Source organism: Kribbella sp. NPDC050459, from assembly GCF_040655315.1.
Lineage (GTDB): Bacteria > Actinomycetota > Actinomycetes > Propionibacteriales > Kribbellaceae > Kribbella.
Genome location: NZ_JBFAJQ010000019.1, coordinates 113737 through 154675 on the forward strand (window position 1 = coordinate 113737; position 40939 = coordinate 154675).

At 65.8% G+C, this 40939-nt stretch carries 27 protein-coding genes and 1 pseudogene (1 of these 28 cut by a window edge); 10 read left to right on the forward strand and 18 right to left on the reverse strand.

Annotated features, from left to right (window positions below; genetic code table 11):
- The 6 genes from eccB to AB0I12_RS39570 form a co-directional block, all read left to right on the forward strand.
- Nucleotides 1–291 carry the final stretch of a type VII secretion protein EccB gene (gene eccB, locus AB0I12_RS39545; RefSeq protein WP_359940602.1) on the forward strand. Its footprint begins 1125 nt before the window's first position, so the window shows 291 of its 1416 coding nt (coding positions 1126–1416); the start codon falls outside the window, past its left edge; its stop codon occupies nucleotides 289–291.
- A gap of 75 nt (nucleotides 292–366) precedes the next feature.
- Nucleotides 367–690 carry a hypothetical protein gene (locus tag AB0I12_RS39550; protein ID WP_359940605.1) on the forward strand — a complete coding sequence of 108 codons (324 nt, stop codon included), beginning with the start codon at nucleotides 367–369 and terminating at the stop codon, nucleotides 688–690.
- A gap of 12 nt (nucleotides 691–702) precedes the next feature.
- Entirely contained in the window at nucleotides 703–1908 is a 1206-nt protein-coding gene (locus tag AB0I12_RS39555) for a hypothetical protein (RefSeq protein WP_359940608.1), read from the forward strand.
- A 353-nt stretch (nucleotides 1909–2261) separates the two neighbouring features.
- Nucleotides 2262–3038: a type VII secretion protein EccE gene (locus tag AB0I12_RS39560; protein WP_359940611.1), complete on the forward strand. Its 777-nt coding sequence runs from the start codon at nucleotides 2262–2264 to the stop codon at nucleotides 3036–3038.
- A gap of 211 nt (nucleotides 3039–3249) precedes the next feature.
- The gene (locus AB0I12_RS39565) at nucleotides 3250–4284 is read left to right on the forward strand and encodes a helix-turn-helix transcriptional regulator (RefSeq protein WP_359940614.1); all 1035 of its coding nucleotides are present in this window, start codon (nucleotides 3250–3252) and stop codon (nucleotides 4282–4284) included.
- Nucleotides 4281–5930 carry an AAA family ATPase gene (locus AB0I12_RS39570; RefSeq protein ID WP_359940617.1) on the forward strand — a complete coding sequence of 550 codons (1650 nt, stop codon included), beginning with the start codon at nucleotides 4281–4283 and terminating at the stop codon, nucleotides 5928–5930. Before AB0I12_RS39565 ends, AB0I12_RS39570 begins: the two co-directional genes overlap by 4 nt.
- On the opposite strand, the gene AB0I12_RS39575 is transcribed toward AB0I12_RS39570, so the two are convergent.
- The gene (locus AB0I12_RS39575) at nucleotides 5925–6491 is read right to left on the reverse strand and encodes a hypothetical protein (RefSeq protein WP_359940620.1); all 567 of its coding nucleotides are present in this window, start codon (nucleotides 6489–6491) and stop codon (nucleotides 5925–5927) included. The genes AB0I12_RS39570 and AB0I12_RS39575 overlap by 6 nt on opposite strands.
- Nucleotides 6488–7054 (reverse strand): hypothetical protein, encoded by a 567-nt coding sequence (locus AB0I12_RS39580; RefSeq protein WP_359940623.1) that lies wholly within the window; start codon nucleotides 7052–7054, stop codon nucleotides 6488–6490. The genes AB0I12_RS39575 and AB0I12_RS39580 overlap by 4 nt, the downstream gene beginning before the upstream one ends.
- Before the next feature lie 127 nt (nucleotides 7055–7181).
- On the opposite strand from AB0I12_RS39580, the gene AB0I12_RS39585 reads away from it, so the two are divergent.
- Nucleotides 7182–8699, forward strand: a complete 1518-nt coding sequence (locus tag AB0I12_RS39585) for a protein kinase (protein WP_359940626.1) — start codon at nucleotides 7182–7184, stop codon at nucleotides 8697–8699.
- Here AB0I12_RS39585 and AB0I12_RS39590 read toward each other — a convergent pair whose 3' ends face one another.
- The 5 genes from AB0I12_RS39590 to AB0I12_RS39610 all read right to left on the reverse strand — a co-directional run bounded on the left by AB0I12_RS39590 (nucleotide 8700) and on the right by AB0I12_RS39610 (nucleotide 16619).
- The gene (locus AB0I12_RS39590; RefSeq protein WP_359940628.1) at nucleotides 8700–10736 is read right to left on the reverse strand and encodes a transglutaminaseTgpA domain-containing protein; all 2037 of its coding nucleotides are present in this window, start codon (nucleotides 10734–10736) and stop codon (nucleotides 8700–8702) included.
- Nucleotides 10733–11860 carry a DUF58 domain-containing protein gene (locus tag AB0I12_RS39595; RefSeq protein ID WP_359940631.1) on the reverse strand — a complete coding sequence of 376 codons (1128 nt, stop codon included), beginning with the start codon at nucleotides 11858–11860 and terminating at the stop codon, nucleotides 10733–10735. The genes AB0I12_RS39590 and AB0I12_RS39595 overlap by 4 nt, the downstream gene beginning before the upstream one ends.
- A complete protein-coding gene (locus tag AB0I12_RS39600; protein WP_359940634.1) occupies nucleotides 11857–12855 on the reverse strand; it encodes a MoxR family ATPase in 999 nt (332 codons plus the stop codon). Before AB0I12_RS39600 ends, AB0I12_RS39595 begins: the two co-directional genes overlap by 4 nt.
- A complete protein-coding gene (locus AB0I12_RS39605; protein ID WP_359940637.1) occupies nucleotides 12855–15197 on the reverse strand; it encodes a fibronectin type III domain-containing protein in 2343 nt (780 codons plus the stop codon). Before AB0I12_RS39605 ends, AB0I12_RS39600 begins: the two co-directional genes overlap by 1 nt.
- Nucleotides 15198–15275: 78 nt before the next feature.
- A complete protein-coding gene (locus tag AB0I12_RS39610; RefSeq protein ID WP_359940640.1) occupies nucleotides 15276–16619 on the reverse strand; it encodes a BTAD domain-containing putative transcriptional regulator in 1344 nt (447 codons plus the stop codon).
- Between the two features lie 297 nt (nucleotides 16620–16916).
- Between AB0I12_RS39610 and AB0I12_RS39615 the strand changes: the two genes are divergently transcribed.
- Nucleotides 16917–17255 carry a hypothetical protein gene (locus AB0I12_RS39615; protein WP_359940643.1) on the forward strand — a complete coding sequence of 113 codons (339 nt, stop codon included), beginning with the start codon at nucleotides 16917–16919 and terminating at the stop codon, nucleotides 17253–17255.
- 593 nt (nucleotides 17256–17848) lie between these two features.
- Here the strand turns inward: AB0I12_RS39615 and brxL are convergent.
- The 7 genes and pseudogenes from brxL to AB0I12_RS39650 all read right to left on the reverse strand — a co-directional run bounded on the left by brxL (nucleotide 17849) and on the right by AB0I12_RS39650 (nucleotide 31010).
- Nucleotides 17849–20014 (reverse strand): BREX system Lon protease-like protein BrxL, encoded by a 2166-nt coding sequence (gene brxL / locus AB0I12_RS39620; RefSeq protein ID WP_359940646.1) that lies wholly within the window; start codon nucleotides 20012–20014, stop codon nucleotides 17849–17851.
- A gap of 12 nt (nucleotides 20015–20026) precedes the next feature.
- Complete coding sequence (gene pglZ, locus AB0I12_RS39625; RefSeq protein ID WP_359940649.1) at nucleotides 20027–22519, reverse strand: BREX-1 system phosphatase PglZ type A; 2493 nt, start codon at nucleotides 22517–22519, stop codon at nucleotides 20027–20029.
- Complete coding sequence (gene pglX, locus AB0I12_RS39630; RefSeq protein WP_359940652.1) at nucleotides 22512–26024, reverse strand: BREX-1 system adenine-specific DNA-methyltransferase PglX; 3513 nt, start codon at nucleotides 26022–26024, stop codon at nucleotides 22512–22514. Before pglX ends, pglZ begins: the two co-directional genes overlap by 8 nt.
- Entirely contained in the window at nucleotides 26024–29506 is a 3483-nt protein-coding gene (gene brxC / locus AB0I12_RS39635) for a BREX system P-loop protein BrxC (protein ID WP_359940655.1), read from the reverse strand. The genes pglX and brxC overlap by 1 nt, the downstream gene beginning before the upstream one ends.
- Nucleotides 29507–29510: 4 nt before the next feature.
- Nucleotides 29511–30125: a DUF1788 domain-containing protein gene (locus tag AB0I12_RS39640; protein ID WP_359940658.1), complete on the reverse strand. Its 615-nt coding sequence runs from the start codon at nucleotides 30123–30125 to the stop codon at nucleotides 29511–29513.
- Nucleotides 30122–30727 (reverse strand): DUF1819 family protein, encoded by a 606-nt coding sequence (locus tag AB0I12_RS39645; protein WP_359940687.1) that lies wholly within the window; start codon nucleotides 30725–30727, stop codon nucleotides 30122–30124. The genes AB0I12_RS39640 and AB0I12_RS39645 overlap by 4 nt, the downstream gene beginning before the upstream one ends.
- Before the next feature lie 81 nt (nucleotides 30728–30808).
- Nucleotides 30809–31010 (reverse strand): annotated as a pseudogene (locus tag AB0I12_RS39650) (excisionase family DNA-binding protein).
- Nucleotides 31011–31613: 603 nt separating this feature from the next.
- On the opposite strand from AB0I12_RS39650, the gene AB0I12_RS39655 reads away from it, so the two are divergent.
- Both AB0I12_RS39655 and AB0I12_RS39660 read left to right on the forward strand, forming a co-directional pair.
- Nucleotides 31614–33503: a hypothetical protein gene (locus AB0I12_RS39655; protein WP_359940661.1), complete on the forward strand. Its 1890-nt coding sequence runs from the start codon at nucleotides 31614–31616 to the stop codon at nucleotides 33501–33503.
- Between the two features lie 69 nt (nucleotides 33504–33572).
- Nucleotides 33573–35903, forward strand: coding sequence for a UvrD-helicase domain-containing protein (locus tag AB0I12_RS39660; protein ID WP_359940664.1), 2331 nt, complete (start codon nucleotides 33573–33575; stop codon nucleotides 35901–35903).
- A gap of 1248 nt (nucleotides 35904–37151) precedes the next feature.
- Here the strand turns inward: AB0I12_RS39660 and AB0I12_RS39665 are convergent.
- From AB0I12_RS39665 to AB0I12_RS39680, 4 genes are all read right to left on the reverse strand, one after another.
- A complete protein-coding gene (locus AB0I12_RS39665) occupies nucleotides 37152–37433 on the reverse strand; it encodes a hypothetical protein (protein ID WP_359940667.1) in 282 nt (93 codons plus the stop codon).
- Between the two features lie 136 nt (nucleotides 37434–37569).
- The gene (locus tag AB0I12_RS39670; RefSeq protein ID WP_359940670.1) at nucleotides 37570–38157 is read right to left on the reverse strand and encodes a hypothetical protein; all 588 of its coding nucleotides are present in this window, start codon (nucleotides 38155–38157) and stop codon (nucleotides 37570–37572) included.
- Nucleotides 38154–39395, reverse strand: coding sequence for a hypothetical protein (locus AB0I12_RS39675; protein ID WP_359940673.1), 1242 nt, complete (start codon nucleotides 39393–39395; stop codon nucleotides 38154–38156). Before AB0I12_RS39675 ends, AB0I12_RS39670 begins: the two co-directional genes overlap by 4 nt.
- Nucleotides 39396–40275: 880 nt before the next feature.
- Nucleotides 40276–40818 carry a GNAT family N-acetyltransferase gene (locus AB0I12_RS39680; protein ID WP_359940675.1) on the reverse strand — a complete coding sequence of 181 codons (543 nt, stop codon included), beginning with the start codon at nucleotides 40816–40818 and terminating at the stop codon, nucleotides 40276–40278.
- Nucleotides 40819–40939: the final 121 nt, after the last annotated feature.

The following is a 40939-nucleotide window of genomic DNA, read 5'->3' on the forward strand; positions in this document are numbered from 1 at the left end:
ACCACGGGGCGCGGGCCCGGTGGTCTGCCGTTGGCCGACGTGGTCGTCGTACCACCCGGGCAGGGCGCCGTCGTGGAGTCCATGGCGTCGTCCGGGCAACCGGCCGGATCCGGAGCGCTGTCGTTCGTCACCGATCTCGGACGGCGCTACCAGCTCGCGAGTCGCGACGTACTGGGCGTTCTCGGCTACGACCGGCCGCCAGTGGTACGGCTGCCCGCGGAGCTGGTCAGCCGGCTGCCTGCCGGTCACGCGCTGGATCCGGAGGCGGCGACCTCCCCGATCGGCCCCTAGCTGACGTCCGGTGACCTGATCCGGTCGGGCCGCCGGACCTTGATGTGGTGCACACGACGAACCTGAGGAGGAAATGTGGACATCGGCACACTGACCGTGGTGCCTGACGAGCTGCGTCAGTTCGCGGCGCTCGCGCCCCTGTCGACCGTCACTCCGGTCTCCGGAACGGTCCAGGCGACACCGCCGCTCGCCGGCCCGATGCCGGAGAGCGCGACGGTCGAGGCGCACGTGCGTTTCTGCGTCGAGAACACCGGCCAGGTCACGCTGCAGGCGACGAGCGGGATCGCGTCGCTGATCGACAGCGCGCTGTCGATCGCAGGGCTGTTCGAGTCGACCGACCTCGCGAGCGCGGCCGCGCACGGAGCGCTCGCCGACGAGTTGCCGACGGCAACGGACTGACGGGAGCCGACGATGGGCGCGTACTTCGGGATGGAACTGAACGCGATGGCGACGATGCTCTACGGGCAGCGCGCCGAGCCGTGGCACGCGGGCGCCGACATGTGGGGCTCGGCCTGCGGGCAGCTGCTCGCGACACACGGCGACCTCGGCGCCGCCAACAGCGTCATCGGCACCTGGCCGCAGAGCATCGGCTCGCTGTCGCAGGTGGCGTTCGACGGGCAGGTCGTGGGCAGTCTCGCGTCGCTCGGCGAGTGGGCCGCGTACACCGGCGCGATGTCCGCCGCACTGCGGCTCGGCGGGACGGCGCTGAACGCCGCGCAGGCGGTGATGCCGGCGCTGCAGAGCGGGTACGACACCGCCGTCGCGCTGAGCGGCGTACCGATCATCGGGCCGTTCGCAGCGCAGGTCGCGGTCGGTCTGCAGCAGGTCGGCGCCGGGATGATGGAAGCGGTCGGTGTCGTCATGCAGGCGCCCACCGCCGTACCGCAGCCGACCCAGGGCTGGCAGGGACCGGGTGGCGGCGCACCGATGCCGTCGTCGCCGGTGACCGCTGCGTCCGTGACGGACGTGCTGGATGCGACGGACAAGTTGTTCGACGTGATGACGAAGGGCGCCAGTCTGGTCCAGACGATCTCGGGTCTCGCGCAGTCGGGGAGTCTCGGGAGCGGACAGGATGCGCTGGACAAGCTGCCTGGGTACGAGAACCTGCCCGGCACGCTGATCCACCCGGACCTGCCGACGCTGGCCGGCGGGACTGCGACGGTGCCGACGCCGGTTCCCGATCCGTCGATCGGTGTCCCGCTGACACCGGGCGGGTCGCCCGGCGGGTTCCCGGGCGCCGTCCTCGCAGGAGCACTCGGTGCGGGCTCTCTACGGACCACACCGGCCGCCGGCTCCGCGGTGGCGGGTGCGCGGATCGCGGCCGGGAGCGAGCCCGCGTTGGCCGGCAGCACCGCCCGTGCTGCGGCAGCGGCCGCCAAGTCGACGCCGGCAATCGCTCCGCCGATGGCCGGAGCCTCGGGCGGCGGCTCGAACGAGATCCGCAACGGTGCACGCAAACGCTCCCGGCAGGACGACTCCCTAGGTCGCACCGGAGTCCAGCCCGACCTCCAAGGCCGCGCCGCCCAGGACTCCCCCGCACAGTTCACCCTCCCCACCCCCCGCCGCCGCCCAACAGGCCCACACCTCGACAACGAACTCTTCACCCCACTCCCATGACCCCAACACCCACCCCCACCCCCGGCCTCCCACCCGCACCACAGACCGCCAGGCCCCCCGTTACCGCCACAGTCACCCCACCACGCAAACCCACCTCCCCCAGCACCTCCGCCGCACCCGGCACCTCCCCCCTCCCCGGCACCCCCACCACCACGCCCGGCACCTCCGCCATGCCTCGCGCGGCTGTCTCGCCTGGTGCGGTCGGCCAGCCGCAGCGGCCCGCCTCGGTGCGCCCGGCTGCTGCCGGATCGGCCGGTGCGCCGGTGTCGGGCGCTACAGCCCAACCGGGTCCTGTGTCGGCGAGTGCGCCACAGCCGGCGCCGCCTGCTCCAAGTGCGCGTCTGCGGGTCGGGGTGGCGCAGCTGGTCTGCTGGGAGGTCGCGCTCGGGGCGGCGGCAGGCTTGGCGGGGCGAGGGCCGGCGACGGATGTGGTCGCGGGGCTGGTCGTGCTCGGGGTCTTCGGTGTGACGGCTACCGGGTGGCGTGGGTTGTGGTGCTTCCAGTGGATCCGGCTGGCTCTCGGCTACCTGCTGCGGGGACCGCGCTTCGTGGCGGTCGAGGCGTACCGCGGGCGGCTCGAACTCGGCGACGTCGACACCGGCACGATCATCCGGCCCGACGGCGTCACGGTGCTGCTGGAGACCGACGTACCGCCGGACGCAGCGCCGGGCGACCTGGTGGAGGACCGCACCGACCTGCGCATCAAGCTGATCCGCCGCCCCGGCCGAGCCTGGATCGCGATCACCGCAGTCCGCTCCGTCGACCGCCGCGAAAACACCGAACTGGACCTCCTCCTGTCCAACACAGTCCGACGGCTGACCAAGCGCCTCCACCGCCAGGGCCTCCGCGCCGAGCCGCTAGGCCCGAGCGACCTCGCCAACCTGCTCACCTCGCTGACCCCGAAGCAAGTCTCCGAAGAGTGGGACGCACTCGACCTCGGCACCGGCCGCTACCGGATGTACGCCGTACCTCCGCACCTCGCTCTCCAGCAGGCAGGCGCGGTCACCGTCACCACGTCGAGCGACCTCGACCACGCCCTGGTCGTGGCCCACGCCGACGCCCCGCAAGGCCCGGACGCGGTCCACCAGACCGGTCGGCAACGGGCCGCGTTCCTGGCTGCGCTCCCTTGATCGAGCGTGGCTGGAGCCCCGCTGGACAGCCGCTGTATCGGCTGTACCAGGCGTGGACATCCGCAAGATCCCCGCTGGACGGGGCCCCGCGATGGTTCTGGTGTTCCGACCGAGTCCTGGCGACTCACCGAATCGAGCGAGGTGTCCCGTGTACCAGTCAGAGCCCTCCGAAGGCGCTTCGTACCCCCGTGCGGCTCGTTACCCGCGAGCCGTGAAATCCGCACCGCACGTCCGCACCACCGGACTGCGACTGGCCCACCTGGGCGTCGACGCGACCGCCGAGCGCACCTACTTGGTGGTCCTCGAGCGGCCCTCGTGGACCCCGGCCGAGCTCGGCGAGCGGCTCGGGCTGGACGAGGCCGCGACGCGCGAAGTGATCCAGCACCTGAGCGGCCTCGGCCTGCTCGCCCGGGACAGCGCGGGCGACGTCGTACGGCCGCTCAACCCCCGGCTCAGCCTCACCGCCCTGCTCGCCGAACGCGAGGCCGACCTGGCGCGCGTCACCCGTGACCTGGAACGCAGCCGGGTCGCCGCGGCCGAGATCGCCGGCGAGTTCGCCCGCCGCCACCCGGCGCCGCTCGGAGACGGCAACAGTGCACTGGACTGGGCCGGCAGCCCGGCCGCCGCACAGCGCACGCTCGAGGGCCTGCTCAAGTCGGCCGCCGGCGAGGTCCTGGTCAGTACACCGGCCACGGCCGCGCTGTCCGACCCGATCGCCGGTCTCCGCGAGCTGGGTACCGCTGTGCTGGCGCCCCACGTCCGTTACCGCATTCTTGTTCCGGACGCCGCCCGCACGGACCCCATGCTGTCGAGACGGCTGCAGCAGCTGAGCCGCAACGGAGCCCAGGTCCGTACGGCGCCCACAGTCCCCCTCTGCGCCATGATCGTCGACGCGGCGACCGTAGCCCTACCGGCCGACCGGACCGGTCGCGGATCGGTCAGCATCCTCCGGCTGGCCGCGGCTGTCGGGGCCATGACCGAACTGTTCGAGCGTGTCTGGCACACAGCCACCCCGTTGCGTCAGCCGACCGGTTTGGGCGACGCGTCCGGCCTGACGGTCCGCGAACGCGAAGTGCTCTCACTGCTCGGTGACGGCGGCACCGACGCGTCAGCGGCCGCGCAGTTGGGTGTGTCGGTTCGCACCGTCCGCCGGATGGTCTCCGAGATGATGGCGCGTCTCGGCGCCCAGAGCAGGTTCCAGGCCGGAGTTAAGGCGGCCGACCGCGGCTGGGTGGGTACGCGATGAGCCGCACGCTCCTGGTGGCACCGGACCGCCCGGGCGCCTACCCGAGTATCGGTGCCGCTGTACTCGACGCTCCCGACGGCGCCGTCGTCTCGATCGCTCCCGGCGTCTACCGGGAGACCATCGATCTCGCCGACCGTTCGGTGACCCTGACCGCCGACGCGGGTGAGGTGGTCATCGACGCCAGCTCCGCACAGAGCCCCGTACTGCGCTCCTCGGGCGGACGGCTCGTACTGCGTGAGCTGACCATCCGCGGTGGCGATGCGCCTGCCGTAGACCTGAACGGTGGGACCCTGCGCGCCGAACGGTGCACGCTGACAACCACCTTCGGCGCTGTCGCTCTCGTGGCCGGTCCGGCCGAGGTGTCGCTGTCGCACTGCCAGATCGACGGCGGCGAGCACGGCCTGGTCCTTGAGGACTGCACAGCGCAGATCGAGCACACCAAGGTGTCCGGTGCCTCCGCCGACGGCGTCATCGTCCGTCTCGGCGCAGCTGTCGTACTGCGCGACTGCCAGGTCACCGACTGCGGGCGGCGCGGCGTTTACGCGTACCAGCACGGCCGACCCACCATCGAGAGCTGCGAGGTCACCGGCACCGCAGAAGCCGGCGTACTGATCGCCTACGAGTCCACAGCGGTACTGCGGCACACGCTGGTCCGCGACACCGCCGGACCGGCTGTGGTGTTCGGACGCCGCTGCCGGGGCGAGGTGCTGTCCTGTCGTTGGGAGAACACCGCCCAGCCGGCTCTCGACGTCGCTGAGCCTGAGCTGGTCTCCGTGACAGCCGCCGTCCAGACAGAGGCAAGGGCGACCACCGAAGAGCCTGCCGCGGCCGATGTGGAGTCGCTGCTCGCGGAGCTGGACGCCATGGTCGGTCTGGCCGGTGTGAAGGACGAAGTGCGGAGCCTGATCGACGAGATCCAGGTCAACGAGTGGCGACGGAAGGCCGGGCTGCCGGTCGGGAGCTTGAGTCATCACCTGGTGTTCGCGGGCGCACCTGGCACCGGCAAGACCACAGTGGCTCGCATCTACGGCAAGCTGCTGGCCGCACTCGGCGTACTGCCGAAGGGGCAGTTCAGCGAGGTCGCACGGCGCGATCTGGTCGGGCAGTACCTTGGGCACACCGCGGAGAAGACCACGGTGGTGTTCCAGGAAGCGAACGGCGGCGTGCTGTTCATCGACGAGGCGTACGCGCTCTCCCGCGCCGGCGCCGAGAACGACAGCTTCGGCCAGGAGGCGATCGACACCCTGGTCAAGCTGATGGAGGACCATCGTGACGAGGCCGCGGTCATCGTCGCCGGGTACAGCGCCGAGATGCTCCGCTTCCTGGATGCCAACCCCGGGCTCGCCTCCAGGTTCTCGAAGACGATCGACTTCGAGAACTACTCCGCCGACGACCTGACCCTCATCGTGCAGCGGATGGTCGCCGCGCACGAGTACGACCTGGACGACGGCACCACGCCGATCCTGCAGCGGCATTTCGCCGTCGCCTCCCAGGCCGCGAACTTCGGAAACGCCCGGGACGCCCGTCGGCTGTTCGACCGGGTCCGGAAGGCGCAGTCGCAGCGTCTGCGCCGGCTGGGCGGCATGCCGAGCATCAGCGACCTACGCACGTTGCAGGTCGAGGACGTGACCGCAGCCGTGTCATGAGACCGTGTCGAGTACGACGACGGACCGCGAGAGCAGTGCGAACACCCCGTCGAGGACCGTGCCGAGCTGGGCTGCCGGTGCACCCGGCTCTTCCCCGACCTGCTCGCCGATGGTCGCCAGCACTTCGCAGTGCGCCCACAGCGACGGTGCGACCCAGCCCCACTGCCACAGCTCGTAGGTCATTGGTCCCACCGTCGCCAGCGGCTCCAGCCCCGGTACGCCGATCGCGAAGTGGCCCGGGTCGTCGGGACGGTTGCCCAGGCCCACAAACAAGGGCCGCAACCGGTAGCGATGCGCGAACGCGACCGCATCGTCGACCGGAGCCAGCACGCCGCGGCGCAGCAGGGAGTCCACGTGCTGCTCCGCGTCGTCGACACTGGCGGCTTCGCACTCGGCCAACAGGTTGGTCACTTCGGCCGACCGGTGCGCGAGTTCCCAGACACGGAACTCGGGTTCACTCAGGAGCTCCGCCGTGCGGCCGATGCGAACGACGTGCCGCAGCGGGTCCCCGGCGAAGTACGGCCCGGCGCCGTGGCCGATCGGAAATACCGGCGCGCTCACGACCCGCCCTCCGGTACGGCGAGGTCGAGACACGCGGCACTGGACGCGAGCAGCGGGTGCAGCGCAGTCAGTACGGCGCCCACGTCGGCGTGGCGTTCTTGGCACGCGATCAGGAGACTGGGAGACAGATGGCACCACAACCACAGGTCGTAGAGAGTCTGGGTCATCCCGACGAGCGGTTGGGCGGTCGTCCCCGTCGTGAACATCGTGGTGACCTCAGGGGCTGCACCGTGGCCGATGTGCAGCGGGAGCAACCTGTGACGCGCCGCGAAGTCCGCCGGCGCGTCCAGGTCGACCTCAGCGAGCAGGGTCCTGCTCAGCAAGCTCTCGATCAGCAGTGCGGGGTCCTGGATCTTCCTGCCCGCCAGGAGCGCAGTCATGCGCGCCCGGTCCCAAGGGTCGGGGTTCTCGGCCAAACCGTGCGCGAGTGCCCAGACCGCGAATTCCTCGTCGCCCAGCTCCACGATCTCCCATCCGAGGCGTACCTGCTGGACATGAACGTCCTCGGCGTCGGCGTAGTACGTCCCGAGGCACTGGCCGATCGGGAACATCAGCGTGCTCATACTGCTCACGCTCGCAGCCGCACCGGGGCCCGCCGGACCGCTTGCAGCATGTGGCCAGTGTGTGGCCGCAGGCGCCGCAGAGGCGTGGACGACCTGTTCGCACGGGAAGATGGGACACGTGACAGACATGGCAGGACCTGACTCCGTCCCGGCGCTCCCGGGGTGCACGGACGTGGTCCTGGTCCGCGCCGGGATCCCGAGCGTGTACCGATGCCTTCGGCAAGGAACAGCGGTCAGTGCGCTGGTCTACCCGGTCCGCGTCGATGGGAGTACCGCGGCGACGTTCAGCAAGCAGGCCAAGGCGTTGCAGGGCGTGAATCATCCGCACGTGGCGCCGGTTCTCGAGTCCGGAGTCGTCGACGGCTTCCCGTACCTGATCAGCATCGCCGACACCGGGACGCTCGCGGAGCAGGTGCGTAGCCAGCTACGCTCGCCCGCTGAGCTCGCTGTCCTCGGCCGGCAGCTCGCTGAGGGCCTGGCCACGCTGCATGGCGCCGGGCTGATCCACGGGGGTCTAACGCCCGGCGCGGTGGTTCTGCAGCCGGATGGGCGTCCGCTGCTGTCCGCACTCACACTTGGACTCGGCCAGCACACCGGTCACGCCGCCCTGAACTCACCGAGCCAGTTGTACGTCGCCCCGGAGACGTTGCGGGACGGGACGCTCACTGCGTCGTCCGACCTGTACGCGTTGGGTGCCGTGCTGCACGCAGCGATCAACGGGAAGCCGCCGCTGGCCGCGCGGATGGGTGAAACGGCCGGGGAGCACATCTTGCGCGTTCTGAACGAGCCGCCGGAGCGTCTCGACGTACTGCCGGACGCGTTCGCGGAGGTGATCGCACGCCTGCTGGAGAAGGACCCGGCAAAGCGCCTGGTGTCCGCAGAGGTCGTCGCCGCGGCCCTGGCGGCGTTGGCGACGCCGACGACCCCGCCGATGCCTCCAGTACGACCGGTCACCGCCACACCGGCTCCCCCGGCGCCAAAGGCACCCGCTCCGCGCCCGGCAACACCGTTGCCCCGCCCTGCTGTCATGTCCCGAGCTCTCCTCCGCTCCTCGCCGCCCGCGCCGCCTCCCGCGGCAGCAACTCCCCCCGCACCGCCTCCTGCTGCGCCAACTCAGGCGGTCGCCCCACCTCCTGCTGCGCCAACTCAGGCGGTCGCCCCACCTCCGCAAGCGCCGAGCACAACACCACAGCCGGTCGCCCCGACCCCACAACCGGCCGCAGCACCGGCGGCGGTCGGCAGCAAGCGACGTAACTGGTTGCTGGTGGCGGCAAGTGTTGTCGTCGCAGCCGCCGTCATCACAACCCTCGCCGTGGTCAACCGCAAAGGCCAGACCGACACCCCTCCGCTCAGCGCCCCGACACCGACAGCCTCCGCACCGGCGCTCGTCGTCAAGCTCAACCCGCCGGCCGACCACAGCACGTACGTCGAGCTCAGCTGGAGCGGACCGCCCGACGTCAACTACGTGGTCGTCGTAGCTCAGGCCGGCAAGCGCGCCGACACCAAGCTCGTCTACAAGCACACCGAGTACCGCGTGGCGGTCGTGCCCGGCATCCAGTACTGCTTCGCGGTGCAGGCCACCGACGGCATCAACCAGATCGAGACCGACCCGCGCCCGATCCGCGACGCCCAGTGCGAGCGCTGATCAGCCGATCAGGCTGCGCACGCTGAACGTCGTACGGACCCGCTCCGACAACCGTCCCGCGGCCAGTCCGCGCTGGGCCTTCCGTACGGCGGACCAGGCGAACTCCCGGTCCGGGTCGGAGTCCTGCCCCGACCACAACGCCCGGTCCAGGCACCCCGCCAGCAACGTCATCGCCTGCGACACCGGACCGTCCGAGTCGCGCGCCAGATCGCGTGCCGTGGCTGCCGGTGTCACGCGCATGCCGTGGTCCCGCAGCAGATCACGGGCCTCCGCCCATGCTCCGAGCGTCCCGTGCCGCCGGCGCCGCTTCCGACGTACCGCCTTCGCCGCGGGAACACCGACGATCCACAACACCAGCAGCGCTCCGGCCGCGGCAGCAACCACGATCAGCACACCCCAGCCCGGCCAGTGGTACGTCGTCTTCGCCTCCGGCACCGGCAGCGTCGGCTCGGACTGGTGTTCGCGTTCGATCTCCTTCGTCGACGGCAACTGCTTCCGCACCGTCTCCGCGGCGCCGGCCAGTCCACCGCCCGCCTTGGACACTGCCGTCCCGGTGGGGTCGAGCGCGACCCAGCCGACACCGGCCACCGCGACCTCGGGCCAGGCCAGGACGTCACGGTTCCGGATCACGTACGTCCCGTCCGGACTCGGTGTGTCCGGCTGCTTGAAGCCCACCACCAGCCTTGCGGGTAGACCGAGCAGCCGGGCCATCACGACGTACGCCGCGGCGAACTGCTCCGACGTACCGCGCTTGCTCCGCAGCAGGAAGTGGTTGAGCTGCGGATACCCGTGACCGGTGGGAAGGTTCTCGCCGGTGGCCAGCTTGTAATTCGTCCGCAGGTACTTCTCGAGCACGAGCGCCAGTTGGAACGACGGGCGTACGTCGCCGGCGATGCTGCGTGCCAGCTCGTCGATACCGGCCGGCACCTCACCGAGATCGGCGCTGCTGCCCGCGTCCGCGTCGATGCCCGACGACGCGAGCTGCTCCGCGTCGACCGTCAGCTCGGCCCAGTTGACTCGGTACTGCGACGGCCGCTTCTCTTCGGCCAGCAGCGCACCGGACGCCGGATCGACCAGCAGCGGCTGGTCATCCACGACGGACAGCGTGCGCGCCTGGCTCGGCAGCCACGGCAGCGACCAGTCCGCGAGCGCGACGTCCGCGGACTGGCGCCGTACCGGCACTTTTACCCGCGAGTCGAGCGGCAGCTCGCGGCCCAGACGCTGGAACTTCGGCGCGGCCGTCCAGGTGACACCGTCGAAGTTGTCCAGGGCAATGACCGGCCATCGGTCCACCGGGCCGTCAGCGCGCGCCGTGAACACCACAGCGTCCGGCTCGCGCAGCCGCGCGGCGACCTCGGTCAGTGGGTTGCTGAGGATAGTCGGCGAGTCGGGCGGGCTCGGCTTCGCCAGGTGGATCGAAGTCGACGCTGGCAACGCAAGTCCGAGTGTGGTGGCACCGACCGCCATAGCAGCGAGCGCAGCGACCAGCCGGGCCCAAGCAGCACGCTCACTCGGCCACTGCAGCAGTACCAACGCGAAACAACCAGCAAGCGCCAGTCCAACCAGCACTGCGTCCAGTCCGGTCACTGTCACATACGCCTGCGACAGACCAGCCACCACAACCGCGGGTAGCACCGCCAACAGCCGAGAGCGTTGCAGAACACGCGCACCGACAAGGCACGCCAGCAAAACAAGTACTGGGACAAACGCGACCAAGTCCGGCGACGGGCTGGCCGGCCACGTCGACTCGAGCGTACGACGCCAGCCGGACGTCACGGCCTCCCAAAGCGACACCGGCCGGCCGGCGGCACCAGGTATGACCACCAGCAGCGCCACGACACCACCGACCAGGGTCAGCGGGACTCGCGCGCGGGCAAGTTGCGGACGACGCAGAATCGCTTCCTCAACCAGAAAGGCAACAACAGCGACCGCCAACATCGGCCACAGCACAGCCGACGTACCGAACAGCGGCGCGAACAGCAGCCCCGCCACCACACCGGCAGCAAGCACTCCGAGGACTGGTAGACGTCGACTCATGCTGGGACTGCGTTCCAGGAGTCGACGGCGGTCTGTGCTGCACTGGCGTGGATGACGTGGACACCTGCGCCGGTGTGCAACGACGGCTCGTCGTGCGTCAGGTCGATGCACACGACAGGGCGGTAGCTCGAGCTCAGGCTCGGCACCTCGGCCAGCCCGGCAGTGTCGCCGGTCAGCACGACCAGCGCGCCACCGTCATGGGCAACAGGCAGGGACTCGAGCAGGTTGGTCGTGGACGCCGACTGCTCCACTCTGGCGAGTTCGTCGAGCAGGTCGCTCACGGACTGTACGTCGTGGTCCGTACCGCACGGCGTGGTGAGTCGAAGGCGCTGACCTGACTGTGCGGCGACCACCAAGATCGACGCCGCAACCGAAACAGCAGTGTCGAACTGGTCCGCGGTCAGCGCGGCCGTCCTCGTGTCCAGGAGAAGCTGCAGCCGCGGCTGATCCGGGTCGACGTACTCACGCACCATCAACCGGCCTGCGCGCGCGGACGCCTTCCAGTGCACGTGGCGGACCTCGTCACCGGGGACGTACTCACGCAAGCGGCGCAGGTCGATCGAGCCACGCAGCGGTCCGGCCGACACAGGCCCTTCGAAGTGATGCCGTTGCCGGATACCGGCCGCCGTCCGAGCGGCGTACCGCTTCGGGTGTACGAGGAGCGTTGCCACGCTGCCGATCGACACCTGGCAGGAGACGAGCCCGAACGGGTCGGACCGGCGCAGCAGCAACGGCCCGACAGGCAACGGTCCTCGACGGGCGGTCGGCAGCTCGTAGTGGTACGTCGCGACGCCGTTCGGCGCCAGGGCTGCGACCGTTACCTCGGGCTGGTGCGCGCCGGCGTTGTCCGCGGCGACGAAGGCCGGCTGCCGGCGTGTGGACTCGTTACGCACCACCAGCCGCGCCAGCGCCGGCTGACCGCACTCGACGCGGTCCGGGTACAGCACACGCTCCACAGCGACCTTCGGCCGACGCACGACGGTCAGCACGCTGACGAGTACCGCGGCCAGACCAGCACCGGCCAGCACTCGCAGCATCGGGTAGCCGAGCAGCTGACCCACCACCAGTAAGGCAACGGAGCCGGCCAGCACTCCCCAGGCTCGTAGCGTGAGCCTGGTTCTCATGGCACGACGCCAAGAGCCCGCTTGAGGTCACGCCGTACCGGGTTGCCAGGCGCCGGGGTGTCTTCGAGTACGTCGTCCACGACGCTCTCCGCCGTACGACGAGCCAGCGCGGCCTCCGCGGTCAGGACCAGGCGATGCGCGAGCACCGGATGCGCGATGCCCTTCACGTCGTCCGGTGTCACGAACGACCGCCCCTCCGTCGCCGCGATCGCCCGGGCCGCGCGGATCAGGGCGATGCTGCCACGCGGGCTTGCGCCGTACCGGACCGCACTGTGCAGCCGGGTCGCAGCGGCGAGACGTACGGCGTAGGCCATCACCGCCTCGTCGACGTACACCGACCGGACCGAGGCGATGACAGCGCTCAGCGTCTCCGGGTCGATCACCGGCTCGAGGTCGTCCGGTGTCGGTCCGGCCCCGTCCAGCGCCACGATCTCCACCTCGGCGTCCAGGTCCGGGTAGCCCATCTCGATCCGGAGCAGGAAACGGTCCAGCTGCGCCTCCGGCAACCGGTACGTGCCCTCCATCTCGATCGGGTTCTGCGTGGCCAGCACCATGAACGGGTCCGGTACGCGGTGCGTGTCCGCGTCGACGGTGACCTGCCGCTCGGCCATCACCTCGAGCAGCGCGGACTGCGTCTTCGGCGTACCGCGGTTGACCTCGTCGGCGAGGACGACGTTCGCGAACACACCACCGGGGTGGAACACGAACCGGCCCTGCCCCTGGTCGTACACGACCACACCGGTGATGTCGCCGGGCAGCAGGTCAGGTGTGAACTGGATCCGGCTCCAGCGGCCGCCGATGCTGCGCGCCAGACTGCGGGCCAAGCTGGTCTTGCCCAGCCCCGGCAGGTCCTCGATCAGCAGATGCCCGCCGGCGAACAGCGTCGCGACCGCCAGCCGGACGACCTGCGGCTTACCGCGGATCACCCGCTGGACGTTCGTGGCGATCAGCTCGTACGCCTGCTGCGGCTCCATGCCACGCTCCGAGTCCCGCATCACCACTGCGCATCCTTCCGTGCAACCTTCCGTGCATGCTTCCGTCGACGTGACGTACGTCGTACCCGTGCTGCCGGCGTACTCGCCGGAGGCAACGCCGGGGCTCCGGCGGTCGGAGCCGCCGTCGTGGAACCGGCTGCACCCGTAGCGGTCGCACTGCTGCTGTTGTTGCGCTCTCGCGTGATCGCCTTGACCGTGAACGTCAACTGCAGAGCAGTGAGCCCGGTGTAGCGGGTGCTGGTCGTTGTCACGGTCCTGTCCGCTTGGCCGGTGGCCGAGACGACGTAGTGCACCAACTGACCGCCGTTGAGGTTCGGTGCGGTCCAAGTGAGCGACACCGAGCCCCTGCCCGGAGTGGCGGTGACCTTGGGGGCTGCAGCTGGAGCGTACGGGTAGACCGTGCGTGTGGCCGCGGAGCGCGGTGAGGTGCCCGCACTGTTCTTGGCCGTCACTCGGTAGCTCACGCCCTTGCCCAGCGCCGGCTTCAGCGTCGTCGATGTCATGTACGCCGGCACTTGTGTCGTCGACCCGTCCGAGCCGAGCACTGTGTACCCGGACAGCGTGTAGTCCGAGGTGCTCGGCGAGGTCCAGGAGACAGTGACGGAGCCATCGGCCTTGGTTGCCGCGCTGACCTCCGTCGGAGCGTCCGGCGGCGCGGCGGTCCCGCCGATCGACGTCACCTTGGTGTCAACAGCCGGGCCGGTCCCGACGCGGTTGGTCGCGGCCACAGTGAAGATGTAGCCGCCGCCGTTCAGCAACTGGCTGAAGCTGTGGCTGCGAGTGCTGCCGCCAACAGTGACCGAGCCTGACGCCGGCAGGCCGACCACGAACGTGCCGGGCGCGACCCGGAAGCTCACCTTGTAGCCGGTGATCGCAGCGCCGTTCGCACGAGCAGCCGTCCAGCTGACCGTCGCTTTCCCCTGGCCTGACTTGGCGGAGACCGATCCCGGCGCTCCCGGCGCGGCCGGCGGCGGCACGGTCGGCTTCGTCGGCTTGGCGGTCGGCTTCGCCGTCGGCTTGACCGTCGGCGGTGTAGTCGGCTCGGTGGTCTCGGTCGGCGTCGGCTTGCGCTCCGTCGTCCTGGGCTCGACCGTCTCGGTCCGGCGGGGCTTGTCCGGTCCGACGGTGACGTGGATCGGCGGCAGGATCGGTCGCCGGGTCGACGGCGGCGTGGACGGCGGCGTCGAGGTCGGCGTACTGCTGGGCGTCGGGGTGCTCGGGCTCGGCGTCGGCTTCTCGGTCGCGGACGGCGACACCGGTTTGTTGCCGCCGTCGACGTCGACCTCCTTCACGGTCCCGTCGCCGTCGACGACGGTCACGACCTCACCAGTCTCGTCGTCGATGTAGATACGGCCGTCCTGCCCGGGAGTCACCCGCGGCCCGTGCTTGTGATCGCCCTTCTTCTTGGCGAGCTCATGCGTGTGCAGCGGCTTGCCGTCAGGCCCGAACGTCCGGACGACGCGCTTCTCGGCGTCGAGAACCGCCACAGCGGCACCGGTCGCGGCGACAGCGTCGTACCGGCCTGGCGGCAGACTGATGCTCTCAGCAGCCTTGGTGCCGGCAGCGTCGACGAGCAGCAACCGCTGCCCGGCCAGGATCGGGATGCGGCCCTTGACGTCGGACTGGGCTACTACGGCGTTGGCCGGAAGTGAGCCGCTGACGTCCATCGGCACGGCGCGCCCTGCCGTGTCACCGGTCAGCGGCGTCAGCGTCCGCTTCGACAGGTTGGCGAACGCAGGCTTACCGGCCACGCTCAGCAGCGCACCGGCATCGCCGGTCTGCGCCGGCAGCTCACAGGCCAGCGTGGTGGACGTCGGCGCCAGCCGGCAGAAGTGGTCGGCGTTCCGCAGCCAGAGCGCGCCGTCGGCGGTGGCGATCGCGCTGGACACCACACTGCCCACGGTGACCGTCTGCTGCTGGTCGCCGAGCCGGACGATCTGCCCATGCTGCCGGTACACCAGGTACGGCCCGCTCTGCGCCTCGATACCGATCGGTTCCTCCGGGATCCCGATCCGGACCGTGCTCTTCACGGTCAGGTCGGACTTGCCGAACACGATCACCCCGTCCGCGCGGACGACGTACCCGTTGGTGGCACCCTGGACGACCTGGCTGCCCGCCTCGGCCTGCACGCCACGGACCTCGGCGTCGACGCTCTTGCCGCCGCCGTCGACCCGGAAGACCGCGCCGACGGTCGCGTTGTAGACCCAGTGACCGGCCTGCTGGAAGGCGACCGCCGGGGCGCCGCGGCCGAGCGCGGACAGACCGACGAACGTCCCGAGGATCAGCGCCGCGACCGTCCACCAGGCGACCGGCCGACGGATGGCACGGGCAATACGAGTCATGCGGCTACGGTGCCTTTCATCGGTCCAGTTGCGGTACAGCGGCGATACATCCGGCCATCAGTCGTCCGGAAGCGGTCGTCACGAGGCCACCGGGGACCGCGCCGGGTTCTCGGGCTCGCCCAGTTCGGCGAGGGCGGCGCGAGCCTCGACGGCGGTCGGCGACTCCGGCAGCAGTCGCAGCGCGCGACGCAGGTACTCCGCGGCCTGTTGCCGCGCGCCGGTGCTCGCCTCGGCCAGAGCCAGGTTGACCAGCACAGTGCCTTCGGCGTCCCGGTCGTCGTGCACAGAGGCGACGCCGAGAGCCGCAGTGAACTCAGCGCGTGCGTCGTGGACCCGACCGGCACGTGTCAGCGCGATGCCGAGGATGTTGCGGGTGATGAGCTCGCCGTACCAGTCCTTGCCTGACCGGGTCGCGGCTGCAACCTGTGCGACGAGCGGAGCCCACCCCGGCACGTTTCCACCGGTCTCGATGAACTGGTGCACCGCACTGGTCAGCAGCCACGCGTTCGACACGTCGTCGGCCGCCAGCAGTTGGCTGATCGCAGTGGTGAACTCGGCGTGCCGGGCAGTGAACCAGTGGCGTGCCGCGGCCGCGTGCTGTCCATTCAGTGCACCTGCGGCCTCGAGCACGGTCCGCACGTACGCATCAGGTCCGGGCGGCTCCGGCTTGGGCTCTTCCGGTACGTCGGTCAGCAGTTGCTGCTGCAGCGCGCGCAGCTCCGGCCCCGGCTCGGTGCCCAACTCGTCCACCAGCGCAGTCCGCGCTTTCTGGTACGTCGCGAGCGCGTCAGCCCGCCGTCCCGCGTCCCGGTAGGCAACGAGCAGCCGCACCCAGTTCGTCTCCCGCAACGGGTCCTCGGTCGTCAGGCCTCTGCACAGTGCGACCGCGTCCGCGAACCGCGACGTACCGATCAACGCGTCGGCGAGCCGCTCCCGGACAGACCAGTGCAACTCGGTCAACCGCGCTACTTCAGGCTGATGTCCATCGGTGACCAGCCCTTCGTACGGCGTACCTCGCCAGAGCGACTGTGCTGACTCCAGGTGCTTCACGGCCGCTGCCGCATTGCCGGCGTCCAAGGCCTCGTCCCCCGCGGCCAGCAACGCCTGCAACCGATCGGAGTCCAGCTCACCGGCCTCCACGCGAATCCGGTACGCCTTGGACCTGCTCTCGATCCGCTGACCATCCACACCGACCGGTGGGAGCGCTCTCCGCAGCTGCCAGATGTACGTCCCGATGTTGCGCTCGGCCGACACCGGCGGCGTCTTGCCGGCCCAGACGGTGTCGATGATCTCGCCCACAGCCACCCAGGTGTTGGCCTTCACCAACAACAGCGCCAGCAGCGCTCGCGGCTTGTCGGCACGGATATAGCTGACCGCATCGGTGCCATCGATCTCCACCGGCCCCAGCACCCGGAACAACACCGCCGCACCACCTCCACCTGCGCTGGACCCACACCGAACCCCTCCGACGCAACAACCCACAACCCGGTTCCACACCCACCGCCCACATCCCGCTACAGAAGGTAACTACCCACCCCCACCCCACGCCACCCCCATAAAACCGGAACCGAAGGGTCAGCCCTCCGTGATGGCCAGGTCACGGCGACTTCCGTCACGCGCCAGACCGTGAGCCCGCCCCAAGACACCATGCAGGCCGTCGGCTTCGACTACCCACCAAGTCCGGGAACCGCCAACGCGGCAGTGTGGCAACCTGCAGAAATGCCAGAGTTCCGCGCTCACAACGACTGCCACTACGCCATCCAGTTCCACTACGCCTTACCGGATGACGCATGGTGCGTGGAACTGAGCGAAGCCACCCCGGCACCCGATACCTGGGCCGACAATCCCGATGCACCGACCCACATCCCCGGACCGGCGTTCCTGGTCGCCGTGGTAGCAGACGAGGACCCTGACCAGGAACCCACCGTCCACATCCACAGCCACCACGAACACATCATCCCGTACGAGATCATGCGCTGGTTCATGCAAAAGGCAGCCGACGAGGTCGAACGCCGCCGACTCACACTCAAGCAACAACCCCCTGAGCCAGACCACTGAATCCACGCTCCCAGAGGACGGTCGCCCCTGAGCCCTCCACCGCCGGCAGCCGACGTGAACTAAACGCCCGGCCGAGCCGAAGTCCAGGGGCAACTAGAGCGAGGCGAACTGATGAGATAGGTCGCCTATCGGCGAGCAGTAGGAAGGCCGGAAACTGTCGGCACACGGCCAACCAGCGCTTGTGCGCTCAGTCGCTCCCGCACAGCCTCAGCCAATTCGCGGAGCAAAAGCTGACCTCGGGACCCAGGCACAGGACGCCAATAGGCGTCTGACCTCGGGCTTTGCAGGTCGCCGTGGGACTCGAACCCACAACCCGCGGAAACTGGCAAGAATGCACTCATCGTTTGTCATCAATTGCCAAACCTACCCGTGACCTGCGGATTCACAGCGCGACCCTTCTCATCAGTGACCGTGCCTATCCAGCGCCTTCTGCTCATTCTGCTGAGCGAAGGAAGACTCCTAACCACTTACCGGTAGCTCGCTGACCAGAGTGGCAACGCTGCGAATGAATCACTGCCAACAGCCTCGCCTGGTTCCCACCGCGTCACCTCCGGACCAAAACGCTCAGCGCCGATCTACGCCCACTTCAAGGCCTAGGCATCACTGCTGAGCTCGCCCCCACGGATGTAGGTCACGCTGAAGGACCTCACCTGGCGGTACTGCTGGAGCCTGACGGCGAGATCGAAGGCGTCGTTGGGGACGAACTGAAAGATGTCGAGCCCCCGGCCGAGGTTGATACGCCAGCCGGAGTTGGCGACGATGGAGCGGTCGTGGATTGTGGCATCGAACTTCACGTCCAGAGTGATGCCAGCGACCGCAGCTGCTTGCTTGACCCGAAGGAGAAGCTCGATCTGCTTCTGGAGCTTCTCCGGCCCGCCAGTGCTCTCGCTCGTCACAAGGAAGAGCTTCACCTCATCGGCAGGGTCCTTTGAAAGGGCAAGCGTCGCGATTAACTCCATGAGGTTGCGGGCCTGGTGGAACTGACGGATATATGGGTCGACAATGGTGATCTCGGTCGCATCCTGCAAGTACGGCAGCAGGAGCTTCTCGTATGAGACGCCGCGCTGGTTCTCCTGAAACTCGCGGTAGCCCTCGAAGAGCGGCACCGCCTGGGACGCTTCCTCGACGGTGGTGGCTGTTGTGGGCCCCTCACCGGAGGTAGCTGCGCTGTCGGCTTGCTTCTCGCCGGCGTCCACATGGCCACCCCGCTGGTAGTAGGCCGGATACTCGTCTTCCTCCAGCGTCGTGACCGCGTGCCAGTCGCCGGCGCCGTCGGAGTAGCCGAACTTCACCTCAGCCATCGTCGAGTCGATCCGTATGATCTGGTCCTTCACGCGCTTACGGCCTTCTATAGCGAAGCGGAGGATTTCCTCGATCTCCTGCTTCGTCGCCTCGCCGTGCGGGTAGACGATCTTCATCAGGCCGGAGAACGTCTTGTGGATGCCGTCGCGGTCGCGGGTGGAGATGTCCGAGCCGAGGGTGAAGTGCTTCTGATAGCGGTCGGAGTAGTCGGCGTTCCGCATCGACTTAAGCACCTCGGCGATGTAGTCGACGACGAAGCCATAGCCGTCGGAGAACATCTCGCTGCGGATCGTGTCGACCTCCCATCCTGGAATGTAGAAATGCAGGCGGTCGAGGTAGGCCGAGTCGTGGTAGCTCTCGGGCAACTCGTCGAACAGATCGGAGTGCTTGAGCATGTACGGCACGTTATGGGAGGTGTTGCCGACGAAGACCATCGACGCCTCCGCTCCCAGTGTCTCGATGCCACGGCTGAACGACCTATTCGCCATGTAGTTTTTCATAATATCGACGAGCGCCTTGTCCGTGCGCTTCTTCTTGCCCGCAAACTCGTCAAACGCGACGACGTCCCAGTAGCCAACCAATCCGAGTCGGCCGTTGGAGTTGTTGACGAAGAGCTTGGGGACGGTGACCTCGCCGCCGGAGATCAGCATGCCGTGGGGCGAGAACTCCGAGAAGATGTGGGACTTGCCGGTGCCCTTCGGCCCGAGCTCGACTAGGTTGTAGTTGCGCTCGACGAACGGGATGAGCCGCACGAGTTGGATGAGCTTGGCGCGGCGCCCGAATAACGCCGGGTTGAAGCCGACGGACTGGATCAGCAGGTCGATCCACTCATCCGTGGTGAACTCGCGGCGTGAGGTGACGTATCCGTCGAAGTCGAAGTTGGACAGCTGGATCGGTTTGATGGAGCCGAGAATCCACGGGACGACGCGGGCGTTGTCACTGTGCTGGTACTCGATGTCGCAGATACACCACACGCCGCCAACAAGCAGCTTCGGGTGAGCCCTGATGGTCGCTGGCGAGACGAGCACCTGCTTGATGCCGAGGTTGGCGAACTCCGCCTCGTACGCGTCGTCCGTCTCGTTGAGCTGGACCTGCACCTTGTCGATGACCCGGTAGCGGCCCTTCTCACGGATGTTCGACTTGATGAGCTCGGCCTCGTTCCGGTGGACGTAGTGGTCCGCGAGGATCTTGCGGACACTCTCGATGCCGGACTGGATGGTCGCTTCGTCGTCGGAGGCAGCGAACTGGCCGAGCAGGTACTCCAGGACGAACGAGGGCACGATGGCGTTGCCCTTGACCGCCTTGACGAGGTCCTTGCGCACGACCGCACCGCCGAAGATGTCGTTGATCTTCTGGTCGAGGGCAGATTTCTCCGGCGGGCCGACGGGGACGGCCGCATCGTCGACGCCGGCGGGAAGGTCGTCGTCGACCACGGCAAGGTCGGTCTGTTCGGCCATCGCAGGAGCCTCCTAAAAGTCGAAGTCCGTCGTGAACGAACGCTTGATGGTGTAGTTGCCCTTCGAGAACGACTTCCACTGCGTCGTGTTCGGGATGGGCTCTTCGAGCCGCAGCTCGACGGGGCGGTTGTTGAACTCGTCGGCATCCTGGGTTAGGTAGAGGGTCGCCGACTGATAGCGCTCGCGCTGGTCGTCCGATGCGCTGTCGAAGGTGAGGATGGGCTGGTCCGAGATCAGCGTGTCGCCGACGTACAGACCGAGTCGGACCTGGCGTGGCTGAACCTTGTCCGTCACGGCCTCGCGCTGGAGCAGCTTGACCGCGAGCTGGCCTGTGGTGATCTTGTCCGTCTCGGGCATGAGGTCGACGTTGACCGAACGGACGTCGCTCTTACGCTTCTTGTTGACCGTGATCACCGGGACAACGATCTCTTGCAGAGACGCGCCACCGTGGACATAACGCGTGCCGGCGCCGGGCAGGGAGATGCGGTGGATCGACTTCGGGATCTGGATGTCGATGTCGCCAGCGAGGCCGACCTGCGCTGATGTAAACGTCATGAACGACTGGGACGGCTTCAGCGCCCGACCGAGCACATAGCGTCGGTTGATGTTCGTGACCGCGCCGCCATGGGGAGTCTCGGAGATGTAGTACGACTGCTCCAGCGGTATGTCCTGGTACAGGAATCCGTGGTCGGCGGTGAGCAGGATGTTCGTGGCGTTGGCGTTCGTCCACTTTTTCACGAGGAGCACCAGCTCACGGAGAGATTGTTCTGCTGCCTCGAAGACGGTCCGCTCCGTCGGGGCCTTGTCTCCGGCCGCATCGATTCGGTCGTGATAGACGTAGAAGACCTGGTGCTGCTTGTAAAGGTCGCGCAGCTCATCTCCAGGCATCGCCAGTACGTCTGCTGCGGCGATCGCGTGTCCCTTGACCGCATGCAGGATCTTGTCGCGGTTCGCCGTGCCGTTCGTGGGATTCCCGTCGGCGAGCACCGGCAGAGCGTCCGGGTCGAGTTCCAGGCTCGAATGAGGAAGCAGCGAGGCCATCCCGAGCTGCGTGTAGCTAGGAAGTGATCCGAGCATGGCCGAGAGCGATGCATCGAAGCGGTCCTCGCTACGGATCATGGACGTAAGTTCCTCGGCGATCTCGTAACGCATGCCGTCCGAGATGATGACTACCACCTTGGTACGTCCGTCCTTGACGACGGGGGCGACGTAACGGTCGAAGAACTTCGTCTGCGGCGCCAGTGCGGCAGACTTCCAATCCCCAGTGGGTTCGAGCGCCTGCTGCCAGAGTCCGCCGAAGTCGTAGAGGTACTTGTTGGCGTACTGCTTGTCGACCTCGGACTTCAGTGCTTCGAGGGGCTTCTGGAAGTCCGCGGTCTGGTAGGCGTAGGTGAACCAGCGGTACTGCTGGTCGATGCGGAACCAGTCGGACTGGTACTTCTCAAGTCCAAGATCCGCCGACGCGATCGCATGTGGCAGGCCGGCGATGGCCGCGAGCAGCTCGGAGGCGCTCTGGATGGCCTTGTAGAGCTTGACGTACTTGGCCTTCCACAGGCTTTCTTGACGCTGACGTACGACGTCGGCGACCTCGCGTGGCGTCACCGATTGTGCAGCGACGGCGGCGGCGAGGTCGACGATCACCTTGCGGTCGATCTCCTCGAAGATCGTGACCTTGGCCAGCTCGCGATAGTCGCGGTGGTCGATCTTCGACTGAACGTCGAGTGCCTCAGCCGCGCGGGTGGCCAACGTCGTCATCATCTCCTGGCTGCGGACGTCGTAGCGCAGGCTGTTGAAGTCGCTTCGGATGTTGCGGAACTCGTCGGGGGTGGCCGACGCGAAGTCTTCGATGGCACGGTTGAACATCCACAGGATGAAGTCGTCCATCGTCGGCGTGTTGCTCGGGTACTTGTAGATCGTGGCGAGCCCGTCCCAGAAGAACTGGTCGAGGCCGAAGGTGACAAGGTCGTCGAACTTTGCCGACCTCCCGGCGGCGTTCTCGCCGAGGAGCTCCCGCGTGATGTCGGTAAGTTTGTTGCCGGATGCCTTGACCAACACCTGGCACATCTTGGCGCGAAGGCGCGTGACGTCGTCGCCGTCGGTCAGGAGCTTCTCCAACGCCCGTCTCCGGCTGTTGGCGGCGAAGAACTTGTGATGCTGCTCGATCACCGGCGCGAACGCCGGATCGTCGAGACCGAGCTCCTGCTGGAGCATCGAAATCTTGTCGGCGGTGAAGACGCCGTAGGCGATCTCCAGGTCGAGCAGCCAGTTCGCGGTGCCGCGTGGTAGCTCGCCGGAGCGATAGACGAGGTGCTTGGTAACGTGGTCGGCGAGCAAGGTGCTCTTGACGCCGAACTCATTGTCCTGGACGCGGATGACGTTAACTGCCCCGAGGTCGAGCGCGTCGAGCTCGGAGGCATACTCACCGGCCGGATCGTGCCAGAACACGACCCTCTCGGAGGCGAGTCGGCTCTGGAGGGCGTCCTTGACGGAGGTCAGGTCAGTCACCGGACGCCTCCAAGCCCGTGATCTTCTTCAGCGCAGCGCCGAACTTCGGATAGTTAGTCTTGACCCCGTCGTCGAGGTCGATGACGACATTCTCGGACGCCTTCGGGTAGAGCGTGTCGTGCTCGTACTCGTTCAGCTCAACGAGGATCTTGCGCAGCCGGTCAGCTTCCTTCGCGTTCCCAGCTCGCTCCGCGTGCTGGAGGGCCGACTCCAACTTGGTCACGTACTCCCGCAGATAGGTCAGCACCGTCGAGACTGTCGATGGCGTGTAGCGGTGCATGTAGATCAGAGCGTTGAACGATCCCTTGGGACTGGAGAAGAGCCAGTAGATCGGCCGCTTCTTGTAGCGCTGCACGTGGTCGTCGTAGAACTTGGACTTCCCGGCTCGGGTTATGAAGTAGTCCCGGAGGTTCTTCACGCCAAGCGACTCGGTGACGAACTTGAGATTCTCCTCGAAGTGCTGATCACCGAAAGCGGTCCGGAGGAACCGGCGGAAGAGCCCAACGGCGTCATCCTCGAACCAGTCACCATCCACGATCGGGATGACGTTGTCCGCGTCCGGCGTGAACGTCGGGGTCGGTACCTTCGCGAGATAGTCTTGCAAGGTCGCGCCTTGGCCGGCCAGGATCAAGCCTTGCTCATCAAGACTGTAACGCCCCAGCATGCAGCCAACTGCGTAGGAAACAAGGTCCCTAGCGAGATCTGCCCTAGCGAGCGCGTCGTATTCACTACTCCCCCGCCCCTCGCCGTACCGGAAGACGTCGTTCGATGCCAGTGAAACACGGTGCGCAGGGACGTCGACCTGAACCTCGTCCACAAGTCCATAGATCGCAGCTACGCGCCGGTTGACTTCGGTCTCAGCGCGCCTGAGGGACTCCGAGGATCGTGAGCCATCCTCGCGAACGCTCCGAACTAGCGACGCGAGATCGGAGGCTTTGGCCGCCTTGGCAACAAGTTCGTTCTGCGCAAAGTCAAGCGCGGTCTCCGACCGCAACCAGTCGGACCTCGAGAGTTCGACACATTCGCGAACAACCTGTGCGAGTTCTGCATCGAGCAAGCTGCTACTGAACGGCAACTTGCCGATCGCACCTTCGCCATAGTCGACCGTCGGGGAGATAGCTGAGAGCAACGCGGCGCTGACAGAGGAGTTCAAGAGACCCAGCGCAGCAAGACGCTTGGCTTCGTCCGAGGTGTATGCGATCGCACCCTTCGACTCTGAGATGGAGCCTGGCGGGCAGATCCGGAACGAACTCGGCCCCGACGAAATCGTTCCCCAGGTCACCCCAGGCTTGAAAAGCCATTCGAGGTTCTGAGGACGGGAAAGGAGTTTCCCGGTCCCCGCATCCCGAAGATTGCGGATCTCTTCCCCGTCCTTGAACCAGTTGACGACGTACTCATCGTTTCCGTACCACCGGCGATACTGACCGCCCTTCTGGCAGGGGAACCACCCCTTGCCAGAGGCGAGCGCCTCTTCACGGCTCAGCATGTTGCGGCCAAGGTTGTTGTCCCCTACCTCGAACCAGTAGCGCAAGAAGCGCTCGTTGTTGCCGGTCTTGATCCCCTGCTTTGGCGCAACGGTCGAGCCGAGCGCGAGGTGAGACGAGAACGCTTTGCGAAGCGGTTCAGAAAGCCAGTATGCGATGGGCTGTCCAGGGAGGTCCGTGAAGGACGTTTGCGCCAACTCGAATCGGTTGTACTTGGCGTCAAAGAATAGCGCGCGAATTTTGTCGTTGGTGCGAACATCGACGTGTTGCTCGAAGAGACGCCGATAGACACCCACTCGGCCCACGTCCGATTGCGAGCGCTTGCATACAAGCGCCACGGACCCGAAGTCCGAACCAAAGACGCCACGACCCAAGTGAACGATTGATTGCATCCAGCATTCGCTCAGTAGCCATCTTCTGAAGGCAGCGAACGTCGTCAGGAACATCCAAGACGGCAGGTCGATCATCGCCCAGTACCCATTCGCGCGGACCAAGTCATGCCCTCGGCGCATGAACATCGTCATGAGGTCCGCCTTGGCGGTCGGGTACTCACGCTTTGCAAAGTCCGTCAGCAGCGAACCCATGTTGCCGCTGCCCATGTACGGAGGATTTGCAACAACAACGCCGTAGCGAGGAAGCAGGTACTCCACCTGCGAGACCGCGCGATGAGCCCTCTCGATCGCGTCAGCCATCAGCATGTCGCCTCGGTGCTCCAGCGTCTCGAGATGAGCCTTCAGCCTCACTGCGACCTCAGGATCGGGCTGAATCAGCGCTCCGAATGTATCTGCCTCGGCGAACTGGCTCCAGAATGCCTCCTCGGCGTAGCGATCGCCACTCTTGGTCACGAGATAGGCCAGTTCGTCGACGCTGAAGGAGATCGGTTCGAGCACGCAGATGTGCGGCTCGACAGGATTCTTGAGGAAGAGCTTGCGCTTGGCGCTGGCCTTCATCGTGAGGGCAAAGGCCGCGAGCGCTGCCGCTCGTGGATCGATCTCGATGCCGTAGAGGTTGTTCGAGAGGATCAGGCCCGGGATCTCCGACGGTGCGTGGCCCTCCTCTTCGTAGATCGCGTAGAGGAGGTCGAACGCGTATGTCAGCATGTGGCCGGAGCCGCAGGCCGGGTCGATGACCTTGAGCTCCTCCGGCTTGGTGATCTTGAGGAAGTCGGTCTCCTCGTCGACCGGGGCAATGTAGTAGTCCATCTGGCTGGCAAGACCGGACGACGGGCGGTTGAGCATCCAGAGTCGGCCGAGTGAGTTCTCGACGAGGTAGCGGACGATCCAGTGCGGGGTGAAGAGTTGGGTGGCTGCAGGGATCTCGTCTGCGCCGGCCTTCTTGTTCTTCTTGAAGCCCGCGAAAACCTCGTCCTTCCGCTCCGAGATGTAGAACTGGTAGAGCCAGCCGATGACCTCGACATCCCGACAAACATCATCGGTGAGCACCGCGACCGAACGGCTGAGAACCGAGTCATCTGCGAGCAGGTTTGCCGGGATGAGCAGTTCTGTGTAGTCGCCCTCCCGCTCGAACATGAACGGCATAGCGGTGTTCCAGAAGCGGCAGTAGTCCGCAAGGAGGAGGGCATACGCCTCCGCCTGGGCGTCGACTCCGGGGCGCGGCTGGCGGGTGCCGTTGAGCAGCCCGGTGATGATCGCGGCGTCTGGGCCCTTGACCACGTCCTCGTCGACTTGACCGCGCTTGGCGGCAGCGAGCACCTCCGGCTGGCCGACTTGATCGGCCGCGGGCGAGACAACGCCGATCCCGGTGTAGCCATTGGCGTCCATGAATCGCAGCGCGATGATGCGGTTGAACCAGGTGTAGGCGACCTTGTTGGCTACGTGCGCCTTTCCTTTGTCGCCATCGCCTGCGCTGACGATGGCCCGCTCTAGGGCGGATACAGCCTTCAGCTGCTCAACGCGCTCGGGCGAGCCCTGGGCGAGCACAGCGGTGATCCGCGCGCCAACTTCGCGGATGAGCTCGGTTCGCGCCGAGGTGGCGAACGACTTGAGCGGTGCGGTTTCCATCAGAGCGTGATTCGCTTTCCGTCCTTGAGGGCCTTGACGAGCGCCGTGCGCAGGGCCGCGAGGTAGTTGTCGACGTCGGCTTCGGATTCAAGGACTCCGGAGACGCCCGAGACGTGGATCGTCTTGACCGACATCATCTGCTTCGGCGGTGGCGCGTCATCGCTTCCACCTTGCTGCGACGCAACGAGGCGGTCGAGTAACTCCGGGTAGTCATTCTCCTCGAAGGTCGCTCCCACCTGGAGGATCAGCGCGACCTGACTCTCGCCGACAAGACGCGCGAGTATCCGATCGATGTGCTGGATGACGCCCTCCTGCGCATCTGAGGCGGCGCTGGCGTAATAGGCGCTTTCGAGCAACTCGGCCTTGCGTCCCTCGATGGCTGCAGTCACGTCGGCACGCTTGTCGGAGACGATGACATCGATCTGCCCACGCAGGGTGTCGACTGCGACCTTGAGCTGGTTCATCTTGTTTCCGCGGAAAGCCTTGGGGTCCGAAAGGAGTGTCATGACTGAGTCGGCGCTGCCCGGGGGAAGATAGCCAAGGTTTCCGGTGCTGCTAATAAGGAAGGCCTGCGCCTCGTCGAAGATCTTGGCTTGCTGACCGTTGAGGAACGACTTAATCGGGTCAACCAGGTCCGCCTTGGCCTCAATCAGCTCGTCGGCTTTATCGAAGTCACTGAGGTACCAGTCGACAGGCTTGCCGACGACGTGGTCAAGCAGGGTCACCACGCCCGAAAGCTGGCCGACGAACGGATACCGACTGCTACTCACGAGGGCGTTTAGCTCGTTGCGCTTGGCCGCGAGCTTGTCCTTGCCGAACCTGGCCAGCTCGGTCGGGTCGCTTGGCACGACGCCCTCGTCGAAGAAATCGGTGCAGAACTTCTTGAACGCTGCGACCTTCGTCGCATCATGCGCCTTCTGCGGCGCGACGACCGTGTGCTGGTGCTTGCCGGTGTTGCGGATGAGGGCGGCTGCCTCCGTCCGCACGACCGAGTTGGCATCGACAGTGAGTGCGACTTTGCCGTTGCCGACCAACCAGCCGAGCACAACCTCCATGGAGCCGAGGTCCCACCCGTAGGACTTCGACTCGAAGCGGTCGACGATCTTCTTGACCGTGACCTGCTCCCCCAGCTTGGTCTGGGAGATGATCCACGACTCCATTTCGGTGCCTGGCGAACTGAGCGCGCTCAGAGTCCCCGCGTCGAACAGGCCCTGGTCGTTCTGGACCGCGCCGGCGACCTGCTGCTCAGAGTAGACCTTTCCGCCGAGCAGACTGAGGTTCGTGTACGTCCGGTTGACGAGTTCCTGGAACCCGTCGGTCACGCGCGTGACCGCGTCCTGGGAGCTCGAGGTAATCTCGGCGGCGTTGATGATCAGTTGCGCCTTGCCGACAGCCTGGCGGATGCGCTCGATGAGTTCCTTCTCGCGGTCGGCGTTGAGCATCTGCTTGGACTGGAGGATTGCCTGCGTCGAGGGCGTGGCACCCGAGTTGGTGCGCTGCTTGGTGTACTTCTCCGTCTTCAGGAGCAGGCGCAGGTCCGCGAGCAGTCGCTTATCGCGGCCCAGGAAGACCCGCAGTTCGTCCTTGCCCATGCTCTGCGCCGCAATCTCGGTGTCGGTATAGCTCGTCTCCGGCGTGATGAAGTGGATGGTGAGCTCGCGCTGGTTGCCTTGGACAATGTCGTCGAGCTTGTAGCCGAACGGGAAGTCCTGGCCGTTCTTCGCGTACTTGAGCTTGTTCGTCTTGAGAATGTCGGATGAGAGATATTTGAAGAGCTTGCTCGAGACCTCGGAGGAGTCGACGTCGACCGCCTTGATCTCCTTCTCGATCTCCTGCTCCTCGTTGGTGAGGTACTCGTAGATGTTGCCGTTGCGCTGGACGTACGACTGCGTTTCCAAGAGGTTGAGCGCCTCCTGCACCTGCTTCCCGAGCCCCGTGAGGTCGAGACCGAAACGGTCGTAGACGAGCACGGTGAGGTTCCGGGGCGTGGCCTTGAAGTTGTCGACGTACTTGACCAGGAAGAGCGCCTTCAAGAGACGGTTGGCGAGGATCGTGATGTCGGAATCCGGATCGGGGAGATGCTTCTCCGCCTGCAGGATGGCACTCTGGGCTGCCGACTTCAGGGCAGCGCTGATGCCGGCGAACATCTGATCGAAGGTCGCGAGATAGCCCACCTGCTCGTCACCGATGCGCTTCGCGACCTCCTGGACCACGCCAAGCATGGAGCGCTCGCCGACCGAGCTGTTCTTGCCCTCGAACATGTTGTGGTCGGAAAGGCCCTCAATGGCCGCCTGGAACATCGGGATCTGGTAAGTGACGAACGGGTAGGTGTTGACGAAGCGGGCTTCGTCCACGTAATTGCGGTAGCTCTTCGCGCCGTCGACGAAGTTGAAGATCGTCGGGAAGTTCGCGGCCTCCTTCGAGTAGATCACCTCAAGCTCGGTCGTGCCCGAGTCGTTCTTCTCCAGCAGACGCTTGCTGATGACCTCTTCGACGTCCTGGCTGGTGAGCTTCACCTTGGCACCGAATCGGGCTTGGATCTTGGAGAAGTCATTGCCCTGCTGCTTGGTGCGGTCGCCGAGGACCTTGTCCATGTCCTCCTGAGAGGTAACGAAGACCCACGACTGTCCCTTGCACTTGGTGTTGAGGGACTCGGCGATCGTCTGGAGGTTGAGCATGAGCTTCACGTCGTCGGCGATGAACTGGCCGACCTCGTCGACGAAGAAGTTGAGCCGGAAGCCGGCCTCCTGCTTGTCGATCCAAGCCTTGACCGACGTGGCGAAGTCCTCGATCGAGACGGCATAGGACTTTTGGTAGTGGCCGATGATGCCTGAGTTAGCCTCGCCGTTGACCTCGGCGAACGCCTTGTCGATGTTGTGGCCTTCCAGCGCGGTCTGCTCGCGGCCCCGCACCCAGTCGATGCCGGCGTGCTTGGCGAAGGCGGCCTTAAAGTCGTCGTACTGGCCACGCTTGTCGAGGTCTTCCTCAAAACGGGCGACGGCGCCGTCGTTGCCAAAATAGCCACGGCTCTCGTCGAAAACCTTGACGAAGACCTTGAGCAGGGCGTCGGTCTGGTCCTTGGCGATCAGCGTCGCCTTCTGGTCGATGTTGAACAGCAGGCTTTTGGCCGGAATGGTGGCGGCCTTGTTCAGCGAGGCGATGAGCATGGCGTCGTCGGTCTTGCTAAGGAAGCTCTCGCTCACCTTCTCGCGCGGGAACGCCTGACCTTCGACGTCACCAAGAAGATGCGCGAGCATCTTGAGCAGATGAGACTTACCAGAACCGAAGAAGCCCGAGATCCAGACGCCGTTGGCGTTCGTGTAGTTGGTGTACTCCTCCAGCAAGGGAGCGACGCCCTTCGCGGCGTCGTTGGTGAAGACGTACTCCTCGACCTCGATGCCGAGGTGGTCGACGTCGTCCGCCTTGACGACCCCCTCGATCGAGCGGGTGACGTCTTTGAGGAAGATCTCGTTGAGTTTCATCGGGTCATGCTTCCTGATCGAGGATGCGCTTCGCGCGGTAGAAGGAGTCGTCCTTGAGCTGGCCGAAGAGGACCAAGGCCGAGCCCTGCGTGGCCGACACCTCGTACCGTCCCGGGAAGAACATCAGCATCGGCTTGTCCGAGACGACGGTTTGCAGATTGCTGAGCACGGTGTGCGAACGCACGAACGGGAACACCTCGCCGATGCCGGTGAGGAAGAGGATATGGAACGACTCGGCTTCGATGCGCGTCTTTATGGCCGGCGCGAGGTGCATTTGAGGGTCGAGCATGTTCTGGAGCATCTTGAGGAAGTCGGCCTTGTCCATCGTCGGCTCGGCGGCAAGGATGCGCTCCCAGACGTTGCGCTCTTTGAGCAGGTCAACGCAGAGATCGTAGAGGTTGATCTCGAAGACCTTGATGCCCAGCTCGGTGTCGAGCTTGGTCTTGATGCGCTTCTTCGCGCTCGCGACGCCGAGCGCCCACGTCGGTTCGTAGTCGTAGATGAAGTGAGCAACCTCGTTGCCGAGGCCCTCCATCTTGAGGAAGCGCTCACTGCTGAGCACCTTGAAGAGGTGGTCCTCCTGCTGCACCAATGTGGTCTTGGGTCGCACGGTCGTCACGCCACCCTCGTCGGGAAGAAGCGGATGTCACTCGGCGTGCGCTCATTGAGGCACTCGGCGACGCGGGCAGAGAGAAGTGCGGGCTCGATGCGGCCCTGCGTGTTCAGCAGCCCCGCCTCGACCATCATCTTGAAGAGCACCTGGCGGAGCTTCTTGTACGAGAGGTCGGTGATCTCGTCGAGCTCGTCGTGCCACATAGCCTTGGCGCGATAGAAGGAGTCGTAGTCCTCGTAGGAAACGGTTCCAGCCAAAGTGAGGAAACGCTCGCGCAGCACCTCCTCGGCGAACTCTCCGATGAGGTCGTAGCGACGGCAGGCGGCAACCCACATGAGGTGGCCACGCTCGGTCGACGTGCCGTCAGCGACGATCTGGAGCTCGGCGTCGCTGAGAATCTGAAGCCGCGGAATCAGAGCGCGAAGGACTCGGCTGGTCGAGCTTGCGGCCCGGCCCTGGAGCAGGTTGCCGTCCTTGACCTGAGTGCGGGTCGACGCCCAGTCGTCGCCTCGCAGGTAGACCGGGACGACCACCGCGGCTTCGGAAGCGAGCAGGGCACCGCTAGTGAACGAGAGCGCGTAGCGGGCCTTTCGCGGCGTGGCGATCATCACGTGCAACTCCTCTGAGCCAGTGCGCAAAATCAATCAGGCTATCGGAACCGTCCGACAGTCGCGTGGGTAGGGCATGGATCAATCCGGCGGACTCGTGTTATCCGAGCCGGCAGCGCCACCCGAGCGAACCCAGCCATCGACCTTCACTGGCCTGAAACTTCCAGAGGCGGCTGACCTTGTGGGCTGGCATCGCCTTGTCGGAGATCCACGAGTAGACCGGGTCCTTCGTGACGCCCAGGTGGGCGGCTATGTCGTCAGCTGACAACCAAGGTTCGGACATGGCCACGTGGTCCTCCAGTTCGGCGAAACCTGATCTAGCTGAGTATGACCGAGTTTAATGGAGGATAGCGGCGGTCTTGTGAGTCTATCGGGAGGTCAGATACGGGGACACTTTGCCAACGGGCAGGGGGTAAGGCGCCCGCCGCCGGGGGGTGTCTCCGGGGTGAGCGCCTCGGGGGTTCTCCTGGTCAAGCCACTTGGGGGTTAGGTGTGTCGTTGGCGAGGCGCGGTCATGTCTGTTCCGCGCCGTGTGTCCTAGCGCAGCTGGCAGCGTTCGCCTCGTCCCGCATAGGACAGTAGATCCTTCGGGACGCCGTGGCCCGACCTTCTCCGTTCCACGGCGGCGTGGCCGGCGCGAATCCGGCTCGGCCCTCGGTGACTTAATCAGAATGCTGTCCGTCCCAAGCACGGACAGATGGCGAGCTGGACTCCGCAGCGGGTTGCTAGGCGGTCGTCGCGATTTGGCGGCCTGAGGCGATGACTCGTTGTAACGATCGTCGCATCCAGCCCGATAACTGCGGGGAATAGTAGATAATCAGCGCAGCGGGACTGTGTGATCGCACAGGCGGATCTGCGGGGGTCGCGGTCGCCTGGTGGAGGTGCGATGAGTCTCGTTTATCGGTCGGTCTTTCAGGATCCGGACGGCGGGATCGCGGCTGCCGTTCAAGACGCCTTCGGGGAATGGCTGGGCTCCAAGGGGCTCGTGGTTCCGGCTGATGGTCTGAGCCACCGTGGATCACCGCTGGAATCCGCTGAGGGTGCGATCGCGTGGGCATCGCAGAGCACGCTGACCAACCGAAACGATGGCGCAGTCCATCGACTCCGTCTGATCGAGGAGTCGCTCGACGCACGTTGGGTAACCACGCTGGTCTGGAACACGTCCGGTCCGGACCAAGTGTCCGGCGGCTGGGTCTGGGCTGACCTCGAACACGAGCCAGTCGGCGGGCGTCGTGTCCAACGACCAGGGAGTCCGCGTCTGGTCCGTGCGCTCCTGGCGGCTGGGGAGGCGTCCGACGGCGGGGTGCCACTGACCTCGGACGTCTGGGAAGTCACCAGTGGGCACGTCGATGAGCTGGTACGGCACATAACCTCTGCCGATCGTCAGGTCCCGGTCATCGTGTTCGCCTATGACGCGCAAGGTGCGTACGATCAGAAGAGGCTGGCTGAGCGGCTCTCCCGTGATCTCGCGGGTGTCGCAGCGGTCTTTCGGCTCGTCGATGGAGCGGCAACGGAGCGATTGGCTCAGCGCCTACCAGATGACTATGCGGTGTACGGCGGCGCGCTCCGAACCTACCTGCCTGGAGCGGCCAAGCCCGACGACACCGCTTCTCGACACCGCATCCTCGGTCGTGCGTCATTGGTCGCACTGGGGCACCGCGCATTTCCAGCTGTCAAGGACCAGATCCTCGGGTTGTCGACGCGGCGGCCGGCGCCGATCTCAACGGCTTCAGCGCTGCGGGCAGGTGCCATCCCAGGCGTTATGCCCCAAGCATCTGCCGCAATGCCAGAGGTCTCCGAGCGCCTCGGCGAAACAGGCAAATCAGCTCGGCTCGACGTCGCCATCGAGTCACCGATGCTCGGCCGTCAATGGCTGCGCGAGCGTGCTAGGCGCATTCGTGCGGCTCTGGGCTCGCCAGATGATTCGAGCCAGCTCCTTGACGATCCGGCGAGCTTCGACGACGCACTTGATCGGTTGATTTTATCTGCGCAGCAAGTCGACGATCACCGGTTGACGGCCGGCCTGGCGGGGCTCGCGGCCGATCTCCAACAGGCCCGTGCCGAACGCGAGCTGCTCGATCAACTTCTCGATGCGGCGCAGAAAGAGCTCGACCAGACGAGTCACGAGGTTCGCATGCTTCGCGCGGAGCTCGAGGACCTGCAGCTCGAGGCAACTGAATCCGTCGAAGCTGCGGACCAAGCCGAGCGGCGCAGTCGATGGCTGGCGCGTTGCTTGCATGATGCAGGACACCCCGGGGTTGGGACGGATGACACGCTACCAACCGCACCGCCCTCCCTCGCCGAAGTTCTGGTTCTCGCGCGCGAGAAACTCCATTACCTTCATATCGGATCGACCGACACCAACGCCGCCGAGCTGGACTTGCACGGTAACGCGCAGCTCTACGCGATCAAGGCCTGGTCGGCGCTGATTGCGTTGAATGCCTACGCGTGTGCGCGAGCAGAGGGCCGGTTCGCGAGCTCGTTCTACGCCTGGTGCCAGCAGACGCCCGCCGGAGAGCCTGCAATCTCGGCCAACGCCGTAGCTCTCGTCGAGAGCGAGACCGTCGAGTCCAACCCTGTTTTGCATGGGGCACGAGTGTTCGCGGTACCCAAGCAGGTAGATCCGAGCGGACGGATCTTCATGCCGGCACATATCAAGGTGGTCAAGAGAGGGGCACCTTGTCCGCGGTTGCACTTCCACGACGACTCTGGTGGAACTGGCAAGGTCTACGTCGGCTACTTGGGCGAACACCTGCCCACGGCGCGGTTCTCCTAGCGGAAGTGTCGGCGACCAGTCTTAGAGTCTGACGAGGACGAGGACGAGGGGGAATACGCGGTGGCCAGCATGGAGCAGTTGAAGGAAGAGCAGGCGTACTTTGATCAGGCATGGGAGGCTCGAGAGGAGTCTCGAAGAACGCTGTCGGGTGCCGCTGGTGCTGCCTCTGGCCCCCGTGCGGCGGCTTCGGCCGTACGCCGTGACGCGAAAGCGGTCCTGGAGAAGCTCGGGGACCCTGATGAGGCAGTCGCGTTCGCGCGCTTCGACGACGATGAAGGACAGCGCCTTTATCTAGGCAAACACGCGATCACGGACACCAATCGGGAACTGCTGGTCATCAATTGGCAAGCTCCTGCGGCGGCTCCCTATTTCCAGGCGTCCTACGACGAGCCATGCGGCGTGGCGCGAAGGCGAAAGTACAGTACTGAACGGAACAAGGTCGTCGATTTCGAAGAGGTCATCTTCGCCGATCTGGCGAGAGCCGTAGAGACGATGACGGAGTCCGAGCGATCTGGCATCGACGACACGGTGCTGCGCGATCTGGAGCAGGATCGCACAGGGGAGATGCAGGACATCGTACAGACGATCCACGCCGCGCAGTATCAGCTCATCCGGTCACCGCTCGACCAACTCCTGGTCATCCAGGGCGGGCCAGGCACGGGCAAGACTGCAGTCGCCTTGCATCGGGTCTCATGGCTGCTCTTCAACAACCGTGCCAGGCTGGCTCCCGAAGATGTGTTGGTCGTCGGGCCCAACCCCACGTTTACCCGGTACATCCGTGCGGTATTGCCAGGGCTCGGAGACGCGGACGTCCGTCACCTCGACCTACGAACGCTTGGCCCACAGTCAAGCAGCCGGCGTGACGAGGCCAAGGAGGTCGCGCGCCTCAAGGGTGACTCACGGATGGCGGCGTTGCTCGCGACCGCGCTGCGACAGCGAGTGCGCTTCCCCTCCGGCCAGGATCAGATCGAGGTCGGTGCACCTGGGCGAGGCGTCATCGTCAGCCGCGCCGACGTCGAGACGCAGCTCCGGCGATTGGTGCAGTCCGCGCCGAACTACAACACGGGCAGGCTTGGGTTTCGCACATGGCTCACCGCTCACGTTGGATCGGCCGCTGATCCGACCCAAATCGACGCTGCCGCAGAGCGCATCTGGCCCTCGCTCACTCCCCAGGCGTTTCTCCGTGATCTCTTCGGATCGCGTGAGCGCCTCGTCGCCGCTGCGGGTGACGACTTCACAGCCGGAGATGTGAGACGGCTGCTTCGAACGGCGGCGCCGCGGGTTGTGAATGAAGACTGGAGCGACGCGGATGTCGCCCTGCTGGACGAGGCAGACGTTCTGATCAACGGAATGGGGATGCGCTACGCCCATGTAGTGGTCGACGAAGCTCAGGACCTTTCTCCGATGCAATTGCGATCCGTAGGCCGCCGGTCGAGGAACGGGTCCCTGACGGTTGTGGGTGACCTCGCACAGTCGACAGGGCCATGGGCCAGAGACTCGTGGGACGATGTGATTTCGGCGCTCAAGCAGGATCTTGCAGCGGTCGCCGAGGAACTGACCCTGGGATACCGCGTTCCCGAGCAGGTGTTCGCGTTGGCTGCCCAGCTACTCCCGTCCGCGGCGCCGAGGGTGACGCCTCCGCGAGTTATTCGGAGGGGGCCAGCGGATCCTGACTTGAGACAGGTGGATGCGGATGATCGCGTAACCGAGGCAGTCAGTGCAGCCCGCGATCATGCCGGACGAGGGCACTTCGTCGGCATTGTCTGTCCTGCGGCGCTACGCGACGAGCTCAGCGAAGCCCTGCGGCGGGCTGGCGTCGCTTGGAGCGACGCGAGCCGTGGCACCCTCAGTAAGTCGATCAACGTGGTCGGTCCGGAAGAAGCAAAAGGCCTCGAGTTCGACGCTGTTGTCGTCCTTGAGCCTGCGGACATCGTGCGGGAGTCCGAACAAGGGTTGCGCCTGTTGTACGTCGCCCTGACTCGGACGACGCGGTACCTCACGGTGGTGCACGCCGGCGCTCTGATGCCACTCCCTGAGGGCTCGACGGCTAGCCGTGATCCGCGTCAGCCGGCGATGGTCGATTCACGTCGCGAACCACCTGCTGCACTCGTGGACATAACCATGGAAGTCGTTCCTGACAGAGACAACGCCGAACGGGTCGGCGCGACGCGACCGTACGAGCCGACTGCCGAGCGAGCACCAGCCTCCATACCGGAGACGTCACGGCCCGCCAGCCCGTCGGACGACCTCGCGCGGATGGTTTCTGAGACTGTTGCGGTCTCTCTCGCACACAGTGTGCGTACCAGCGTCGCGCCTGCGCTTTGGCCCTACGTCGTAGATCGCCTTCGTAGAGAGCTGGGCGTTTCGGATGTCGAGATGTTCGATCTCTTTGGCGATTGATGGGGTCGGGAGAGACTGTCATGGCGTGTCCAACCATGAGCGGAAAGAGCTCGACCAGCTGATCGCGCGTAGGGCGGCCCCGTCGGACTGCTGCTCTTTGTCGGCGACAGCCGAAACTGATCCCGTGTCGACGCGTCGGAAGGGGGTCAGTTTCGGCCGCCGTTGCCACGCTTTCGGATCGGAATTCCGAAGTCCGCGATGACGTGCTCACCGAACCAGACGCGGATACGCCGGGTGGCCGGTCGTGGGACGTCTGCAAGTGCCGTCATTCGCCCTGCCCGCCGACAGCGCTGGAGGATTCGCATTGCTCGTGGCCGCGCGTCGCATGTCGTAGTTTTGGCTCATGAGTCGCCTCGACGACGCGCCAATTTCGCTTCACCCTGAACGGGCGGCGCTACGAGCTGTCTCGGGCCTAGGTAGAGGCTCGGCTGGCCGACGCCGCGCCCGAGGCCATCCACTAACACGCTGTTCGCGTCAACAACGTCTGGTTCCCGGCAGTCCAGGCCTTCGAGCGGCCGCGGGCGTGCCATCGTCCGAGTTCATCTCCCATACGGCGCGGCGACATCTGGCTGCCTTGGGGTCCGAGCTCCGGGGCGAGATCGAGCCGCGCGGATCGGCCACCAACACTGCCTTCACCCCAGACGTCGGAACGCCCGGCCCAGAGGAGCTAACGACGATTGCCAGCCCCGAAGAAGCGTGGCACACCGAGGCCAACATCCAGGCCGCAGTCGTCACGGCGATGGCACATCGAGGCTGGCGCATCCTCTCGATAGCGAACACCGCCGCACGGGAACATGGCATCGACGTGATCGCGAGGGGGACCGCGGAACTGTCGGGATCGAGGTGAAGGGCTTTCCAGTCGCAGCTACGCCGACTCCAGTCGCGCCCATGAGATCAAGCGCACAAGCCAAAGCACGCAGGCCGGTCATTGGTTCGCAGCAGCAGTCCTGACCGCTATGCGACTCCGCGGCAAGGAACCCGACTGGCAGAGCGCCATCGCACTCCCCGAGTTTGAACGCTACCGAGACCTATATGGCGAAGTGGCCGCGTCACTCAGCGCCGCGCAGGTGGGTCCACGCGGACGGCACAGTCGAGCTGTCATGAACTAGCCTCGACGAGCAGTGCAGACCGCGTTCGTAGGCAGCACGGCCTGCACAGATGCCAGCGGGTGCCAGTTGACGCGTTCGATCCGTTCAAAGATGTCTGCGTCAGTTTCTTGCTGCCAGGCTGGCAGGTCGTCCCAGTCGGCTACGTAGCTGGGTTTGGGTCGGGGATGTGGCAGTGGATCTGCGCGATCCAGCACAGCGCTACGAATCGGCCCTTCTGCTCGCGGCTGAGTTTGCTCGTGTTTCCTTTAGAGACCTCGACGACCGCCCGCACCTGCTCGTAGACGGCTGCCGCGCTCTCCCGCTCCCAGTGGGGTGTCTCTTTCCACGGTGCGACGTAACCGGGCTTTGGTTCGCCGGGGTAGTGCTTCGTCACGCCTGCAATCCACGCCTCGCGGAAGATACGGCCCTGCTCGTTCGACAACAGAATTGCTCCTTTGGAGGGAGAGGTTCCTACAGCGGCGAGCGCTCGATGGACAGCAGTGCCGAGATGTCTTCGCTCAAGCACCAGTTGGGCATCGTGGCGATGGCCGGCAATCGCAGCAGCCTCGCCGGCCCCGCTATGTAGGCTCTTGCTCCGCACGTTTGGCCGCTCGGCGTGCCAGTGACTCCTCGACCCTGATCCGATCCTTCTCGTCCACCTCGTCCAAGGTGGCGGCGTCGATCGGGAACGGCGGCTGGGCCAATCGTTCGGTGATGCGGAGATACGGAATGGGAGCAGCGTAGAGCTCGATGGAACCGTGACCGGGATAGATCTCACCACCGCGCTCGAACACCTGCACCATCGGCTCATACGGATCGCCGAACTCAGGAAACCGCTCCTTGGGTCGACCACCCAGCGATGCCCACCTGAACATGTCGGTGAGGACCTGTTCTGTCAGAGTCCCTAGCTCACGGCCAACCTCGGTCTCCAGGCGCTGCAACCAGGCTGGATCCGTCTCGACCGAGGGATCGAACACCACCGCGAGATCGAAGAACGGCCACTGCCTCGGCACCCCAAGCGCATCGGCCCAGATCGCCATCCGGCGCAGATACTCGAGCGCCAACAAACCCCGCGACGCCGAGTGCCGGTTCCATGCCGCCTGGTCGTCCCAGCTCGCCACCGTCAGGCGCGCCAGCAGCCTCTCGCATGCCGCATTATCAGTCACAGGCCTAGCCCTTCCTTTGCCACGCGTACTACGTCGTCAAGGTTCGACAGGTCTTCTGCGACCCGGAGGTCGCCCCTTGGTATGCCCAGTTTCGAGTCCCAAAGAATCAGTAGATCAATCCTCGACGAGCGCGTACTCAATGGTGCCGTGTTGTGCGCCGATGGGTGATCTGACGTGACCAGTGGCCGTTGGCTTTCGTCCCAGGCGTCGGAGTGTGGCGAGAGATACGGCAATCCAGCGTCCATGAGCTTTGACTCAACGTACTCGTGCGCCACCAACGACCAGAACTCCACTCGGTTCTTGTCAGTCAACTCCGCGCCGGACGCGACTTTCTCCCACAGATCGCCGAACAACGCGAACGGGGTGAAGTAGCCGTGCCTGATATCTCCCGGGCCAACTGCCACGTCGTGCTGGCGCTGGAAGAGGTGTTGTTTTGCCGCCTCAATCACCCCACGCGGCATCCCGCTGTGGTCGGCGAGAGCGTCGACGTCGTCAGCTTCCCGGATTCGGCGGTACTGGTCCATCTCCTCCGGGGTGGCATCGTCGACGAACTCGTGCTCCAGTTCGGCGACCTCGTCGACGCCGGCAACAGACCCTGGTTCGGAATCGATGCCAGCAGCAACGTCATCGGGTTCGAGCAAGTCGCCGCCACCGGCCGGAACGCTATCGACGGCGACCTTCTGTTCCTTGGCTGCGGCAGCCTCGAGGTCGGTGGGCGGTTGGTCAGGCGAGCTGGCAGCGGGCTGAGCGCCGGCTTCACCGGCCAGACGTGACGTCGACGCGGTGCTGTCATCCGCCGTCAACACGCCGCTCGCTACGTCGTCACGCAATTCCGCCTCTGACGTTCGCTCGTCAGCACCAGGCGACTCAACCAGACTGGGAGGATCTGCGTCGTGGGAGGTGGTCTCGGCTTCTTGAGCGGGCGGGCTGATGTACTTGAGGCGGGCCAAGGTGTCGTCGTGAACCATGTGGGCCCGAAGCTCTAGTGAGTAGGAGGCGAACGGGTCCTCCGGCTCGGGGCAATCATCGACCGGCGCCGTCGCCGGGGCCGAGGGAGGATCGACCGGTCGCTCGGCCGACTCGTCATCGCTCTGCTCGGCTGACGACCACTTGGAGTACCCCGGCCAGTACATCTCATCGAGACGTTGCTCGAGCTTTTCGCGAGCAGTCAGTGGCTGTGAGGATCGACGGTCCGCGGCCTCGTCTTCGTCAATTGAGTCAGCCTCCGATACCTGCACTTCCCTCAGCCGAGGGTCAGCGGACGCCCGCGAGTCCCCTTGTCTGCTTTCCGACGCCCGGGACACGACAGTGGAGGAGTTCGGGGCGGTTGAGTCATCACGTTGCTCAGCCGATGCCCCGCGCGCGTTGCCGGGCCAGTAGACGTCATCGGGGCGCTGCTCGGACTTCTCGCGAGCAGGCGACGGACGCGGCGCCTCGTGATGTGTAGCGTCGTGGCGATCGGGCGTCGGAGTATCCCTACGGCTTGCCTGCTCATCACGCACGCCGTCGTCGGACCGCCGAGACGTCTCGTTCTCAGGACGCCCGGTTTCGCCAGCCTGATCCCCTGGCGTGCTGCCCTTGCTCGGGTCGTCGCCGCCACGACGACCTCCCAGCTCGGACACAGCCGTCTCCTATCCACGCCAACGCAAACCCGAAGTAGCAGAACCATCACGAACAGTATCTGTCGTGAGGCCCACAAGGGCAGGCTCGCCGGTGCGGATTGACACGCCGCGCACGTTCGACGAGTCAGGCACGAGGGTCGAACTCGCCAGCTTTCACGCCTTCGGTGAACGCCGACCGTTCGCTGGCGGTGAAGCGTAGGATCTGGCCGCGGCCGTGCGCCTTGCTGTTGCGACCGCTGCTCCGCCATCCGGCATGTGGGTGACCTCGACACAGTTGTGCTGTCGTTCGCGTCGTCGCCGTCCGCCAGCCGCAGTGCTCGGCTGCGAGCCCCGCGGGCCGGGTTGCCCAGTGGTGACCGTCGGAGGTCGTGGTCCTGGTCTGCGTTTCAGGGGTCTTGCTGCACCTCGTCCGACGTCGTCCGCTCGACGGTGGAACCACGAGGTGACACCTACCGAACGGACGGTTGCTCATGAGCGAGTCCACTTCGTTGAGAAGTCAGGCGGGCTTGCTGTTGCGCAAAGGCAGAACGTCGATGTCCTCAACGGGCCAGTGTGGGTACGTCTGCGTGGTGCCGACCTTCTTCCACCCCCAGCGCTGATACATCGCGTGAGCCTGCGAACCAGGGCGGGAGATGAGACTCGCGAAGGCCTCTGGTCGATCGGCGAGGAGAGCGTCGACGAGCTGGCGGGAGAAGCCACGGCCACGGAAATCCGTGCGTACGCCGAGCTCGATCACCGCAAAAAGAGGGCCTGAGGCAACGTCGGCAGGAGGCGGGTCAGTCTTGACGCCAGTCCACCATCGTCCCGGCAGGAAGGTGAATCCGTACGAGAAGCCAACGAGTCGTCCATCGACCTCTCCAGCGACCAGGACGAAGCCGTCGAGGCCGGCATGCTTCAAGATGCGGATCTCGAACTGCTCGATGTCTTCATCCGACATCTCGTACGGAGGTTCGGAGTAGGCGTTCGCATAGAGCGGCTTGAGTCTCGAGACGAGTTCGAGCGTCTCGGTCTCCGTATGACGGGTCAACATCAGGGTCATGCTCGCTCCCTCGGCGCATGAGCGCTTAGGGCGTGTCTGCTAAATCGTCGGGGTTGGGTGGTTGATGCTTGTTCGGTGCTGCGTTCGGGTGTGATTTCTGATGAGTTGTGGGCGGTGATTG

Excerpts from the sequence above, each read along its gene's own strand:
- AB0I12_RS39680 (WP_359940675.1), bottom strand. The coding sequence starts at position 40,818 with ATGACCCTGATGTTGACCCGTCATACGGAGACCGAGACGCTCGAACTC.
- AB0I12_RS39585 (WP_359940626.1), top strand. The coding sequence starts at position 7,182 with ATGGCAGGACCTGACTCCGTCCCGGCGCTCCCGGGGTGCACGGACGTG.
- AB0I12_RS39660 (WP_359940664.1), top strand. The coding sequence starts at position 33,573 with ATGGAGCAGTTGAAGGAAGAGCAGGCGTACTTTGATCAGGCATGGGAG.
- brxL (WP_359940646.1), bottom strand. The coding sequence starts at position 20,014 with ATGGCCGAACAGACCGACCTTGCCGTGGTCGACGACGACCTTCCCGCC.
- AB0I12_RS39600 (WP_359940634.1), bottom strand. The coding sequence starts at position 12,855 with ATGCGGGACTCGGAGCGTGGCATGGAGCCGCAGCAGGCGTACGAGCTG.
- AB0I12_RS39645 (WP_359940687.1), bottom strand. The coding sequence starts at position 30,727 with ATGATCGCCACGCCGCGAAAGGCCCGCTACGCGCTCTCGTTCACTAGC.
- AB0I12_RS39655 (WP_359940661.1), top strand. The coding sequence starts at position 31,614 with ATGAGTCTCGTTTATCGGTCGGTCTTTCAGGATCCGGACGGCGGGATC.
- AB0I12_RS39615 (WP_359940643.1), top strand. The coding sequence starts at position 16,917 with ATGCCAGAGTTCCGCGCTCACAACGACTGCCACTACGCCATCCAGTTC.
- pglX (WP_359940652.1), bottom strand. The coding sequence starts at position 26,024 with ATGGAAACCGCACCGCTCAAGTCGTTCGCCACCTCGGCGCGAACCGAG.
- AB0I12_RS39570 (WP_359940617.1), top strand. The coding sequence starts at position 4,281 with ATGAGCCGCACGCTCCTGGTGGCACCGGACCGCCCGGGCGCCTACCCG.
- AB0I12_RS39580 (WP_359940623.1), bottom strand. The coding sequence starts at position 7,054 with ATGAGCACGCTGATGTTCCCGATCGGCCAGTGCCTCGGGACGTACTAC.
- AB0I12_RS39590 (WP_359940628.1), bottom strand. The coding sequence starts at position 10,736 with ATGAGTCGACGTCTACCAGTCCTCGGAGTGCTTGCTGCCGGTGTGGTG.
- AB0I12_RS39595 (WP_359940631.1), bottom strand. The coding sequence starts at position 11,860 with ATGAGAACCAGGCTCACGCTACGAGCCTGGGGAGTGCTGGCCGGCTCC.
- AB0I12_RS39555 (WP_359940608.1), top strand. The coding sequence starts at position 703 with ATGGGCGCGTACTTCGGGATGGAACTGAACGCGATGGCGACGATGCTC.
- brxC (WP_359940655.1), bottom strand. The coding sequence starts at position 29,506 with ATGAAACTCAACGAGATCTTCCTCAAAGACGTCACCCGCTCGATCGAG.
- AB0I12_RS39605 (WP_359940637.1), bottom strand. The coding sequence starts at position 15,197 with ATGACTCGTATTGCCCGTGCCATCCGTCGGCCGGTCGCCTGGTGGACG.